Below are 57671 nucleotides of genomic sequence, written 5' to 3' on the forward strand. Positions count from 1 at the left end.
TAAACACCGCATTCCAGGCGTCTATATGCGCCTGTCCCCACGCAGGCTGGCCGTTAAGTACGGCCTGACAGGCCTCTTTTAGCGCGATTTCTCCGACCTGCGCATCGCGAATCGGAGCGGCAATAACATTAATACTTAATGCACGAAAACCGGGAGCGATACGGGCCAGTTCCGGGCTGATTGACGGTAACATAGAAGACATCGCATAATCCTGTAATGACTATTTTCTTCTATGATATCGACCAATGACCAAAAAAGTCAACTTATCGACCACGGCGGGCGCCGACGTCAGCACAATAAATGAAGCTGTTTCCCAACGTATCAAACAATTTCGTAGCCAAAAAAAGATGTCGCTGGATGAGCTTGCGCGGCGTTCCGGCGTCAGTAAAGGAATGCTGGTGGAAATTGAAGGCTGTAAAGCCAATCCAAGCATTGCGCTGTTATGTAAGATCGCGGCGGCAATGGGAGTGTCCGTGGCGGATTTTGTCAACGTCGCCAGCGAGCCGATGGTCCATCTTATCGACCGGGATGCTATTCCGGTGTTGTGGCGCGGCGAGAAAGGCGGCAGCGCAAAACTGATGGCGGGAACCAGCGGACCGGATATGCTGGAACTCTGGCAATGGATAATGCATCCTGGTGAACAGTTTGAATCGGCAGGACATCCGGCCGACACCTGTGAATTACTGTTTGTTAATCAGGGAACACTGACGTTAACGGTCGACGATAGACGCTTTATTATTCGGGAGGGCTGCTCCGCTGTAGCCAGAACTAATATGCCTCATGCCTACGTTAACGACACTAAGGAGGTGCTTGAATTTACCATGACAGTGAATGAAAAGAGCCGTTGATCACCGTGAGGAAGGCACTAACAACCCGTCATCCGGACAGGGAAGCCTCGGTGCCCGATAAGCGTTATCGGGCGCCGACTATCTTTTATTTTATCGCAGGCGCGGCCTCCGGATCATCGATATAGAGCGTCTGGCTTGGGAAGGCGAAGTCAGCGCCGTTTTCCTGGACAATCGCAATAATTTTCAGGTAAACATCCTGCTGTACGGCAAGCCATTCCTGCCATACTGTCGTTTTGGTAAAGCAATACACCATAATATTCAGCGAAGAGTCGGCGAATTCATTAAAATAGACCAACAGCGTCTGTTTCTGATCGATATCGCTGTGCGCCTGCAGCATGTTTCTGATAGCGTCAACAATGAGGCCAATTTTGTCGGCATCTTCGTAACGTAATCCAATAACCGTTTTTATTCGACGGTTGGTCATCCGTCCCGGATTCTCAACGCTAATGGATGAAAAGACGGAATTAGGCACGTACAACGGGCGGTGGTCGAATGTGTTAATTCGCGTAATTCGCCAGCCGATTTCGGCGACCGTACCTTCGATATTTCTGTCAGGAGAACGAATCCAGTCTCCGATACTGAAGGGGCGATCGAAATAGAGCATAATACCGGAGAAAAAATTACTCAGGACATCTTTGCCCGCCATACCAACAGCGATACCGCCGATACCGCCAAAGGTCAGCAGACCGGACAGACTCATGCCAAAATGTTCGCCATACAATAAGACAATCGCGACAATAATGGTTATTTTTATGACCCGTGCCAGAATACGGGTACTGGTGACATCTCTACCTTTATTGACCTGTGCTTTTTCAAATTGGTTAATAATCAGGAAAAGTTTTATCGTCAGAATAAGCGCAATGAGCGAGGTGCAGATAAAATCAATGACCCCGGAAGAGATAAAACGCAAATTATAATCTTCAATAGCATTATTCAGGATGCTCCCGATGGTCCCAATAATAATCGCGTAAATAAAAAACTGTGCCGCATGGAACGTGAATCCTTTCTTCCACTGTACGTTACGGCTGAGCCAAAATCTCACGACCAGCAACGCCATGCCGCAACTGAAAAGTATCGCCAGATTAAATGCGTTTTTGAGAAAAAATTCAGTGAACATTATTGTTTTCCGCTCCTTCCTACGATAACAGCTCAGAATGACCTGATTAACAGGTATTTTACCCAGGATAAACGCGTAGATCATCGATAAGTAAAAAGAAGAAATAGTGCTATCAGCTTTAATCTCAGCGGTTTACTTTTTATGTAAATACAATGTCACGTTTTATGGAGCAGACATCGCGTGATTGTCATGGTATTGTTGCTATCAGGTAACAAAGTCATCTGTAAAGGACAATACTATGATCATGATGAAGCTGAAATCGGCGAAGGGGAAAAAATTTCTGTTATGCCTGCTGGCAGTGTTTATCGTTGCGGCATCGGTGGTAACGCGCGCGACTATCGGCGGTGTGATTGAGCAATATCATATTCCACTGTCCGAGTGGACAAGCTCTATGTATGCCATTCAGTCGGCAATGATTTTCGTTTACAGTCTGGTGTTCACTATTCTGCTGGCGATTCCTTTGGGGATCTATTTCCTCGGCGGAGATGAGTAACAGGAATGAGGTATTGGCCGGATGGCAGCGCCATCCGGCAGGACGCAAGAGGGATTAATCGTCCTCGTCGTCCAGTTCAACCGGTGTCTGATACTCATCAGGCTTAATGACTAACAGGTCGCAGCGCAGATGGTCAATGACCTGTTCGGCCGTGTTCCCCAGAAACGCGGCCGAGAGTCCGGTACGTCCAACGGTGCCAAGCACAACGATCCCCGCCTGGAGATGTTCGGCAAGATCCGGGATAACTTCTTCCGGCAAGCCTTTTTCTACATGCGTAACTTTTTCATCGATGCTGAATTTCTGGCGCAGCGCTTTCATCGCCAGTAAATGCTGGCCTCTGATGGCGTCGTTATACACGCTGGGATCAAATTCCGGCAGCTCAATGGCGATATTGATTGGCGTAACGGGGTAGGCGCCGACCAGATGTACTTCGGTATGATTAACCTGCTCCGCCAATTGTAAGGTCTCTTTTACCAGCTTTTCGTTGAGAGCATTGTGATAGGGCTCTTCGCTTGCCAGGTTCACGGCGACCAGTGCTTTGCCGCCTTCTGGCCACGGCTGATCTTTGACCATCCACACGGGGCTTGGGCATTTACGCAGCAAATGCCAGTCGGTAGGGGTAAAAATGACCGCTTCCAGTCGATCGTGCTGATGCGCCATTTTCAACACCAGATCGTGACTGCCGGCGATAACCTCCTGGATGATGGCCTCAAAGGGACGATTGTGCCAGACCACTTTAATTTCAATGGGGACACCGGCTTCCAGATAATATTTCGCCTGCTCACGTATCCAGGCTGTGCGTTGGCTTATTACACCCTGACGCATTGCGGTGCGTTCGTCAGGAGAAAGTAGGGTGGTCATCTCATACGAAAAATCGTAAATAGGCAGGAAAGCTTTAATTTTGCCGCCAATCCGTTGATGCAAATAAACTGCTCGCCGTAATGCGGGTTGGTCGTCCTGGTTGGGATCGATGACCACCAGCATATTTTGATACATAGCCATACAGGGTCTCCTTACAACTGTCATCGCAGTTTGTAACTAAAGAGTAACTCAAATATGGTGAATGAAACAGAGGAAGCGCTTCTGCCAGATCAATAAATGAGAAAAATTTAACGATATGGCAGAAGATAACATCAATGGTCTGGCTGACGTTTAAGCGACGTTGCGGGTATGACCGGCGAGGGCCGCCAGCGCATCGCTGTTTTCAATAGTAATATACTTACCTTTCACCGCCAGCATACCGCTTTTCTGGAAACGCCCCAGCAGACGGCTAATGGTTTCGACCGTTAAGCCAAGATAGTTGCCGATATCGCCACGGGTCATCGTCAGGCGGAATTCACGCGGTGAAAAACCACGCTGCGCAAAGCGGCGGGACAGATTGTAAATAAACGCGGCCAGACGTTCTTCGGCGTTTTTCTTCGACAATAACAGGATCATATCCTGATCGCCTTTAATTTCACCACTCATCAGACGCATCATTTGCTGACGCAGGTTCGGCATTTTGCCGGACAGGTCATCCAGCGTCTCAAAGGGAATTTCACATACCATTGAGGTTTCCAGCGCCTGTGCAAAGCTCGGATGATGACCGCTGCCAATGGCGTCAAAACCCACCAGGTCGCCTGCTAAATGGAATCCAGTAATCTGCTCATCGCCTTGCTCGGTAATGGTGTAGCTTTTAATCGTTCCGGAGCGGATAGCATAGAGCGATTTCAGTTCATCACCTGCTTTAAACAGAGTTTGCCCTTTCTGAATGGGCTTTTTGCGCTCGATGATATTATCAAGCTGATCAAGCTCATGCTCGTTAAGTGTGAACGGGATGCAAAGCTGGCTGATACTGCAATCCTGGCAATGGATAGCACAACCGCCAGACTGAATGCGCCGTATAATTCGCTTTTCCGGGATCATAGGTCTGCTCAAGCCGTAATTGATATTTGTCAATTTTAACATCTTTTTGGTGAGCGCGTAAGTCTGAGCTATCCCGGAGAAGGAATAATTCAAGTATAAGTTTGATGAATGCTTTTATCTCTTTGAAAATACGTAATTTATTTGTTGTTGCTTTACCTAAAAGTGTGACCGATAAGGCACTTTTTGCCTGTATATTCATAATAAAAGATAGCCTTCATGGCGTAATAGCCACTCTTTTCGCTGCACGCCGCCTGCGTATCCGGTCAGAGTGCCGTTACGCCCGATGACGCGATGGCAGGGAACAACAATACTGATGGGGTTCGCGCCATTCGCAGCACCGACTGCGCGTGCGGCGCCCGGTCGTCCCAGTTGCGCCGCCAGTTGACCATAGTGCATCACCTGTCCGCAGGGGATAGCGCGCAACGCCTGCCATACTTCCCGTTGAAAAGGTGTGCCCCCCGTGGCGGTTTCCAGGGTATCAATTACGGCGAGATTGCCTGCAAAATAATCAGCAAGCTTATCGCTGAGTCCACCGGGGTTAGTCGCAGAAACGCATTCATAGCCTTCGTGACGGTAGTGGATATTTAGCAGTTGCTCCATACGATCGCGGTACTGTTCCCACTCAATGGCCCGCAGTCGAAACTGCTCATCACAAACCACCCATAACGGACCTAACGGCGTGGCTATCTTCTCTTCAAGTAATCTCAGCATCCGTTCTCTCACATCGTCTTAGCCTAACGTAAGAGACAAGATATCATGCCAGGAATACCCGCAACCATACTCCTTAAAAGATAATCAGGGATAACACATTTAGCGACAGTAATATCGTTGGCGGAGAAAAAGAGAGCCTGGCGAGGCGGTTAATTGCCTTACATTGTCGCTGTTATTGGAAATAACTGTAAATCGTTGTCGGTATAACAGGGCACGGTTATGATAACGGCAGTCGCAAAAACGCTGGAGGATGAACCATGAACCTTGACGATAAAGCGCTGTTTCTTGACGCCATGGAGGATGTCCAGCCGCTGAAACGCCATACTGATGTACACTGGCAGCCAACGCGTAATCTTAAAACGCCCCAGCGTATCGACACGCTTCAGCTTGATAATTTCCTGACGACGGGCTTTCTGGATATTCTGCCGCTGAATGAACCGCTGGAATTTCGTCGGGAAGGATTGCAGCAAGGTGTCATCGACAAGTTACGCAGTGGAAAATACCCTCAGCAGGCCAGCCTTAATTTGTTACGCCAGCCGGTCGAAACGTGCCGAAAGATGCTGTTTCGTTTTATCCTGGAGGCGCAAAAAGAGGGGTTGCGTAATATCCTGATCATTCATGGTAAAGGGCGAGAGGCGAAGTCACATGCCAATATCGTCCGAAGCTATGTGGCCCGCTGGTTGACAGAGTTTGAGGATGTACAGGCTTATTGTTCGGCGCTGCCGCACCATGGCGGCGGCGGGGCATGTTATGTCGCGTTACGTAAAACGGTGCAGGCTAAACAGGATAACTGGGAGCGCCATGCGAAGCGTAGTCGGTAAATCGTTGCCGCTGGCGGACAGGACCGCCAGCCAAGCTCACGCGAACCCGATTTTATGCCCGATATAACGCCTTATCCAAACGCTTAGGGTTCTGCAAGAGAACGGGATTATAACGCTGTCTGCGGTAATAACACGGATAAACAGTCATTCACTTATTTAAGCGTCTATTAAAATGTACTGGCTTTAGACTTAACTATTAAGCAGAAAATGGTGATAAGTACATCACTTGTCAATATGGATGGATGAATATCCTGGCATAGCGAATATAGGTGATTTTATCTGTTGCACTAAGGGAAATGGCGATGGTCTGGTATTGAATATGGAGAATGTGAAAGAAACGAATGGCAATAGGTATCCGAAATGCTATAAAAATAAAACCTGTCTCCTATCCTGGTTGTAGGCCGTCAAAAATGTTAAGAAATATTAGCGTCAGGACATGCATTATTCTATTGATGATATGTACGTTTCTTTTGGTGGATACTTTACAAATAGCTTTTCTGCACGATCTCCCTATTTTAATTACGTGTAATATCATTTATCTGATCTCGGCATTACTGCTTTGGTGGTATATGACCTGCTACCTGGTTGTGCCAATTAATACCGTGAAGAAAAGTATTGAAGAGGTCGCAGCAGGAAACTTGTCTATTCATATCTCCGAATTTGGCAATAATTGCGCCGGGCGACTCATCCCCGGGATTAATGGCATGTCGGATAATATTTCCGCGCTGGTACGTGAAATCAGATCCTCTTCGCAAACGGCAATGACCCTTTCCGAACAATTGGCGGCGCGCAGTATGTCGCTATCCGTAAAGACGGAACAGCAGTCGGCCTCGTTAATTCAAACTGCCGCCAGTATGGATGAAATGGCGGCGAGTACCAAAAACAATGCGGATAATACCCGAATGGCGAGCATACAGGCGGATTGTGCAACCCAATGCGCCCGTAAAGGCGGTGAATTAATGGTGCGGGTTACAGAAAATATGCGTTCTATTACCGACTGTGCCTCGCAGATGACGGAGATTATTTCATTGATTGACGGTATCGCATTCCAGACTAATATTCTGGCGCTTAACGCGGCGGTAGAGGCTGCGCGGGCGGGCGATCATGGAAAAGGTTTCTCCGTGGTGGCCGGGGAAGTGCGTAATCTGGCGCATCGTAGCGCCGAGGCGGCAAAAAGTATCAAGGCGCTGATCGACGTTACGCATGACAATGTGCGGCAGGGGGCCGCCATAGTGCAGGAGGCTGAAAAAAATATGCAGGAGATTGTTGGCGGCTCCGGGCAATTAAATGTGCTGATGAGTGAAATTTCCACCACCACGCGGGAGCAGGAAAAAGGCATTAACCAGATAACTCTGGCGTTGAGCGATCTGGAAAGCGCAACCCATAGCAATGTCTTAATGGTTGAAGCGCTATCTGCTTCTTCGGATGTTTTAAAGGCGCAGGTGATCGAGTTACAGACTAAAACCGACAAATTTCGTTTAAGCCAGCCGGGTTACAGTGAACATGCGCTGACGCGCTCTCATATATCATCTCTTTCGACCATCACCAGGCGCGGCCAGGTCTGATAATACATGTTTGGTAAGCGCCTGTTGCTAAGGCGCTTTTTTCGCACGTTCCCGTCATTCTTTTTGCGCAATGAGAAAATGAGAGATTGCTTAACCTTTCCCGAAAGCTAGACTAACGGCATAAGAGTTGTAACGTGGAGGCGCTGTGGAAGCCATTAAGGGATCGGATGTGAACGTGCCGGATGCCGTTTTCGCATGGCTACTGGATGGTCGTGGTGGAGTAAAACCGCTCGAAGATAATGATGTGATCGATAGTCAGCATCCCTGTTGGCTACATCTTAATTATACCCACCCGGACAGCGCCCGCTGGTTGGCTTCAACGCCTTTACTCCCCAATAACGTGCGTGATGCGCTGGCTGGTGAAAGCTCGCGCCCGCGCGTAAGTCGTATGGGGGAAGGGACGCTCATTACGCTGCGCTGTATTAATGGCAGTACTGACGAACGCCCGGATCAATTAGTGGCAATGCGTTTATATATGGACGAGCGATTCATTGTGTCTACCCGTCAGCGAAAGGTTCTGGCGCTCGACGATGTGGTCAGTGATTTGCAGGAAGGCGCCGGGCCCGTAGATTGCGGCGGCTGGTTAGTGGATGTGTGCGATGCGTTAACCGATCACGCCAGTGAATTTATTGAAGAGCTACACGATAAAATTATCGATCTGGAAGATAATCTTCTCGACCAGCAAATCCCACCGCGCGGTTTCCTCGCCTTGCTACGTAAACAGCTAATTGTTATGCGCCGCTATATGGCGCCGCAGCGCGACGTCTATGCCCGGCTTGCGAGTGAACGGCTTCCGTGGATGAGCGACGATCACCGGCGCAGAATGCAGGATATCGCCGACAGGCTGGGAAGGGGGTTGGATGAAATTGACGCTTGTATCGCGCGTACTGGTATCATGGCGGATGAAATTGCCCAGGTGATGCAGGAGTCTCTGGCGCGCAGAACTTATACCATGTCGCTTATGGCGATGGTTTTTCTGCCCAGCACCTTCTTAACGGGGTTATTTGGCGTTAACCTGGGCGGTATTCCCGGCGGCGGATGGCGGTTCGGCTTTTCTCTGTTTTGTATTCTGTTAGTTGTCCTGATCGGTGGTGTTACTTTATGGTTGCATCGCAGTAAATGGTTGTAACAAAAGCGCTTTTTAGACCATTTCGTATGAAAAAACGCCGAGAAATTTGAGCGAAGTCAATAAACCATCTACCTATTCGGGGCAATATCTCTCTCGCAGGTGAATGCAACGTCAAGCGATGGGCGTTGCGCTCCATATTGTCTTACTTCCTTTTTTGAATTACTGCATAGCACAATTGATTCGTACGACGCCGGCTTAGATTAGTCGGCTTTTTTTTGCCTGTAGAATATCAGCGTCTACCCTTTAAGAGTCTGAATGACATTCTGGAGGGTAATATGAGCTGTCTTTTGACCTTATTATATCTACACTCGTCCTTGTCGGACCCGGTTCCCACTGACCCTGTTCCTATTCCTGAGCCGCTTCCCCGTCCTCAGCCGATGCCCGACCCGCCGCCGGACGAAGAACCGATTAAAATGTCGCATCAAACGCCCGGATCTGCGAGGATACGCGCCTGCTGACTATGAGTCGTTACCGCGAGAGTAAATTGTGACCGCTTTTTCAACCCTGAATGTTTTGCCCGCCGCCCAGCTCAATAACCTTACTGAGCTGGGCTATCTTGAGATGACGCCTGTTCAGGCCGCAGCATTACCCGTCATTCTGGCGGGAAATGATGTGCGTGTGCAGGCCAGGACCGGTAGCGGCAAAACGGCGGCGTTTGGTCTTGGGCTCTTGCATCGAATTGACGTCAGTCTGTTCCAGACACAGGCATTAGTGCTGTGTCCGACGCGGGAGCTGGCGGATCAGGTTGCCGGAGAGTTACGTCGCCTGGCCCGTTTTCTGCCAAATACCAAAATTCTGACCTTATGTGGTGGGCAACCCTTTGGCGCACAGCGTGACTCGCTTCAGCACGCTCCGCATATCATTGTCGCGACGCCGGGGCGCCTGCTGGATCATTTACAAAAAGAAACCGTATCGCTGGATGCTCTGCACATTCTGGTAATGGATGAAGCAGACCGAATGCTGGACATGGGATTCAGTGACGCCATTGATGAGGTGATCCGCTTTGCGCCTGCGACGCGCCAGACGTTATTGTTTTCAGCAACCTGGCCTGAGGCCATCGCGGCGATTAGCGGTCGTGTACAGCAGCAGCCAATACGTATTGAAATCGATACGCTAGATGCGCTACCGGCTATCGAACAACAGTTCTTCGAAACGTCTGCGCATGAAAAAATTTCGCTGCTACAAACGTTGCTTAGCCAGCATCAGCCAGCGTCCTGCGTGGTGTTTTGCAATACCAAAAAAGATTGTCAGGCCGTTTGTGATGCGCTTAATGCGGTAGGACAAAGCTCATTGGCGCTCCACGGCGATCTGGAACAACGCGACCGCGACCAGACGTTGGTGCGTTTTGCAAATGGTAGCGCGCGCATTCTGGTTGCCACCGACGTTGCCGCGCGAGGATTAGACATTAAATCGCTCGAACTGGTGGTTAACTATGAACTGGCCTGGGACCCGGAGGTGCATGTCCACCGTATTGGCCGTACGGCGCGCGCGGGAAGTAGCGGCCTGGCGATCAGTTTCTGCGCGCCGGAAGAGGCGCAGCGGGCGAATATTCTTTCAGAAATGCTGCAACTCAAGCTGAACTGGCTGAATGCGCCCGCCCGGCAGCCGTTACTCCCTCTGGCCGCAGAGATGACTACCCTATGCATTGACGGCGGCAAAAAAGCGAAAATGCGTCCGGGAGATATTTTGGGCGCGCTGACCGGCGATATTGGATTAGACGGGGCGGATATTGGCAAAATTAACGTGCATCCCATGCACGTTTACGTCGCCGTACGTCAAGCGGTAGCGCAAAAAACCTGGAAGCAGTTGCAAAACGGGAAGATCAAAGGCAAGTCATGCCGGGTACGGCTATTAAAATGATCGATAGTATGGCGTCTCAGCGGAGTGCTGAGACGCCTGCAGATTATTTCACTTCGATAACATCAAGCCGCAACGCCGCTAAGGCGGTGTCATCTTCTTCCGGCTGCCAGCCAGCGGGCTGCAAGGGAATCTCTTCACGATCGAACGCTAAATCGCCGCCGTCGACGACCTCGGAACCGTGAGTGATCCCTTTGAAATCGAACAGGTTAGTGTCACAAAGGTGAGACGGCACGACATTCTGCATGGCGCTAAACATCGTCTCGATCCGTCCAGGATAGCGCTTATCCCAGTCGCGTAGCATGTCGGCAATCACCTGGCGTTGCAGGTTGGGTTGCGAACCGCACAGATTACAAGGAATGATAGGGAAGGCTTTGGCCTCAGCAAAACGGACAATATCTTTCTCGCGGCAGTAAGCCAGCGGACGGATCACGATATGTTTGCCGTCATCGCTCATCAGCTTCGGCGGCATCCCTTTCATTTTTCCGCCATAGAACATATTCAGAAACAGGGTTTGCAGAATATCGTCGCGATGGTGGCCCAGGGCGATTTTGGTCGCGCCCAGTTCAGTCGCAGTACGATACAGGATACCCCGACGCAAACGCGAGCACAGCGAGCAGGTAGTTTTTCCTTCCGGAATCTTCTCCTTAACAATACCGTAAGTGTTTTCTTCGACGATTTTATATTCTACGCCCAACTGCTCAAGGTAGGCTGGTAGGATATGCTCCGGGAAACCTGGCTGCTTTTGATCGAGGTTGACAGCGACCAGTGAAAAATTGATCGGGGCGCTTTGCTGCAAATTACGTAAAATTTCCAGCATCGTATAGCTATCTTTGCCGCCAGAAAGGCAAACCATAATGCGATCGCCTTCTTCAATCATATTAAAATCGGCAATCGCTTCGCCAACGTTACGGCGCAGGCGCTTTTGCAACTTGTTGAGGTTGTATTGTTCTTTCTTTGTATTCTTTTGAATTTCTTGCATTATTTCAGTTCTCTGGTACTAAATGGGGCAAATTGGGGGCAAACTTTGTAACTACGATAACCGCGCATTCAACATCGCTACTTGTTCGTCGTTCATGTCATCAATCCACATACCGTAAATTTCATACACCATCTGCGCAGTTTCATGTCCCATTTGGCTGGCGATAAATGCCGGGTTCGCTCCTGCCGTCAACAGCCAGCAGGCAAAAGTATGTCGCGTATGGTACGGATTACGGCGACGAATGCCAGCACGTTTTAATAGAGATAGTACCTTCGGATATTGTCAACTGTATACATCATGCAGACAGGCCCGTTAAGAAGTGACGGGCTCAACTGAAATTCAGGCGCCGCTGCGTCCTGATGATGGTACGTTTCAAGTGGTTCCGTGGGGTGAACCGGGACAGGTGTAAAATGATATTCGGCACACCCTTTTTGCTCTTTTAGTGGTGATATAAAATACGGTATCAGTATTTTATTATCTAATAAGATAATGCAGAGTGTTTAATTATCGTTGGGTAAGATCAGTTTACCGTATACTATTTAAAATTTTCTTGCCTATTCTGGTGGTCGTATTGAATTAAAAATAGCCTGTTTCATATGTACAGTTCAGACAAATTATTTGCGATGAGAATTGCTACCTGATATCGACATCTTATGATGTATACCATAATTCTGGCTGGAGAACGTGATGCGTATAACAGTAAGTGATATATCAACCAGAGAATCACAGCAGACGGTACAGAGACAACCCATCAGAAGCTGGGATACCATACCGTACCTTTCAATGCTGGATGGTCTTTATCAGGACGCTATCTTTCATGAGCAAGTGTCTAATTTACCAGAAGAATATATTAAGCTGGATGAGATGGCCAAAGATGAAGAAAAGAACAGCTTAAATATTTATGACTTCTTCTTTGAGCCAATACATGAAATTATATGTGAAGATATTAAATCAACATTGGGTTTTTATTATTCAAATAGTGCAACCTTCCGTAGGTTGGTTAATTATAAAGTAGAGCGCAGCATAAATGACGATGTAGACACCAATAAATGTGAGGTAAAGATATCTCCAGATTATAGTTACGAAAATATTGATGGGGGGCGAGGATATTTATCGCTTCCATTTGATAAGAACGGCTATCCAATTTCCCCTGACTTTCACAACTGTGTAAATGGAATTACATCAGAAAAATTGTTGTTAGATCTATTTCTAAAATATATTTTGCACGATCATTTAAATGCAAACGGTGAAGTTACAAACATTTACGCTAATGTTATTTATAAAGAGATTGATCCCGCTGCAATTGCACATACATCGGCGTGTTTTTCTCAGGTAACGATGAGTGGTGAACATGAGCTATTTAATGTGGATAGCGTAACTGTTCCACCTAAAAGTACTGAGCAAATTATATCTGAGGGAAAGGAAATTCAAAGGCAAATTTTCTTATCTTCTCATAGCGGCAATCATTTTCAGCCAGTAATCATTCATAAAATGGACAGGAGTATTAAAAATATTGCAATAACTAGTTTGTTATTATCATCAAGATTAGCAGTAACATCTGGTGATTATAGGATAAAAAATGGTAATTCAGAAGGTGAGAATGATTTTTTACCCGTTAAAGAATTACAAAGATATGAAAGGGCTCTCCCGGAGGATCATCCTGCCCCAAATACGGAGCCTCATCCGCTGGGTAAGGTGTTAGATGGTCTATTTGATCACTATACATCTGTTGCAGGAGGACACCTTGTCGCAGTACTCAAACTACTTGGAAAAGAACAAGAGGCAAATAGTTATAAAAGAGGCTATCATGAATTACTTGCATTTTCTCAAACTGGGCAGTGGACGCATGATGGAAGAGCTATTGCTGCTGAATATATGTTTAAAGGTCTTTTAGTTCATTTAAGTGATAAACTCATCACCCTCGGTGAGGGAAGTTTCGTTTCTTTTTTATCTTTTGTAAGAGAAAACATCCAACACCAATATAAAATATATGAGCTAATGGCGCGTGATATGCTGGTTCATCCTTTGCCTTTCAGCACTGAGTCTGCACCACCTATGATAGACAGTCCTTTATGGACAAGGGAAAGCCATTATACGAAAGTCCTGTATGAAAAGTTTCCTGCTATTTCTGGTTCAAGCTTTGAGGTTTTCTATGGTAAGGAAGCTATTATTACAGCGTTAGAAATAGTATCTTTCGGTAGACAAGAAAGAGGAAAGAGCGCTTTTAATAAAAAAAGGATGATTCATCTTTTTAAGCTAGTTCAATTAGTGATACACCATTTATCCAGCAATGGTGGTGATAGAGTATTGCTTAGCCCTGAAGGTATAAAGAATAATTTTATTATTATGCGTCATATTATTTTTTGGTGTGCAAAGATAACGGGGCCAATTAACGATAAAAAAATAAACGCAATAGCAAGAAGAATTGTGGTTAATAATAAATTTTCCAACGGTGTTAAATCAATACTTCCCAAAAGCAACGATCCTTTAATTTCGTTAATGAAAGCCGCGATCAATAAGCAGCTAAACTGGGCGGAGAAATATTATCGAGCAGAGACTCATATGAAGGAACATATGCAGGAGTGTGATATTTTAGGACTAATGGACACCAACAAAATGGTGCGAGAGGCCGTTATTGGGCTTATTCACGAGATCAGTGATATTGCGAAAAGCAGCTGGCTGACATTAGAAGAACAACATGAGAGACAGGTTAAGGCTCTCGAATCGTTCAAGGAGAAACTTTCCTCCATGAATGGCGGGCAAGAATTCGTTTATGGATTTAATAAGATTATTCAGGAGGGGCTTGGAGGATTAATTGAGCTGAGTTTTGATCTTGATGATACTGTACATCATCGCACAGCTTCCTCATTAAGTCCGGCTGCAAGGGCAGGACTTCATCTCTTAGGAACGGTCTGGAATATTGTAATGAGTATTGTCCCTGGTTTTAACGCACTGGCTGGTACCAGTAGTATTCTTAACCGGGCCGTTGTGGAAAACTCTGCGGATGTATGCGGTTACGTACAGGATATCATTCGTATCGGTATGGAGGCTGTTCCTGTTGCTGGAGCGAAGTTCACAGAAAGAGCGGCAAATGCAAAGTATACGGGCCTCCGATTTGTTGAAAATAAAATACAAAGAGGTGTAGTACGAGCACCGATTCAAAAAGGGAGTAACTATAAAATTATAGAGTCAATAGAAAATACAGATTTTATTTATCAAAAAAGTAGTCAGAAAGTTCTTGAGTTAGGACCAGAGGGAAACGATGGGCTCTATCGCGCTACCGGTTTTGATAAACAAACATATGGTTATTACAAATCGTCAGGAGAAGGCTTTTACAGAAAACAAGCCTCATATCCACCGCTGTCATCAGAAGCGCCTAATACGATAAAATATGGCGACAGAGAGCTCGTTTTAACTAAAGAACCCGGTTCAGAAACGTATCGGGCAACCTATTCGGATAGCGGAAAAGATTCAGCTATGACATTTTACCGATCTTCTGATGGGCGATTTTATCAGGCGTCAGGGCTGAAAGGTGGGGGGCTTATTCGCCATATTGATAAACCTTATTCAGAGTTAAGAGAAGGAGACGTGGGTTATGATGACGAACTTCTGGAAATTTCGGATGATTCTCCCCTACTGGAAGACATACTGTCCTCCCTGTCAGAAGATTTATACCCTACATCAGAAGAAAATGTACAAAGTATTTATAAGAAATACCAGAGTGGGGATGCAGCAGCAGGGGAGACCGAAGTTGTATTATGCCGAGGTACAATAGGTCCGCAGGCTGAAAATATTGTTAGTTTTAAAACAGCAGGCGGTATTGAGGGGGCCGATGTAGAAGTATTGCCTGTCTCTGTTGAAATAGCCAGAGAGCAGGTTAGAAGTGGAAGAATCGTACCTGAATATACCACGGATCTTAGTGTTGCCGACAGGTTCAGCAGGGAACATTATCTTATTATCGTTAGGGCAAAAGTCAAATATCTTACACGAGGTAGCGTCAGTGAAAGCGGCTGGGTTATGCCAAAAAACACACCAGTGGACCCTGTTGGTATAATTGACAGGACATATGGTAAAGCAGAAAATACGGGGCAGGCAAACGCTTCTAAGTAATCATAAATTCTGAACAAGTTTATTGTTTTTATCTCTCGTGTATGAAAGATTGCTTTTATACTTTAAATAATTCGAGTTGCAGGAAGGCGGCAAGCGAGCGGATCCCCAGGAGCTTACTCAAGTAAGTGACTGGGGTAAGGGAACGCAGCCGCAGCACATGCAACCTGAAGTATGTTATGGCGAGATACGCAACGGGTCAAAAGCGTCTTTATTCTGTCATCCGTATTAATTAAGATGTCACCACGACCAGAAAAATATCGGAACGAAGAGATGTATGACTAAAGAAGCTGTAATCTTTCTATTTATCGCCATCGTGGTAGAAGTTATCGCCACGATCTCATTAAAATTATCGGATAGTTTTACGCGTCTGGTACCGAGCATCGTTACCATCATCGGATATTGTATCGCGTTCTGGTGCCTTACCATCCCTATGCGAACCATCCCTGCGGGTATCATTTATGCCATTTGGTCTGGGGTAGGGATTGTTCTTATTGGATTGATAGGATGGTTGTTTCTTGGCCAAAAACTGGATGTGCCGGCTATTATTGGCATGTTGCTTATCATCTGCGGCGTAATCGTAATCAATCTATTTTCAAAAAGCGTCAGTCACTAGGCGATGATGATGGTTGATTTGAGCCCGCACTCTCTTATGCGGGCTCGGGTATTTAGCGCACCACCAGTACGGAGCATTCCGCATGACGCACAACGGCTGCGGCGTTGGAACCCAACAGATAGGTAGTAATATCCGGACGATGCGAGGCGATAATCACCATATCGGCCGGTAATTTTTTTGCCATTTCCAGAATCTTATCTTTAGGAGAGCCTTCTGCAACGTGCGCCTGCACGCGGTCCGCGGGAAGGTTGAATTTCTTGATAATCGCTTCCAGTTGAGATTTGGCTTCGGCTTTCAAATCGTCCATTGCGGGGAGCTCTGCTGAATAAGCCAGTCCCAGGGAAGCGTAATAGGGCAAAGACGGGATTACAGTCAAAAAGTGCACTTTAGCGTCGTCAATCTTTGCTTCGGCTTCAACATGCGAAATCACGCGTTGAGTTAATTCTGAATCTGAAATATCGATGGGTACAAGAATCGTTCTGTTCATAAAACCTCCTGTTTAAGTATCCACTGAAATTCTACTCCCTAAAGGCACTTTATGTACAATGACATACGTCACATTTTAGGTGCTGCTCCACGATACTCTGCGGGGACTACCAACAGGAGAGAACGGCGTAATATTAAGCGCATTCCCCGTAAATAATCAGCGAGTTGACGTTAAAACGTTATTTCTGCCTTGTCAGGAAAGACCTAAAAAGAGATGTTACCGTTTAATTCAATAATTAATGAAATAATTCGCAGTGAAATAGATATAATTTATACGAATGCTTTTGGGGGCATTATACGAAATAAAAATTATACAATATCATTCGGTTACGATATTCTACGCCTGTTATATGCCTTTATTGTCACATATTCATTTTGTCGCTGGGCCATTGCGTTAACCTTTGCTTTCCAGCGTATAAATTGACAAGCCCGAACGGATGTTCGGGCTTTTTTTGTTTCCAGGTTAATCCTTAGAATATTTTTTAATCTGCGCCGGTTTTTTCCGCTTTTCCTGCCAGCAAGGCAAGAAAGTCATAGCGTTTTTGCAAATCCAATGCGGCATCTCGCCATAATTGTTCAGCTACTTCAGGCTGTTGCGCATTCAGGCGACGGAAACGCTGTTCATTAAGCAACGTGTCCGCCAGTGCATCTGACGGTGGCCGAGAGTCCAGAGCCAGCGGCGGCTTGCCTTCATCCGCTCGGCGGGGATCAAAGCGGTATAACGGCCAGAAACCGGTCGCCGTTAACTGGCGCATTTGGTCATGGCTTAGCGCCAGATCGTAACCATGTTCCTCACAGGGGCTATAGGCAATGATCAGCGACGGCCCTGGCCAGGCTTCGGCCTCCTGGATCGCTTTCACCGTCTGGTTTAACTGCGCGCCCAGCGAAATTTGTGCGACGTAAACATGACCATACATCATCATGCTGACGCCAAGATCTTTACGGGCTTTACGCTTGCCATGTTCGCCAAATTTAGTGACGGCGCCAAGCGGCGTCGCCTTCGACGCCTGGCCGCCAGTATTGGAATAACACTGCGTATCCAGAACCAGAATATTGACATTCTCCGTCAGGCTTAACACATGGTCTAAACCGCCAAAGCCGATGTCGTATGCCCAACCATCGCCGCCAATCAGCCAGATTGATTTTTCTACCAGCGCATCAGCATCCTTTAACAGTTCCTCTGCGCCCGCAACCGATTTCAGATGTTGGCGTAATGCGGCGACCTGCTCACGCCGAACGTCAGGCGTTGCTTCGGCATGCAGCGCATCGTTTAATTCCGCCGGAATGCGATCGGCGAATTGCGCCAGTAAACGCATGACGCGCGCCCGGTGCTGATCCACGCTCAGACGGAAACCGAGGCCAAATTCCGCGTTATCTTCAAATAACGAATTCGCCCATGCCGGGCCGCGTCCGTTGGCATCGGTGGTATAAGGCGTTGAGGGTAAGTTACCGCCGTAAATAGAGGAACACCCCGTGGCGTTAGCGATTAACATTCTGTCGCCATATAACTGAGTCAGCAGTTTAATATACGGCGTTTCACCGCAGCCGGAACAGGCGCCGGAATATTCAAACAGCGGCGTAATAAGCTGCGATGTGCGGATATCAATTCGTTCCAGTTTGCTGCGATCGATTTCCGGTAAGTCGAGGAAAAAGTCATAATTCACTTTCTCTTCTTCCACATGCTCAAGGCGCGACATCATGTTAATCGCCTTGATCTGTGGATTTTGCCGATCTTTAGCCGGGCAGACCTCTACGCATAAATTACAGCCAGTACAGTCTTCCGGCGCGACCTGCAGCACATATTTCTGGCCGCGCATATCGCGGGACTTCACGTCCAGCGAATGCAGACTGGCTGGCGCGTTCTCCATCGCCTGCGGGGAAACGACTTTCGCACGAATTGCCGAGTGAGGGCAGGCGGCGACGCAGTGATTACATTGTGTACACAGTTCCTTTTTCCAGACAGGAATCTCTTCGGCGATATTGCGTTTTTCCCAGCGGGTGGTGCCCATCGGCCATGTTCCGTCCGGCGGCAGGGCGGAAACAGGCAGTGCGTCGCCGAGGCCCGCCAACATGGCGGCGGTAACGGTTTTCACGAAATCCGGCGCGGCGTCTGAGACAACCGGCGGGCGATGCGCGCTGTGCGGATTAACCGCCTGCAACGGCACTTCCGCCAGCGATTCCTGCGCCAGAGCCAATGCCTGCCAGTTACGCTCAACCAGATCCTGACCTTTGCTGCTATAGCTTTTGGCAATCGCGCCCTGCAGCTCAACCAGGGCGCTATCGCCCGGAAGAATATGCGTCAGGTGGAAGAAAGCCATTTGCATGACGGTATTGATGCGGGCGCCAAGTCCACATTCGCGGGCGATTTTCGCCGCGTTAACCACGTAAAAACGCGCCTTTTTCTGATTCAACACCGCCTGAACTTCTTGCGGCAGACGCGACCAGACCTCGTCGGCGCTGTACGGCGTATTAAGCAGAAAGATTCCGCCTGGCTTCAGACGTTCCGCCATCTGATATTTATCGATAAACTGTAATTGATGGCAGCCGACAAAATCCGCCTGAGCAATTAAGTAAGCGGAACGAATGGGTTTTTCGCTGACGCGCAGGTGCGATACCGTGAGCCCGCCAGCTTTTTTAGAGTCATAAACGAAATAACCTTGCGCATACCACGGCGTAGAATTACCGATAATTTTAATATTATTTTTCGTGGCGGATACGCTGCCGTCGCTTCCCAGACCGTAAAATAACGCTTCAAGTTTAGCGCTGCCGGGCAGGGTATTTTCCGGTAATGGCAGCGAGAGATTAGTGACGTCATCATAAATGCCCACCGTAAACCGTGGTTTGGGTTTCGCGCGGCTAAGTTCATTAAAGACCGCCAGTACGCACGCCGGGCCGAACTCTTTGGATGATAGCCCATAACGGCCGCCAATGGTGCGCGGCAACGTTTCGCGCTCGCCATTATTAAAGGCCTCCGCCAGTGCGGTCATCACGTCCAGATAAAGTGGCTCGGCCTGCGCGCCTGGCTCTTTAGTGCGATCCAGCACGGCGATAGCGCGAACGGTTTCCGGTAATGCCTGTAACAAGTGTTTGGCGGAGAAGGGGCGGAACAGACGGACTTTCAGAACGCCGACCTTTTCTCCCCGTATCAGTAGCTCGTCCACGACCTCTTCGCAGGTGCCGAGGGCGGACCCCATCACAATGATGACGCGTTCAGCCTGGGGATGGCCATAATATTCAAATGGCTGGTAGTGGCGGCCCGTAGCGTCGCCAAATGCCTTCATCGCCTCTTCAACATGATCATAAACGGCGTCGTACCACGGATTGGTCGCTTCACGAGACTGGAAGTAGGTGTCCGGATTCGCTGAAGTTCCACGAATCACCGGATGTTCCGGATTCAGCGCGCGGGCGCGGTGAGCGTCGATCTCCGCCTGCGGCATCAGGTTCAGAATGGTTTCATCCGTTAGCGGTATAATTTTGTTGATTTCATGCGATGTACGGAAGCCATCAAAAAAATGAATAAACGGAACGCGGCTTTTCAGCGTAGCCCTGTGTGCGATCAGCGCAAAATCCTGCGCTTCCTGAACGCTGGCGGCGCATAACATCGCGCAGCCTGTCTGGCGGACCGCCATCACATCGGAATGGTCGCCAAAAATAGAAAGCGCGTGTGTGGCGACGGTGCGCGCGGCAACGTGCAGTACAAACGGCGTGAGCTGCCCCGCCAGTTTATACAGCGTTGGAATCATCAGCAGCAGCCCCTGCGATGATGTAAATGACGTAGAAAGCGAACCGGTTTGTAACGCACCGTGAACGGCGGCGATCGCGCCGCCTTCCGACTGCATCTCTACCACACGCGGCGTATCGCCCCAGACATTTTTAAGCCCATTACCGGCCCAGGCATCCGCTTGTTCAGCCATTGTTGAACTGGGCGTAATCGGGTAAATGGCAATAACCTCGCTGGTACGGAACGCCACCGACGCTACCGCGCCATTACCGTCAATTGTTTGCATATGACACCCTTACATTGCGCAAAAAAGAGGGACACGCATAATCGTGAGCGCGTCCTGTAGTTATCCTTTTATTTTAGCAAAGCCCTTCAAGCCCCATTTTCGCTTTTGTGTCCCTGGCGGGAGGAGAATGGCGATTTCTTGCCGAAAAGGCGTAAAAAATTGCCAGTAAATGTTAATGAAGCGCATAAATGCGCGCTTTGCCTCTCGACGCGTCAGTTTCTGCTGCCTATTATTTAGGGCGGTGTCGTTTGGGTGAATAAACAGAGGGGAGAGAAATGCGCACAGCGTTTTGGGTGGGATGTGCCGCGTTATTATTGTCGGCTTGCAGTAGCGAACCTGTTCAGCAGGCAACTGCGGCGCATGTTTCGCCAGGGATGAAAGCGGCGATGTCCAGCGCCGGCGAAGCGAATTGCGCTATGATTGGCGGTTCACTTTCAGCGGCCCGGCAGCTTGATGGTTCAGTAATTGGTATGTGCGCGCTACCCAACGGCAAACGTTGTAGCGAACAGTCGCTTGCCGCCGGAAGCTGCGGGAGTTATTAAGCGCGGCGTTTCGCCTGACGCGTATAACTTTTCACTTAATGGCTTAGTGCGCTAAATCCGCCAGTTTATACATTAGCGTTGTTTCTGCCGTCGCCAGCGTTAACTGGTTCGCGGTTAAATCGACCTGCGCGCCTTTGCTGAAGAGCTCGCTGAGGGTGCCGTCCAGCGCATTAAGCTGCGGATCGGCGCACATCATTCGGGTCATCGCTAAATTTTTCACTTTTAATTCGCCGTCCGACAGTTTTCCTTCGCCGGTGAATTGATTGCACATTTTGCCGGATACCGTCATGTCCTCGCCAAAGCTGAGCTCCGGGCCGGTGACCGTTTTACCGTTTACGCTTTCCAGAACAAAGCGGTGGTGCTCCAGTTGCTCGCGTTTGACGGACACTTTTCCACTGCTCACACACCCCGTCATTATGATGCTCAGGGCGACCAGCGTGACGATTTTCTTCATTGATATTCTCTGTAATCTGATAGTTAACACTGACTATAGTAATGATATGACCGGATAGATCTTCAGGGGTTATCCGAAAATGCTCCCCTGAGCGCAGGGGAGCGACAGGATTAGAACAGCGCGTTCGGGCAGGCTTCGCCCTTCTCAAGCTGGCTTAAGTTTTGTAACGTGGTTTCAGAGATGCTGATCAGCGCTTCTGCGGTCAGGAATGCCTGATGCCCCGTAAACAGTACGTTATGGCAGGCCGACAGACGGCGGAAAACATCATCCTGAATAACATCGTTTGATTTATCTTCAAAGAACAGGTCGCGTTCGTTTTCATACACATCCATCCCCAGCGAGCCGATTTTCTGATTCTTCAGAGCTTCGATAGCCGCCTGGGAATCAATCAGCGCGCCACGACTGGTATTAATGACCATAACGCCATTTTTCATTTGATCGAATGCCGCATGGTTCAGCAAATGGTAGTTTTCCGGCGTGAGCGGGCAGTGCAGAGAAATGACATCCGATTCGGCAAACAACGTTTGCAGATCCACATACTCGACGCCGAGGTCAAGCGCGGCAGCGCTGGGATAGGGATCAAACGCCAGTAAACGCATTCCAAAGCCTTTCAGGATACGCAGCGCGGCGACGCCGATTTTACCGGTACCAATGACGCCAGCGGTTTTTCCGTGCATGGTAAAGCCGGTCAGTCCCTCAAGGGAAAAGTTAGCGTCGCGGGTGCGTTGATAAGCACGGTGAATACGGCGGTTCAATGTCATCATCATGCCAATCGCATGTTCAGCGACGGCTTCCGGAGAATAAGCCGGTACGCGCACCACCTGCAAGCCGAGCTCTTTAGCGGCATCCAGGTCGACATTATTAAATCCGGCGCAACGCAGCGCGATGTATTTCACGCCGTGTTTTTTCAGCTCTTCCAGTACCGGTCGGCTCCCGTCGTCATTCACGAAGATACAAACTGCTTCACATCCATTGGCGGTTTTCGCCGTTTTCTCGGTTAGCAGAAAATCAAAAAACTCCAGTTCAAAACCGAACGCTTCGTTCACTTGCTGTAGATATTTCTTGTCATACTGTTTGGTACTATAGACGGCGAGTTTCATATGACCTTCTCCAGTGATGTTAGAATCACACAAATATGCTTAAAATTATCTTACAAAAAATCAAAAATAATTGATAGTCATACATATAATGAATAATTTTAGGTTATCATTCTCCACAACGCCTCAAATAGCCGGAGGGCGCCCCTGCAACAGGCATAACGCATCACCCGCTTGCAACATGAACTATTAGGCTATGTACGGGCAATCATGCCAAAATAAAGAGATAGCCAACTGAATTTTTCGTTAAATCAGGAAATTAATGGCCCATGAAGGGTAAATATAAAGCCGCCCTTGCGCTACTGTTACTGCTGATTCTTGTCCCTCTGACGCTACTGATGACCCTCGGGCTGTGGGTTCCCACTCTGGCGGGAATTTGGCTACCCGTCGGTACCCGTATCGCTCTGGAACAAAGTCCACGCCTGACACGTCATGGGTTAGTGATTCCCGATCTTCGCTATCTGGTCAATGATTGTTCGTTAGCGCATATTACCCAGGCGGAACTGACGCATCCCAGCCGTTGGTTGCTGAATATTAAAAGCCTCAAACTGGATGCCGCATGCCTGGCGAAACTGCCCGCTACGGAAGCTTCTCCCGCCGCGCCGCGTACGCTGGCGCAGTGGCAGTCAATGCTGCCCAATACCTGGATTAACATCGATAATGTCATTCTCGCGCCCTGGCCGGAATGGCAGGGCAAGCTGGCGATCTCCATGACGCCGATCATTCAGCAGATACGTTATCAGGGCGAAAAAGTAAAATTTCAAGGGCAGCTACGCGGTCAGGCATTGACGGTGAGCCAACTGGAGATCGCCGCGCTGGCCAACCAGCCTCCCGTTAGCCTGGCGGGGGAGTTTATGTTGCCGCTGGTACCGGATGGCCTACCGGTCAGCGGTCATGCGGCAGCGACCTTGCGTCTGCCGCAGGAACCGTCGCTGGTGGATGCGGAACTGGAGTGGCGTGATAACGCCGGACAGCTCATCGTGATGGCGCGAGGTAATCCTGACCCGATTCTCGATCTCCCCTGGGCGGTAACGCGTCAGCGGCTTACCATCAGCGATGGCCGCTGGAACTGGCCATATCAGGGATTCCCCTTGAGCGGGCGTCTGGCTTTTAATATCGATAACTGGCAAGCCGGGCCGGATAATGCGCGAGTCAGCGGACGCCTGAATATTCTGACCCAGGGCGATGCCGGTAAAGCGAACGCTGTACTGACTATCGGCCCGGGAAAACTCAGCATGGATAGCAGTGAGATGCCTCTACAGCTTACCGGCGAGGCTAAACAGAAGGATTTAATCTTTTATGCCGTCTTGCCCGCTATGTTCCGCGGCAGTCTGGCCGATCCGCAGCTCACCTTTGCACCTGGCGCATTGCTACGCTCGCGCGGACGGGTGATTGATGCGTTAGATATTGATGAAATTCGTTGGCCGCTGGCGGGCGTTAAGGTGACGCCGCGCGGCGTTGATGGTCGATTACAGGCTATTTTACGGGCGCATGAAAATGAGATGGGCGATTTCGTTCTTCATCTTGATGGCCTGGCGAATGATTTTCTCCCTGATGCTGGTCGCTGGCGGTGGCGCTATTGGGGGCAAGGAAGCTTTACGCCAATGCGCGCCCACTGGGATATTGCCGGACAGGGCGAATGGCATGATAACACCATCAGGTTGACCAGTTTGTCCACCGGTTTTGATCAGTTGCACTATGGCGCAATGACCGTCACATCGCCAAGACTGGCGCTGAATAAACCTATTGTCTGGGTTCGCGACGCCACAACGCCGTCGCTACAGGGCGCGCTGTCTCTGGAGGCGGGAAAAACCGTATTTACCAGCGGGAGCGTGCTGCCGCCTTCTACCATTAATTTTAGCGTTGAAGGGCGCGAGCCAACCCTGTTCCAGTTTAAAGGCGACCTTCGGGCGGGGGCGATAGGGCCGGTACGGCTGAATGGGCGCTGGGATGGCGAACGCCTTCGCGGACAGGCCTGGTGGCCGAAGCAGTCGCTTATCGTTTTCCAGCCGTTGCTTCCACCAGACTGGAAAATGACGCTGCGCGAAGGCTCACTGTATGCGCAGGTGGCTTTTTCCGCCGCACAGGGGCAGGGGTTTGAAGCGGGTGGACACGGCGTGTTAAAAGGCGGTAGCGCCTGGATGCCGGATAACAAAATCAACGGCGTCGATTTCATTCTGCCATTTCGCTTCCACAACGGCGCGTGGCAATTGGGGACGCGCGGGCCCGTCTCGCTGCGTATTGCCGGGATAGTCAACCAGGTCACGGCGAAAAATATCACCGCTGATTTACAGGGCGGTTATCCCTGGAGCGAGTCGAATCCATTACTGCTAAGCGATGTCAGCGTAGACGTGCTGGGCGGTCAAATCATTATGAAACAGTTGCGAATGCCGCAGCACGACCCGGCGCTTTTGCGGGTGCAAAATATTTCATCCAGCGAATTGATTAGCGCCATAAATCCAAAGCAATTCGCCATGTCTGGTCCGGTCAGCGGCGCGCTGCCGCTGTGGCTGAACAATGAAAAATGGATAATCAAAGATGGCTGGCTTACGAATCCCGGGCCAATGACGTTGCGTATCGATAAAGATACTGCGGATGCGGTGGTGAAGGATAATGTCACGGCAGGCTCGGCGATTAACTGGCTACGTTATATGGAGATTACGCATTCGTGGACGAAAATTAACGTTGATAACCTGGGCGTACTAACGATGCAGGCGGCCATTACCGGCAAAAGCCGGGTAGATGGTAAAACCGCAATCGTTAACTTGAACTATACCCATGAAGAAAATGTGTTTACGCTGTGGCGCAGTTTGCGTTTTGGCGACAATTTACAGGCATGGCTTGAACAAAATACAGCGTTGCCGCAACCTCCTTGCCGGAAAGACAAGGACTGTGAGGATAAATAATGAAAATGAGTATTGCCATGCTGTCAGCGCTTGCGTCATTTATCGTGGTGGGCTGCACGCCACGTATTGAAGTCGCCGCGCCGGAACAGCCGATTACCATCAACATGAATGTAAAGATCGAGCATGAAATACATATCAAAGTCGATAAAGATGTTGAAGAACTCCTGAAATCACGCAGCGATCTATTCTGAGGCCATAATGAAAAAGTATTTAATGCTATGGGTGCTGACGCTGAGCTTGCTCACACCTTCTGTGTGGGCCTTAACCCTGGACGAAGCGCGCACGCAGGGCCGGGTTGGGGAAACGCTGAATGGCTATCTGGTAGCCTTAAAGAATGATGCCGAAACCCAGAAACTGGTGCTTGATATTAATCATGCCCGCCGCGCCAGTTATCAGCAGTTAGCGGATAGCAATCATCTTCCCGTGGACGAGGTGGCGAAGATGGCAGGGCAAAAACTGATTGAGCGCGCCAGGCCGGGAGAATATGTCCAGGGAATTAATGGCAAATGGATGCGTAAATAACCGCTTTCCGACAATTTTTTTACCGCAAAATGCATTTTTATATTGGTAATTTCTGAATTTAGCCGTTTGCGCCGAAATTAGGATAGCCGTGCGGCGTCATCTCTGATGGAGTGTCTCGCGTTGAGTCGTTTTTCAGAGAATACCGATGACGCTTTATCAAATTAAACCTGCTTTTCAGGCGCTGCTTCGCCCCGTAATGGCCTGGTTATATCGGCATCATATTACAGCCAATCAGATCACCCTTTCCGCTATGGCTCTCTCTATTGCGACCGGCCTGATATTGATTGTAGTGCCCCTGTATTTTCTGTTGCCCATCGTGTTATTTGCGCGCATGGCGCTCAACGCGCTGGATGGTATGTTAGCGCGCGAATGCCGCCAGCAATCTCGTTTAGGCGCCATTCTGAATGAAACGGGCGATGTGATTTCAGACATCGCGCTTTACCTACCGTTTCTTTTTCTGGCCGACAGCAGCGCGCCATTGGTGCTCGCCATGCTCCTGGCGATGGTGATGACTGAGTTTTGCGGCATATTAGCGCAAACGATCAACGGCGTACGTAGTTATGCCGGACCGTTTGGCAAAAGCGACAGAGCGCTGGTGTTTGGCGCAGGGGGGCTGGCGCTGACCTTTTGGCCTCAGGTGGCGCAGTGGAGCAATATAGTCTGGAGCATTGCTCTCGTATTGCTGCTTTGGACGACAGTAAACCGTTGTCGAAGCGCATTAATTGCGGTGGATGTCAAATGATGCTGCTCGAAAAATCCCTGCTCGTCATTTTTGCTCTTTTGCTGGCGGCCACTCTGGTAAATCGAATTCTGGTGTGGCGTCGTCCTGATAAGGACTGGCGCGAATTGGCGCTACGCATTCGGACCTGGTGGCTAATCATCATTCTGTTTTCGCTGGCGCTATTGTGTCCGACCTGGCTGGCATTGACCTTTTTCGCCTTACTCAGCTTTATGGCGCTAAAAGAATTCCTGACGCTGGTTTCCTCCCGTCATTCTGACCGAATGCCGCTGTTGTGGATGTTTATCGCGATTCCCATCAATTATTGGCTGATTGGAATTGGCTGGTACGGCATGTTCGTGGTGTTTATTCCGGTTTATGTCTTCTTATTTTTACCGGCGCGTATGGTGATCGTGGGTGATACGCAGGGGTTTTTACGCACCGCGTCGCAGCTTCACTGGAGTCTGATGACCACGGTTTTTGCCTTTAGCCATGTCGCTTTTTTGTTGGTGCTGCCTGCGGACGGCAAACAAACCGGCGCGCTACTGGTATTGTTTCTGGTCGGGCTGACTGAGTTTAACGACATTGCGCAGTATTTATGGGGTAAATCATTCGGGCACATCAAAGTGACGCCGACCGTAAGCCCGAATAAAACCCTGGCCGGGTTGGCGGGGGGCGTGATGACAACGGCGCTGGCGGGACTGGCATTGGGACCGTTACTCACCCCACTAAATGCGCCAATGTCAATACTGGCCGGGTTAATGATTGGCGGCACCGGGTTTTGCGGCGATGTGGTGATGTCCGCCGTAAAACGTGATGCCAGCGTAAAAGACAGCGGTACGTTGTTACCCGGTCACGGCGGCTTGCTTGATCGGCTGGACTCCCTGATCTTTACCGCGCCGGTGTTTTTTCATTTTATTCGTTATTTTTGCTACTGAACCGTTATGAACCGATTTCTTCGCACCTTATTTACGTTGTGTCTTGTCTGGCCCGTAATCCGGTTGTGGCTTGGGCTGCGGGTGAAGCACCGGGAGCGACTTCCCCATTGCGGCCCGCTGATCGTGGTGGCCAATCATAATAGCCACATGGATGTGTTTGCGCTTTTGTCGCTGTTTTCGCTACGTCAACAGGGTTATGTTCATCCGGTCGCTGCCGCTGACTATTTTTTGCGTAACAAGTGGATGGGCTGGTTTGCGATTAACATTCTTAATATTGTTCCTGTAACCCGCAAAGGCGGAGAGGCAAACCCGTTGGCGCGGTGCGAGCAAGCGTTGCGTGATAATAAAATCCTGATTTTGTTTCCCGAAGGAACGCGCGGCGAACCGGGAATATTATCGCCGCTGAAATCAGGAATCTGGCATTTGAGCCAGCGCGTGCCGGAGGCGAGCGTAGTCCCCGTCTGGCTATGCGGCACAGAGCGAATCATGGCGAAGGGGAATCGCATCCCGCTCCCGCTCTTTATTGATGTCACGATTGGCGATGCGTTGCATTCACACCCCGAAAAAAAGCAATTTATGGACGATCTCAGGTACAGACTGCTTGAGCTTCAGCAACAGACGTCAGGGAATCTTACTCATGCCTCACCTTCGCACGCCGAATAAACGGTGTTTTTTGACGAGTGACAACACTGAACTCTTCTATCGTCACTGGCCTGCAATGTCGGTAAGCACAACGCCGAAAGTCATTGTTTTATTTCATCGCGGCCATGAACATTCGGGGCGCCTGCAACATATTGTCGATGAGCTGGCGATGCCAGAGATGATATTTTACGCATGGGATGCCAGAGGACATGGATATTCTCCTGGCCAACGCGGTTATAGCCCGTCGCTCGCCCGCTCGGTACAAGATATGGACGAGTTTATTCGTTTTGTCGCCGCTGATAGCCAGACTCCGTTGGAAAATATCGTTGTAGTGGCGCAGAGCGTCGGCGCGGTGTTAGCGGCAACCTGGGCGCATGATTACGCGCCAAACATTCGTGGTCTGATACTGGCTTCTCCGGCATTTAAAGTGAAACTGTATGTACCGTTTGCACGGGCAGGGTTAGCCTTGTGGCATCGTTTGCGGGGTCTGTTCTACGTTAATTCCTATGTAAAAGGTAAATATCTGACGCATGATCCTGAACGCGTGACAAGTTTTAATCATGATCCGCAGATTACCCGCGCTATTGCGGTGAATATCCTCCTTGATTTGTATAAAACATCGGTACGTATTATCGCCGATGCCAGTGCGATTACTTTACCCACACTGCTACTGGTATCCGGTAAGGATTATGTCGTTCACCGCCAGCCGCAGGTGGATTTTTATCAGGGGCTACGTAGTCGACTGAAAGAGCTTCATGTTTTTGCAGGTTTTTTTCACGATACGCTTGGCGAAAAAAACAGACATCTGGCATTTGAGAAAATGCGTTGTTTTATTGAGACGCTGTATAACTTGCCGCCGCAGCGTTTTGACTACCAGCATGAAGACCGCTGGAGTCCGGGCGCGGATACCTGGCGTGTACTCAGTGGAGGGGCTGCTCCCTGTTCATGGGATGATATCGCTTATCGTAGTTTGCGTTATGTAATGAAAAGATGGGGCGCTCAATCGGCGGGTATACGCCTGGGGTTTGAGACGGGATTTGATTCCGGTAGTACGCTGGATTATGTCTACCGTAATCAGCCGCAGGGAGGCAATATAGTGGGACGTTTAATCGATAAAAATTATCTTAATAGTGTCGGCTGGAAAGGTATTCGTCAGCGTAAGATTCATTTGCAAAACCTTATCCGTCAGGCGGTTCAAAAGCTGACAGAGCAGGGAAAACCGGTCCGGGTAGTAGATATTGCCGCAGGACACGGGCGTTACATCCTTGATGCGCTGGAAGATGAGGCGGCGGTTAGCGATATATTATTGCGTGATTTCAGCGAATTAAACGTCGCACGAGGGCAGGAGATGATTGCGAGCCGAGGAATGTCCAGCAGAGTGCGTTTTGAACGCGGTGACGCCTTCAATAATGACGAACTGGCGGCGCTGAAACCACGTCCGACATTAGGTATTGTCTCTGGTCTTTATGAACTTTTTCCGGATAACGCTTTGGTTCGACGTTCGCTTGCTGGGCTGGCTGCCGCTATCGAACCTGGGGGCATGTTGTTATATACCGGACAACCCTGGCATCCTCAGTTGAAAACTATCGCCTGGTCGCTTACGAGCCACAAAGATAATAAAGCATGGGTTATGCGTATACGCACGCAGGGTGAGATGGATGCTTTAGTGCATGAGGCGGGATTTGATAAATGCGCGCAGCTAATTGATGAATTCGGGATTTTTACCGTTTCGATGGCGGTGCGCCGTGGAAACTGAGCGTCGCAAGGTATTCATACAGGGTGCTGGTTGGCTGCTGCTACTGGCGCCGTTTTTCTTTGTCACCTACGCAAAAGTAAATCAATTTACCGCCTGGCGAGATACCCAATCCCATGATATTGGGAGCGTGGTACTTGGCTGGGAATCTGCCATTCCCTTTATTCCGTGGAGTATTGTTCCTTACTGGAGTCTGGATTTGCTCTATGGGCTGTCACTATTTATCTGCGCGACAAGCTTTGAACAATGTCGGCTGGTGCGCCGTCTGGTACTGGCGTCAGTTATAGCCTGCGTTGGATTTCTACTTTTCCCTTTACAGTTTAGTTTTACGCGTCCGCCTGTTTCCGGCGTTGCGGGGTGGTTGTTTACGCAACTTGAACAGTTCGACTTGCCATATAACCAGTCGCCGTCGCTACATATTATTCTTTGTTGGCTGCTGTGGAGGCATTTCAGCCGCCATCTTTCCGGTGGTTGGCGCAGGCTGTGCGATGGCTGGTTCCTGCTGATTGCCATTTCGGTTTTGACAACCTGGCAACATCATTTTATTGATATTATTACCGGTCTGATGGTGGGGATGTTGATCGACTGGATGGTGCCGGCACAGAGTCGTTGGCACTGGCAGGCACCCAATGCGGTTCGGTTCCGGTTGGTGCGGCGTTACGTATTCGGGATGTCCTTATGCATTATTGTGGGGGTATTGCTGGCGCCGTGGTCATTCTGGCCGTCGGTGTGTCTGTGCTGGCCAGCATTATCCTTGTTGATTGTGGGACGCGGCTATGGCGGATTCGGCGCTGCAGCGTTGTGTAAAGACAAAGAGGGGCGGTTATCGCCTTCCGTCTATTGGCTAACGCTTCCGTGGCGCTGTGTGATGTGGCTATCGATGCGTTGGTTTACGCATCGTCTGCCCCCGGTCAATCACATCGCCGCAGGCGTTTATCTTGGTAGTTATCCGCGCCACACCCCCATGCAAAACGCGGTGCTGGATGTAACCTGCGAGTTTCCTCGTGGCCTGGCAACAAGGTTGAAGACCTATTATTGCGTACCGATGTTGGATCTGGTTACGCCGGACGATGCGCAGTTACGGCAGGCGGTGGCTATGCTGGAGGCGCTGCGTGAGGAACAGGAAACGGTGTTGGTACATTGCTCGCTGGGGTTGTCTCGTAGCGCGATGGTGGTTGCGGCATGGCTATTATGCTATGGCCATGCCGCAACGGTAGAACAGGCGGTAGCATATATTCGTGCGTGTCGGTTACAGATTGTGCTAACGGATGAACATCTGGACGAACTGCGGCAATGGCAATAAAAAGTGACTCTGTAACAAATGGAGATATACTTCAGCGCGAGTTATTGTCGCAGACGTTAGCGAGTTGGCGATTTTTTCTACTTTTTACTCTCCTTCCTGGTGTATGGGTGATATTTATCTCCCCGCCAGGGGCGCTGCGCGTGGTTATCGCATTGTTGTGCGGCACGGCCTGTTTCGGCTGTTGGCGGATCTGGTTAGATAAGCGCTATTTTGTGCTGATTACGCAGGAGAATAACCAGCAAGCTGGGGAAGGGCTTTTTATTATCTGGCGGCGCGAAAGAGTGCGAACGCTAACACTAAGCGAACGTCAGCAGGGGGCGCTCAAACAATTTCGCCGCACGCTGGTTACGATAGTCGCTCTGTGGGGGATATGGCTATTCGCGCTTGCTCTTTGATTATCGCGAGACACGACCCCTACTCGCTGAGAGCCAACTTTCGGGGCAGTTTGAGCTATTAAGCGGCCACTACGCTGTCAATCGCAGCTTTTGCATCGGCCTGAGCTTTAGCCGCCACTTCCGGCCCGTAGGCGATGCCTTCGGCAAAGACAAAATTCACGTCGGTGATACCGATAAAACCAAGGAACACTTTCAGGTAAGGCGCAATCAAATCCGTCGGGGTGTCTTTATGGATACCGCCGCGACTGGAGAGAACCACCGCGCGTTTGCCGGTTACCAGACCTTCCGGGCCTTTTTCGGTATAGCGGAAAGTGACACCGGCGCGGGCAATCAGATCAAAGTAGTTTTTCAGCTGCGTCGGGATATTGAAATTGTACATCGGTGCCGCAATAACGATGACGTCGTGGGCTTTCAGTTCAGCAATGAGTTCGTCGGACAGCGCCAGAGCGTCCTGTTGACGTGGCGTTAAAGGCGCATCGCCCGGACGCATCGCGCCCACCAGCTCGCCATCCAGCACCGGAACAGGGTTGGCCGCCAGATCGCGGACAGTAATTTCATCTGCGACGTGTTTTTCGCGCCATTGTTCAATAAAATAGTCAGTCAACTGACCAGACTGAGAGTACCCTGCCAGAATACTGGATTTAAGAACTAATACCTTGCTCATGGGTGTTTCCTTTTATGTGTTTGAAGGGGCGTGCCCCGTTGCTTGTTGACACTTTATTCACAAATATGTCGCAGGGATAGCGCAATATATCGAACCCTTTGTTCGAAATTATTGAACAACGCACAAAAAGCCCCAATGTGGTACTCTATACCTATCATTTAAAACGATTTTAAACAGGCAGAATGCTGCCCAAGAGCTTTATGACTGAACAATCTACGTTGACGCTTCAGGTGTTACAGCAGCGGCTGGATGCACTGATGCTGCGCGACAAACAGCGCTTTGCGCGCCGCCTGCATGGCGTAAAGAAAGTAAAAAACCCTGATGCGCAACAGGCCATTTTCCAGACGATGGCGAAAGAAATTGAACAGGCTGCGGCGCAGGTCGCTCTCCGCGAAGCGGCGCGCCCCTCAATCACTTATCCGCAAAATTTGCCTGTTAGCCAGAAGAAACAGGACATTCTGGAAGCGGTCCGCGATCATCAGGTGGTGATCGTGGCAGGGGAAACCGGGTCCGGTAAAACCACCCAGTTGCCGAAAATTTGTATGGAACTGGGCCGCGGAATTAAAGGACTTATTGGACATACTCAGCCGCGTCGCCTGGCGGCGCGCACCGTCGCTAACCGCATTGCCGAAGAGTTGCAAACGGAGCCTGGCGGCTGCATCGGCTATAAAGTTCGTTTCAGCGATCATGTCAGTAGCAACACCATGGTCAAACTGATGACGGACGGTATCCTGCTGGCGGAAATCCAGCAGGACAGGCTATTGATGCAGTATGACACCATCATTATTGATGAAGCGCATGAACGCAGCCTGAATATTGACTTCTTGCTCGGCTATCTGAAAGAGCTTCTGCCGCGTCGCCCCGATCTGAAAGTGATTATTACCTCTGCGACCATCGACCCGGAACGCTTCTCGCGCCACTTTAATAACGCGCCGATTATCGAAGTCTCTGGCCGAACGTATCCCGTAGAAGTTCGTTATCGCCCCATCGTGGAAGAGGCTGACGACACTGAACGCGATCAGCTACAGGCAATTTTCGACGCTGTTGATGAACTGGGGCGTGAAAGTCCCGGCGATATCCTGATTTTTATGAGCGGAGAGCGGGAAATCCGCGATACCGCCGACGCCTTGAACAAGCTGAACTTACGGCATACCGAAGTGTTGCCGCTGTATGCACGCTTGTCGAACAGCGAACAGAACCGCGTTTTCCAGTCGCACAGCGGACGCCGTATCGTGCTGGCGACTAACGTGGCGGAAACCTCGCTAACGGTGCCAGGTATCAAGTATGTGATCGATCCTGGCACTGCGCGCATCAGCCGCTACAGCTACCGCACTAAAGTGCAGCGCTTGCCGATTGAACCGATCTCGCAGGCTTCCGCCAACCAGCGTAAAGGGCGTTGCGGGCGCGTATCGGAAGGGATTTGCATTCGTCTGTATTCGGAAGATGACTTTTTGTCACGTCCGGAATTTACCGACCCGGAAATTCTACGTACCAACCTGGCGTCGGTTATTTTGCAGATGACCGCCCTGGGGCTGGGTGACATCGCCGCCTTCCCGTTTGTCGAAGCGCCGGATAAGCGCAATATTCAGGATGGCGTGCGTTTGTTGGAAGAGCTGGGGGCGATTACCGCCGACGAACAGCAAACGGCATATAAGCTGACGCCGCTGGGCCGACAATTATCCCAGTTGCCGGTCGACCCGCGCCTGGCGCGGATGGTGCTGGAAGCGCAAAAGCATGGCTGTGTGCGCGAAGCGATGATCATTACTTCCGCACTCTCTATTCAGGATCCGCGCGAGCGCCCAGTGGATAAGCAGCAGGCTTCCGATGAGAAACACCGGCGCTTTCATGATAAGGAGTCCGATTTTCTGGCGTTTGTTAACCTGTGGAATTACCTCGGCGAGCAACAAAAGGCCCTGTCGTCGAATCAATTCCGCCGGCTGTGTCGCACCGACTATCTGAACTATTTACGCGTGCGTGAGTGGCAGGATATCTATACCCAACTGCGTCAGGTGGTAAAAGAACTGGGGATTCCGGTAAACAGCGAACCCGCAGAGTACCGGGAAATTCACGTTGCGTTGTTAACGGGGCTGTTGTCGCATATCGGGATGAAAGATGCCGATAAACAAGAGTACACCGGCGCGCGTAACGCCCGATTCTCTATTTTCCCCGGATCCGGTTTATTCAAAAAACCGCCGAAATGGACAATGGTCGCAGAACTGGTGGAGACCAGCCGCCTGTGGGGGCGCATCGCTGCCCGCATTGAGCCAGAATGGGTGGAACCGGTAGCCCAGCACCTGATTAAACGTTCATATAGCGAACCGCACTGGGAGCGGGCGCAAGGCGCGGTGATGGCGACGGAAAAGGTTACTGTCTACGGTCTGCCGATTGTCGCCGCGCGCAAGGTGAATTACAGCCAGATTGACCCGGCGTTGTGTCGCGAGTTGTTTATCCGCCATGCGCTGGTGGAGGGGGACTGGCAAACCCGTCATGCCTTCTTCCGTGAGAATCTAAAATTGCGTGCGGAAGTCGAGGAACTTGAGCACAAATCTCGCCGCCGCGATATCCTGGTGGATGACGATACCCTGTTTGAGTTTTATGACCAGCGTATTAGCCATGACGTTATTTCCGCCCGCCACTTTGATAGTTGGTGGAAAAAAATCAGCCGCGAGACGCCGGATCTGCTCAACTTTGAAAAAAGTATGCTGATTAAAGAAGGCGCGGAAAAAATCAGCAAACTGGATTACCCGAACTTCTGGCACCAGGGCAATCTCAAGCTGCGTTTGAGCTATCAGTTTGAACCGGGCGCGGATGCTGACGGCGTGACCGTCCATATTCCGTTGCCGCTACTTAACCAGGTTGACGAGAGCGGTTTTGAATGGCAGATCCCAGGGCTGCGCCGTGAATTAGTGATTGCGCTGATTAAATCGTTGCCAAAACCGGTACGTCGCAACTTTGTTCCGGCGCCAAACTATGCTGAAGCGTTTTTAGGTCGCGTAACGCCGCTGGAGCTGCCGCTGCTGGACGCTCTGGAGCGTGAACTGCGCCGGATGACCGGCGTCACGGTCGACCGGGAAGACTGGCATTGGGATCAGGTGCCCGAGCATCTGAAAATCACGTTTCGCGTGGTGAATGACAAAAACAAGAAACTGCAGGAAGGGCGCTCGCTCGCCGGGCTTAAAAATGCGCTGAAAGGCAAAGTGCAGGAGACGCTCTCGGCGGTGGCGGATGACGGCATCGAGCAGAGCGGGCTGCATATCTGGAGTTTCGGCGCGCTGCCGGAAAGCTACGAACAGAAACGCGGTAATTATAAAGTGAAGGCGTGGCCGGCGTTAGTGGATGAGCGTGACAGCGTCGCTATCAAATTGTTTGATAATCCGCTGGAACAACAACAGGCGATGTGGTGCGGTTTACGCCGTCTGCTGTTGCTCAATATTCCTTCACCGATTAAGTATCTGCATGAGAAATTGCCGAATAAAGCCAAGCTAGGTCTGTACTTTAACCCGTACGGCAAAGTACTGGAGTTGATTGATGACTGTATCGCCTGCGGGGTAGATAAGCTGATAGATGCCAACGGCGGACCGGTGTGGAGCGAAGCAGGTTTCACCGCGCTGCACGAAAAGGTACGCGCCGAGCTGAATGATACTGTGGTGGATATCGCGAAGCAGGTTGAGCGGATCCTGACGACCGTATTCAATATCAATAAGCGTCTGAAAGGGCGGGTGGATATGAGCATGGCGTTGGGGCTTTCCGATATCAAGGCGCAGATGAGCGGTCTGGTATACCGTGGTTTTGTGACTGGCAACGGCTTTAAACGTCTCGGCGATACGCTGCGTTATCTGCAGGCAATTGAAAAGCGGCTGGAGAAACTGGCTGTCGATCCGCACCGCGATCGGGCGCAAATGCTGAAAGTCGAAAGCGTCCAGCAGGCGTGGCAACAATGGATAAATAAATTGCCTCCAGCGCGTCGCGAAGATGATGATGTTAAAGAGATCCGTTGGATGATTGAAGAACTGCGTGTCAGTTATTTCGCCCAACAGCTCGGTACGCCTTATCCTATTTCCGATAAGCGTATTTTACAGGCCATGGATCAGATTACGGCCTAAAAAGCCAGGCGACGACGTCTTTCAAAGAGATCCGGTACAAGTTCGGAACAAAAAGGAGGAATTATGAATACAACGCCATTTCCGGCGCTCTCTGCGGAAACATTGCTGGCGGTGAATACCGTCGGACAGTGGCTGGCGCAAAATGATTTTTCCGGCGAACAACCTTATTTGTCGGATTGCGTCGTCCTGGCGGGCAATGCGGTGATCCCCACTATCGACGCGGCCTGTCGCATCGCCAAAGCGCAAGACGTTCCTTTACTGATTAGCGGCGGTATAGGTCATTCGACGCCGTTTTTGTACGCCGTGATTGCCTGGCATCCGCGCTACCACACTATTCGCACAACCGGACGCGCTGAAGCCGCTATCCTCGCGGATATCGCGAACCAGTTCTGGCATATTCCGGCTGAGAAAATTTGGCTGGAAGATCGGTCAACTAATTGCGGCGAAAATGCCCGTTTCTCCTGCGCACTGATCCGTCAGGCGAAAGAAAACATTAACACGGCTATCGTTGTGCAAGACCCCACCATGCAGCGGCGCACTATCGCGACGTTCCGGCGCGTGACAAACGACGACACCGATGCGCCGCGCTGGCTGAGTTTTCCTGGTTTTGTTCCGGTACTGCGCCACCTTAATGACGGTACACGTTTTGCCAATGTTGAAGAGGGCATCTGGACGGTGGAGCGTTATCTGTCTCTGATTGCCGGCGAGCTGCCACGTTTGCGTGACGATGAAACAGGGTATGGACCGCGTGGTAAAGATTTTATCATTCACGTTGATATCCCACGTGATATTGAAAACGCATGGCAGGTATTGCAGGCAGATACTACGCTGCGCAGTGCGTTAGATCAGAGAGCTTTACGCTAAAAATCGCCCGTTTGCGAGGGTGAACGGGCAAGTGCGACCACCAATTCATAAATTTGATGAATTATTTATAAAAGCTGGTTATGTTGTCGCTTTACGGTTTTCATTCAGGACGCGCTATGGGCAATAAGTATTCCAGCCTGCAAATTGGTATTCACTGGTTAGTCTTTTTTCTGGTTATTGTGGCTTACGCCGCGATGGAGCTACGCGGTTTTGCGCCGCGTAGTTATCGGCCCTGGTTTAATATGACGCACGTTTCATGTGGTATCACTATTTTGCTTTTAATGGTAGCGCGCTTGTTTATTCGGCTGAAATATCCCACGCCGCCCATTGTTCCTCGCCCAAAACCGATGATGACCGGAATGGCACATTTGGGACATCTGGTGATTTACCTGTTATTTATCGTGCTGCCTGTTATTGGTCTGGTCATGATGTATAACCGCGGCAATCCCTGGGTCGCATTTGGCATTACTATGCCCCATGCCGCTGAAGCTAACTTTGAACGCGTAGATATGCTGAAATTCTGGCACGTCACGCTGGCGAATCTGGGCTATTTTGTTATTGGACTTCATGCCATCGCTGCTTTGATGCATCACTATTTCTGGAAAGACAATACGCTGTTACGGATGATGCCGCGTAAGCGTTACTGATCTTCCTGCATGACGTTTATCGCAGGCGGGGTTAACCGCTTTAGGCAAGCAAGGCATCTATCAGAGGGGATGGCGTATTCCATACAGAAAACGCCTGCGTCTAACCAGGACCCGTGACGCAGGCGAAGGAGGACGGGTCTACATCGGAAGCGGGTATTATACTTATTTGTATGATAAATAAAATAAGCAATTGCTATCCCGTAATTCAATGTTTAATCAACGGGTTAAACCCACATGATCGCGCTGTCCGACCGGTCGGGAGTGCCTACACTTACGATGAACGTGGCGTAGTGGCGGAAAATAGCGCAACGGCGCCATGTTGCTCCAAAGTCACCTTAGCGAAATGTTCGTCCAACACGCTGCGTAACGTATCGGCTGAATCATTGGTATTACTGAATATTCCTTTCTTGTTATAAACAGCCATCAATTTCTTGCCAAAAGCATTGTGAGGAACCTCTCTGCCCAGAATCGTGGCGCCAAAAAGTGTGCCGCCGGGTTTAAGCGCCATACCGGCATTTTTAATTGCCTTCGCTTTTGTTGTCATCTCACCAGGTAAGCAGTGCAGAAGATAGTACATCGAAACGGAATCGAAGCGCCCGTGCCAGTCCGCCGGGAACGTGTCGAAAACATCGTGTTGTAGTGTGGCGCGGATTTTCGTATTACCCACTCGGCTGGCGGCTATTTTCAGGCTATCCGGATTTAAATCCATCAGCGAAATGGCATGAGTCGCAGGTGCATGTTTCAGGTAATAACCTGTACCTACGCCAATATCCAGGTGAGTCTCGCCCATGTGATGCAGGAAGAAAGGAAGTAGTCGCGTATCAGTAGGACACTTCCAGGCATATTTGTTTGAGATATTGAGTACCCACCAGTCATATAAGCTAAGCGTGAATGGGTTATAGACTTTTGCGCCTGATTGTTGTGTATGCTTCATTGTTCTCTCACTAAATAATTTCGCGCTGGAATTAAAACAACGAAGCAATCGTTAGGCAAGCATTAATCAGGTGAGTGAGTAATTTAATGCGACGAATAAAGGCGACATTATGAATTAAGCGGCTATCTTAAAGAGGATAGAGGATAATAATAGCTGATAAATGAATTGGGCAGTCATATTATTATAAACTGATAATTAATAATCGTTAATATACCCATATTAAGCCCTATGATAATAGCAATGCAATTAAATGTAGGAGGAACAATATTTATTCATGCACATAAAGCGATTATTGCACTTTAGTTGATATTTTAAATGTTACGCTGAGATAGCCATCTTGATTTAATATCACCTACCCGGAGGCGATATGATTGAGGTTTTTGAAGCGTTTGGCTGGACCTTACTTTTAGGCGGTCTGGCAGTAACAGTACTGTTTATCACTGCACTGGATAAAAAACGGTAATCATTGCATTTGACGCGCCTGTTGAGTCGGTATTACAAATAATTGTACCTGAAATCTACCACTTCTGAAGTTTGCGATATTTTGCCATTCTGACGGCAAGGGGTAATCCTGACTAAAGTTACCGCCGCTTATCAACCAGACACGATGGTGACTTTTTGAAAGCGTTGTCAGAGTATCAATATATGTCTGATCGGCTTGCGCATAAAACAGTGAACCAAAGCCATAGGCATTCGGTCTGCCTGATGTTCCATGAGCGTTAGGCGGTGTATAAAGAAACGTACGATAATCTCGCTTATTATAATACACATAACTTAAATAATCGAACATTTTACTGACTACCACGGCATCATTAGGCTCGTGACGGGTATTAATATAGTTTACCAGTGGTTTAAACTCGTCTATGTGCTCAGGGTTATTATGATATAAACCATAGCCGAATAATAAGGTGAATAAGATAAACCCGAAACCACAAACCGATTTTTTTGCGCGGGTAAGTGATACCGCAAGCAGGGGAGGAATGCTCAGCGATGAGAAGAAGAAATAACGATCGATAAATAACGGCATCCACCAGGAAATGATGAAAACCAGCATTACAGGGATGACCAGATTACAAAATAATATCAGCTGATATCTTTCATATTCTCCGTTGCATAAAGATATTCGCCCCACAGTACCGATAAAACTTCCCACAGCCAGCCACAGAATGATCGACGGAAAACCCTGTCCGTTGTTTCCGGTAAAGAAATGCCAGTACATTACAGGCAGATCACGCCATGTTACGGGGGGAATCCAACCGATATCATTACCGGCTCTCAACTGCGCCAGATGAGTCAGTAAATTAAACAATACGGGCAACCAGGGGAGATAAGCGACAGCAATCGCCAGGTTGGCAAACCACCAGCCAGGAAGTTTAAGGTAGCAGGCCGTTTTATGGCTTTGGCAGGATAATATTGTTACTGCGATCCAGTGGGCAATAAGTGCAAATAGGGTGAAATAATGGGTGTAAAAGCTGAACGTCATAAGTAAAGCATACGCGATAAGATAGCGATTATGGGTGGGTGTTTTTATCCACATCATCAATGCTAACGCGGCAGCGAGCGTTAGCATTCCCATTAACGCGTACATGCGCGTTTCTTGACTGTAAAGGACTGCCATCGGCATCAGGGCGGCGAACCATCCCGCCAATAAGGCTGTACGCTCATTTGCCAGCCATCGCGTAAGCGCGATAACCAGCACAACTGTCAGGATCCCAAAGAGTAGACTGAGAGAGCGTACCGCTGCAATGCTATCACCCCATAATATCATCCAGTCATGCAGTAACAGATAATAAAGCGGAGGATGCACGTCAAAAGCGGCATGGAAGAGCAGATTGTCTACGCTATGGCGACTAATCAGCACGCTGGACGCTTCGTCACACCAAAGGTAGCGGTCAGTTAAAAATAGCAGCCGTATAAGGGCGGAGAACATGACAATGAGACAAACATGATATTTATACTTTATTTTTCTTAACCCATCGCCGGGCTGCCATATTGATAGTTGTGGTAGCGCCATAATATTCTCAATGGAGTAAGATTTAGACCAGAATGGACACCTAACGCAATAATGAGGGTTAAAACCTTAACCAACACTAAATAAAAATAACTTTGACAATGTCAGCGGTGAATTAATCAGAATAGTGCAGTGCAACTCAGTAATCCTGACCGTAATGGCGAAGCAGTCTATGCTCTAAAAACCGGGTCAAACCGACAATAAATGTAACGCCAATAAGATACACTATGGCGGCAAAAAGGTAAGCATGGAAGAATTTAAAGCTGGTTGCCGCAACCTCCTGAATTCGCGCGAAAAACTCTGTATATTGGATAAGAAAAACGATGGTGCTGTCTTTAAGGTTATTAATCACCTGATTCGTTAAGGCTGGAATGGAAGACAGCAATACCTGAGGCAGTATAATCCACAAAAAGACCTGCCGTTTGTTCAACCCCTGAACGACTGCTGCCTCAGTTTCATATTTATTCAATGCGTTATAGGCCGTTGTCATGTACGCGGCATTATATGCGCCGACATTTAAAGTAAACCCTGTAACCGCCACGGTAAAAGAGGACAGGTGAATGCCAGATTGAGGTAAACCATAATAGATAACAAACAGAATAAAAATGAGTGGCGTACCGATAAAGAAATCCATGTACAGTCGAATTATGGCTTTTACCACGGGGCGATGGCTAAGACTCAGAAAGAAAATAATAATTCCCCACAAAAAACCGGTGATGGAAACAATCAGCGCAAGTTTACAGGTTTCTTTAATACCGTCCACAACAAGTGGCAGTTGTTCAGTCAGGTCATTAAAGAAAAGAGACCAGCCAGCGATCATCGTTGTGCCTCGCTAAAAAAACAGTGGATATCTGGATCCGTTTCTCGTAAGGCAAGATCGGTAAAAGCGCCTTCTGCACGAATCTTGCCATGATTAAGAAACGTTACGTTATCGCTTAGTAATCTGGCGAGGCGAATATCATGAGTGACGCATAATATAGTGACGCCATTGTCGTGAAGTTGCTTGATCAACATTCCGACTTCACGAGTCATGAGCGGATCAAGCGCAGACGTCGGCTCATCAAAAATAATGAGTTCTGGGTCGGTGACCATTGTTCGGGCCAGGGCGACGCGCTGCTGCTGGCCGCCCGATAATTGCGAAGGGTACTTCGCGCTATGCGAGACCATATCAAGTTTTTGTAGCTCATGTAAGGCTTTCTCCCGAGCTAGTTGTCCCGGCATGCCAAACACTTTACATAGGGCAAGGGTAATGTTATCCATGACGTTAAGATGGCGATACAAAGCGTAATTCTGGAAGACACAACCGACTTTTTTTCTGAACTCAAGAGTAGTAAATTCTTTATCGTAAATATTTTTCCCGTGAAAATAAATATCGCCATAATCAGGCTCTTCTAATCGAAGCAGACAGCGTAAAAGCGTCGTTTTTCCACAACCCGATGGCCCCATGACTACTTTCATGTCTCCCGATTGAATTTTCAGACTAACCGTATCAAGAACCTTTTTTCCTGAATATTCCTTACTTATCTCTTTTAGTTCCAGTAAAGCCATGAGTATCACCTCTATTTTTATGCTTCAACTGATGCGATATTTTTTCTCAAACACTCCGGCCAGAAGCGTAAAAACTTTATAAATAATGAAATATAATACTCCGGCAAGCGTATAGATCTGCAACCCGTTTAGCGTGATGGCTGTCAGTGACATTGCCTGCTTCGCTATTTCAGCGATACCTACAGTATAAGCAAAGGGCGTCGCTTTTAATACAGAAGAAAACTCATTGATAATACCGGGCACAGAAAATCGCAACATCTGTGGCAGTTCAATATTTATTATAACCTGTAATTGACGCATTCCTGCTACTTTCGCTACCGTAATTTCGAATGGCTCAACTAATTTAAGCGCCCCTCTGAACACCTCGGCAAGATAACTCCCGCTGATTAAGCCGACGCTGAGGTTCATGGCCACCAGTGGTGAAACATATATGCCAATCGATGGCAATCCAAAATAAACAAGAAAAACAGCAATAAGTATTGGAATTCCCCGAAGAATAAAGACCAGTACGTCGAGCATCTTCTGTAGTGGAAGGGGGGATAGTCGCCGTAATACGGCGACTGTAAGCCCGAACAAAAACGCTGAGAGAAAACAGGTAAAGGTTACAAGCAGCGTATTACCAATCCCTTCCAATAGGAAATAAAAGATAGCCAGCATATTACCTGATGACATAGCTTACTATTTCATCCAGTTATCGACGATGTCAGATATTTTTTGTGGCCCTTGCTCTTTAAGCCATAAGTTGAAATCATCGCGCACGGGCGAGCCTTTCTTAAAGGCAATGCCAAGCTGATCAACATTCTTGAAAACATAACGACTTTCTATCGGCATCTTTTTCTTATTTTTGAAGGTAAAATAAACCGGCTCTTCTATAAAAGCCAGATCAAGATTGCCATTTTTTAGATCAGCCATCGTCTCATTATATGTTGGATACAATTTTACTTTACTTAACGAGTAGTATCCTTTGGGCTCCAGATCGTTTTTGATAAGGTCGGAGTAAGCCATTCCTCGAGGGTATCCAATAGAATATTGATTTAATTCATTGAGGTTATTGAGCGTTACTTTATGATTGGCCATACTGACCAGATAAAAAGAGTTGATGTAATAAGGTTCAGAAAAATCAATAACTTTCTTACGTTTATCTGTGATTGAAATTCCCGAAAATGCGACATCTGCCTGACCACTCGCCACTGCGCCAAGCATTCCATCCCAGGCATATTCGGTGATGTTTAGCTTACAATGCCGTGACTGACAGTAAGACGAAAAAAGCTCCAGATCTATCCCCTGCAATTTGCCATCAGCACTTTTAAATAACATAGGGGGAGAGGCCGGTGATACTGCGACATTGAGTGTTTTCCCTTCAACGATGCTATCAGCAAAAGCTGAAGACGACATTATTCCCAACACTATCATCGATAAGCCAAATTTTTTGCATAACATGCTATCTATTTCCTGTGGTAAGGTAATGCGTATTATACCCTTCATACTTCAAGTCGCTTATGTGTTGGCTACGGATTACTCGGCCCATCCATGGGCCTCGCCCTGACGGGCCGTCGCACGCGACGTTCAAATCTGCTCCCGGCAGATTTGTCACTCACCCCAGTCACATAGTTATCTATGCTCCTGGGGACTCACTCCCTTGCCGCCTTTAAGTAACTCGAATTATTTTGGGTATATAAATTAAGCATTAGGACGTGAACCTGACATTTGCAGGCGTAAAGTACTTAACGTTATGTATTCCATCGCTGTTAACTAATTTAATCAGGAGGTTTGACAGGAATCATCAAAGGGAATGGATTTAATATACCATGAGATATCAACTGGATATGAGTACAGAGACTCCATGAAAGGTGCAAATGTAAAGATACCATAGACATTAGTATACTGGACATAGTTTATGCTCCATTTACGCATACATATTTACATGATAAGCAGATAAATGCTTCAGTGACGGTGCCTTTAATGTCTCTAAGTATCATCTTGCCACTCTATCCAGGGCCAATATAAAGACTTATCTTTGCTTGTCAAATACATTTTCTGAGCTAAGTTGATTTGCGTGCTATCTATATTTGCAAGCATATAAATTATTTGTCTTATGAACAAGCGACAACAAATCAGGAGTTCTGACGATGTTGTTATGTTTATCAAAACGTTAACTTGTTTTAATCGATAATAATCTTAATTCAGAAATATCTGAATATATGCGGTTTTCGAGATAAAATTCTCAAATTAACATCGTACATTTTATGTAATAAATATAAATACGATAAATAAATCCAAAACTGAGACTGCCAACCGGATAACAAACAGCAATAAAGAGGGTTCTTCATTAAGTTATCCTGGCAACGGTTAAGGTGGTAACATTTTCGGTGGCTTTACCCATTTTAATCGTGTTCACAACACGTTAATTACCTTATGATTACCATGGTAATTAAAAATGAATCCTTGATGACTCGTTGGCTGAGTGAAAAGAAAATTCTACATCACATAGGCGCATGTATCGCGTATAATGGGCTTCGATGCCCCTAATCATTGCTATGACATAATAATATGTATCTTAACCGCTTTTGTTATTTGCTCCTGATCTCCGCTGCGGTCGGAAGCATTTTTACATCGCATCCCGTCGCGATGTGGTTCCTGCTCGCCAATGTGCTAACGCTGGCGATCTACGGTGTAGATAAAACGGCGGCACGTAAGACCTGGCGCAGAGTGCCGGAATCCACTTTATTGGTGTTTGGGGTTGTCGGTGGGTGGCCTGGTGCGATTGTTGGTCAACAACTCTTCAGTCATAAAACGCAAAAGCAGCCATTCAAAACATACTTTATCGTCAGTGTGATAGTAAGTATTTTAGCTACGGTGGCGATTTATCGACTCTATCCATTTTTGTCTTACTGAACATAGAGCATGTATCACTCATTGACCAATCGGCAGCAAAGACAGCCTCATATTTTCATGCCACTGGCACTATGATATTGAACGATGTTTTACTCACGGCGTACCGCAGCCGATGGAACATTATTCAGTGGAATAATGATTAGCTATAAAACTTTCTAACATTGTGGCAAAACAATGATGGACTTCCTGGGTTGGATGGACAAGGTCGTTGAAGACGTATTGTGGACGTATATCTAGCTGAGGGTCTTTAGCCCCTGGAATATGTACATAGCCGTGGTGAGTATAAGGGTTTTCCGTATCATAACCAATATTACTGGCCACATCCATTATCACCTTAAATGCATTGGCAGTCTCGTAATAGCATATTTTGTGCTGGGGGTATTTTTCTTTTAATTCTTCAACATTAGTTTTTAACAGGGCATTGTGAGCGATGCTTTCATCCTTAAGTTTTCTTTTTTCATCAGAATGTTTGCCATAGGGTGTTAAAGACAAATTGGGAATTCCCAAGACCAATACATTATTAACTCCACCGAAAATTATTTTTTCAATATCATCAATTTGTTGCTCAACGACCATCATTACATTGTCTTTGTGTAGTGTCATATAGTCATTAGCCCCCAATAAAAATATCGCCAGGTCCTGGTGAGAAGGGGTGTAAGATGCGATTTGTCTGTCCGTATTTGATACAAAGTCACCGAGGCAATTAAAGCAGGAATAGCTTGCCGATGTACTTCCCCCTTCAGCAAAATTAAGCATCTCTTTACCTAAGAAGTGTGGGGACGATAAAAACTCAGTCCAGGTAAATCCATTAGTAAACCTTCCGCCAAAGTATTGACCATAGGAGGGTAAGATATGATGTGTTTTTTCAAACATACGCCCCATGGAGTCAGATAAACTGTCGCCAAAAAATACCAGTCTGGTAATATCACCCAAAGAAATATTTTTTGGCTTGGGATGTAACTTATTGATTTCTTTGGCAAGGCCAAAAGCTTCCGGATGACATTCAACCTCAATAGATAAAATATCTTCACCATTATCACCTTTAATAATCAACTTGTCGGCGTGTTCCTGTGATTCTATAATAAACTGTTCTTTACATCCCTGAGACGCTAAGGCTCGAAGTTTGATGTAGGCTCCACGAACCTGTACCAGTGTTAGATTCAGTTCTTGATAGTGATAAAGTTTAAAGATACATTCGAGCGCCTCTGCATGGTGGGTGGTGAAAAAATATGCTTTGATTTTCTCCCATAAACTTAATTCTGGAGGGCGTGCGCTTTCTTTTATCACATTAAATCTTTCAGAACTGATAGATGATGTGAAATAACCCTGTCCAACACTCAATGGCATAGTGCTCTCCTTACTATATTAAACGCACTTTAGCAAAGCATTAATTAGCAAATATTAGCAAGAAAAAGTAATCAGGTAAATAGTGTATATGGAATGGCGTTTCTTTAACAGTTTGTCGCCGTCAATAAAATATATACAGTGTTTATTATTTTTCAGGGAAGTAAATATATCATCAACAACGTGAAGTTAATGTCGGATACACATTATCTGACTGCTATCATTATTGAGTATGGCCTAGCTAAGGCAAAGATCTTAAAAAGCAGTCACTCCTGATTTTAGTGTGCTGGCGTGAGTATTAGCTGGCTTGATACTCAGGAAAAGCAGATAAACTTATCATCCGACTATTATTGCTAAAGTGCAAGTGTTTTATGTAACTTTTTGATTTCTATTTTCATATTAAATATTTTTTAAGTGAGTTAACTATAATGAGTGATGATTCAATTATTAAAAACTCTTCAATGCTTTTGGCCTATTTAGGTGGTTTGGGATGGGGAAGCGCCTATTTTTATGGCTGGGGCGTCTCCGCGTACTATGGTTTCCCGTGGTGGTATGTAGGCGTCGGCCCAGACAACATTGCCCGAAGTCTATTCCATGCGATTAGCCTGATGGCTATATTCATAATAGCGTGGGGAGTGGGTATTCTATTATTTTTTTTAGTAAAGCAAAAAGCACGTATCCACGATCTTAGCTTCTTACGTCTTTTTTTGGCAGCGGTTTTGTTCTTTATTCCAATTGTTATCGAGTTTTCTCTCTTAACAGAATCGTTTTTGTGGGAGCTTTTTTTTATCATTTTACTGGTGGCTTTATGCTTATCGGTGGGGATGCGTTTTTATAGTAAATTAATGCCAGTGATTTGCTTTACGCAACTCAGTTGGGTGCGAAGACATTGTTTCACTATAGTTATGCTTGGTTTTATTATATATTTTTTTATATTTTCTTTTTTTGTTGGGATCTATAAACCACAATTAAAGAAAGAATACGAAATGATATTGTATGATGGAGGCTGGTACTACGTCCTGGCCAGGTATCATGATAGTTTTATTTTGTCGAAATCCTTTACTAAAAATAATAACAGATTTATTATTTTTAGACCAAAAGATGGACACTCTTATGAAATTACTCTGGTAAAAGTCAGACTTTAATCAAATACGGGTTGGCGAGGGTGTGAATTGACTCCCGCGCTTCCATAGCAGAGATGGGGGAAAGAGAACTGAGCGCCCATATCTGTAGGTTGTGGAATAGCGATGCCAGGAAGGGCATGACATTACCATCTGAGTGACAGGTTAGCAGATGTTTCAGGCCAAACCCAGGTTGAATTGGACCGCTCAGAAGCCGATTACCTGGATAACAAATCCTGGCCGCAAGTTTATGCTGTGGGCGAAATATACGACCGCTATTATCCAGATTAGCTGTTAACTTATTTATTTTCCCATAGTAACCTATAACAGGGCTCCCTGAGGCATTGGCTGGCATCTGTGCATTGGAAAAACAGCTTCCATTTGCACTATAGCAACTTATAAAGTTTATTATCTCGTGAGAGTTGCTAATATGGCGGATTGATTTGAAAAGTGATGATGACTGACTTGCCCCGGAACCGTACCGATTTTCATGTTGAACAACAAAAGGAGCATCATGTTTACAAATCGAAACAGGAATGGATTATTACCTGAGATTGATTTCAAATTAACAATAATGATGACACTTTCGGGTATTAAAAATCTTTCAAATAACGCTCATTTGATTTTTTGTTCACTATTGACTAAGAGTTGAGATATTTTCGCTACCCGTCGGCGGTGTATCGCAGTTGTGATGTTATGTTCTTACAAGACTGACATCTGCATATCGTAACCTTTATTCATTACCACCTGGTGAGTAAATAAAAACTATTGAGTAAATATTTACTTCTGGGTAATGAGGCTGGATTCACCCGGCATTACCTCTGTGCCCCAGCCGGGCAGAACATTACAGCATATAAAGGAAGCTTTGGCGTTTATTGTATGTGGCCTGAAAAAGTTCCCCATGAGCTGAATATGAGCTAATTCTTAATGATCTATGCCGGAAAGCTATAATCAATTGATTTTTATAATGTGCTTAATTTTACAATTATGTAAAAATCCTGATACTATACCCCCCTATAATATATGGAGGTCGAATGCCGCATTCACCTGAAGATAAAAAACGTATCCTTACCCGTGTTCGTCGCATACGCGGGCAGGTCGAAGCGCTGGAGCGGGCGCTTGAGTCTGGCGAACCTTGTCTGGCGATTCTGCAACAAATTGCCGCCGTGCGCGGCGCGTCTAATGGCCTGATGAGTGAAATGGTTGAAATCCATCTGAAAGATGAGCTGGTCAGCGGGGAAACTACGCCAGATCAGCGCGCGGTTCGGATGGCGGAAATCGGCCATCTTCTTCGCGCTTATCTAAAATAACAATTTCCCTCACCGTAACAGGAAGAGATATATGAAATCACGTGCAGCAGTTGCTTTTGGTCCCGGTCAGCCGCTAAAAATTGTCGAGATTGACGTTGCGCCGCCGAAAAAAGGCGAAGTTCTGGTCAAAATCACCCATACCGGCGTTTGCCATACCGATGCATTTACCCTTTCCGGCGATGATCCGGAAGGCGTATTCCCGGCAATCCTGGGTCACGAAGGCGGCGGCGTGGTGGTCGAGGTCGGCGAGGGGGTCACCAGCCTGAAACCCGGCGACCATGTTATTCCACTGTATACGGCGGAATGCGGCGAGTGTAAGTTCTGTAAGTCAGGTAAAACTAACCTTTGTCAGGCCGTACGCGCCACTCAGGGAAAAGGGCTGATGCCGGATGGCACTACCCGCTTTTCTTATAACGGCGAACCCGTTTATCACTATATGGGAACCAGCACATTCAGCGAATATACCGTTTGCGCGGAAATTTCTCTGGCGAAAGTGAACCCGCAGGCGCCGCTGGATAAAGTGTGTCTGTTGGGCTGCGGCGTGACGACTGGTATTGGTGCCGTCCATAACACCGCTAAAGTGAAAGCGGGCGACACCGTTGCCGTTTTTGGTTTAGGCGGTATTGGGCTGGCGGTTATTCAGGGCGCGGTTCAGGCTAAAGCTGGGCGTATTTTAGCTGTCGACACGAATCCGGAAAAATTTACGCTGGCGGGCGAAATGGGGGCGACGGACTTTATTAATCCGAATGATTACGACAAACCGATCCAGGACGTTATTGTTGAGCTTACAGATGGCGGCGTAGATTTCAGTTTTGAATGTATCGGCAACGTTAACGTGATGCGAGCAGCGCTGGAATGTTGTCATAAAGGCTGGGGCGAAAGCATTATTATTGGCGTTGCGGGGGCAGGGCAGGAAATCAAAACCCGTCCCTTCCAGTTAGTGACTGGTCGCGTCTGGCGTGGCTCCGCCTTTGGCGGCGTGAAAGGGCGCACGCAGCTGCCAGGGATGGTAGAAGATGCGATGACTGGTAAAATCCGTTTAGATCCTTTTATTACTCACCGCCTGCCGCTGGAGCAGATTAACGATGCCTTTGAACTGATGCATCAGGGTAAATCCATCCGTACTGTTATTCACTTTGGCGATAACTGATTCATCCGCCAGCGGATTTTCCGCTGGCGCTTTTCTGAATTTTCTGGAATGAATGTTGTGAAAATGTGACGAAGGCGATGCTTTTCGCGGTAAGCAAACGTCACGAAGTGCCGATGACTATCTAACGGGCGTGTTTTACGCATAAAACCTACAAGAGAGTCGACGGTCATGGGCAACACATTCTCGATGCAAGCCTCGCATAAACTGGGCTTCCTGCATCATATTCGACTGGTTCCGCTGTTTTCCTCCATTCTCGGTGGCATCCTTCTTCTTTTTGCTTTGAGCTCCGGGCTGGCAGGCTATTTTCTGTTACAGGCCGATCGCGATCAGCGTGATGTCACGGACGAGATTCAGGTACGGATGGGCTTATCCAACAGCGCTAACCACTTACGTACCGCACGTATCAATATGATCCACGCTGGCGCGGCGAGCCGGATTGCCGAAATGGATGAAATGAAAGCCAATATTGCCGCTGCGGAAACGCGGATCAAGCAGTCTCAGGACGGCTTTAACGCTTATATGTCCAGAGCGGTGAAAACACCCGCCGATGAAGCATTGGATAACGAGTTAAACGCCCGCTACACCGCCTATATCAACGGCCTGCAACCGATGCTGAAATTTGCCAAAAATGGCATGTTCGAAGCGATCATTAATCATGAAAACGAGCAGGCAAAACAACTGGATGCCGCATATAACCATGTCCTGTTGAAAGCGATTGAACTGCGCACCGAGCGGGCGAGACTACTTAGCGGGCAGGCTTACCAACGTACCCGGCTCGGTATGATGTTTATGATTGGCGCATTTACGTTGGCGCTGGTATTGACGTTAATGACCTTTATGGTGCTGCGTCGCACGGTGATACGACCCTTGCAGCAGGCGGCGTCACGTATCGAACGCATTGCGGCGGGCGATCTGACCATGGCTGACGAGCCCACAGGACGCAGTGAAGTTGGTCGCCTGAGTCATCATCTTCAGCAGATGCAGCATGCGTTGCAACAAACGGTAGGGACGGTGCGTCAGGGGGCGGAGGAAATTTATCGAGGCACCAGCGAAATTACCGCTGGTAATACGGATTTATCTTCTCGTACTGAACAGCAGGCTGCCGCCATTGAACAGACCGCGGCCAGTATGGAACAGTTGACGGCAACCGTTAAGCAGAATGCGGATAATGCGCATCACGCCAGCAAACTGGCGGAAGATGCTTCCGGTAAAGCCAGTCGCGGAGGCCAGATGGTTTCCGGGGTCGTACAAACGATGGGGAATATTTCCACCAGCTCGAAAAAAATCTCGGAAATTACCGCCGTCATTAACAGTATCGCTTTCCAGACCAACATCCTGGCGCTGAACGCGGCGGTCGAGGCGGCACGCGCCGGGGAACAAGGACGCGGTTTTGCGGTGGTCGCCAGTGAGGTTCGTACCCTCGCCAGTCGCAGCGCGCAGGCGGCAAAAGAGATTGAAGGCTTGATCGGCGCATCGGTCAGCCTGATTGAACAAGGCTCCGAAGAGGTTATCGCTGCGGGGAGCACCATGAATGAGATAGTGGATGCCGTCAAACGCGTCACCGATATTATGCTCGATATCGCGGCAGCCTCTGATGAGCAAAGTCGCGGTATTGTTCAGGTCAGTCAGGCGATTTCTGAGATGGACAGGGTTACGCAACAAAACGCGTCGCTGGTCGAAGAGGCGTCCGCGGCGGCCGCTTCGCTTGAAGAACAGGCCGCCCGCTTGACGCAAGCTGTTGATGCGTTTCGTTTACAGGATACTGGCGCGACGATGCGATCATCCTTCCTTTAGTAAGCGTCGCGCCAGCGGGCTATTTTAGCCGCGGGCGCGTTTATTCTCCGACAGCCGCTATCACAGCGGCATCGATTTACGGATCGCCGCAATCAGCATTTGCGCCCCGGTTGAGAGCGGGATATCAACTCGCGTAAGAATACCTATCGGTTCGCCCGCGCTCTGGGTCGGCACGGGTAATGAGACCAGCGTCGCCTGGCGAAGATCTTCTTTAACCGCGCCAGAGGGGACGAACCAGACGTAATCGTAATCTACGGTCAGTTGTCGTGATAACGATGCGGATAGCGTTTCGATACATCCGGCAGGCATTTTACACCCCTGGCTTTGCAACAGGGCTTCCGCATTCTGGCGCGGTACCGTGCCTTTTGGCGAAACGACTACCGGCCATTCCATAACCCGGCTGAACGTGATCGTCTCCTGTAACAGGGGATGACCGGGGCGTACCACTAATTTAAGCGATTCTAAAAACAGCAGTTCGTAATTTAAACCGCCCATTAATTCCGGGTCTGACATGCGGCCAATACCCAGATCGATCTCGCCTGACTTCAGACCTGCAAGCAACATCGTATTGTTCATGGTCGCGACCTGTAACGAGGTCGATTTTTGCTGTTGATGGAACCGCCCAATAGCCGCCGGGAGTATACCCAGCGCAGCGGTGGGGAGCGCGCCAACACGCACCACATCGGCGCTGGCGTCCTCTTTGCGATTCAGCGCCTGCCCGGCGGTATTCAATGCATCTAATACTTTTACCGCATGAGTCAAAAATTGTTCGCCAGGAACCGTTAATTGCGCGCCCAGTCGCCCGCGTTCAAACAGACGGGTTCCGGTGAGTTGCTCCAGTTCGTTCAGCGTTTTAGAAAGCGCTGGCTGGCTCAGGTTAAGGGTTTCAGCCGCGCGCCCCAGAGTTCCCTGTTGCGCAACGGCGACAAATGTATGAAGGTGGCGCAACCGAATGCGCTGACTAAACAGACCATTTTTTTCCATAAGCGATGTTAAAAACAGAGCCGTGCGGGTGACAAGTAAAGTTGTTTGTTTTTGATAACCTGATAGCAAAATATTATTAACATTTTACCATTTCAAGTTACAACTGTTTTATTTTACTGATGATTCAACGGCCGTTAAGCGTGTTAAGCCGCGATCTGGTCGGGGATATGCCAGCTCATGTCAATCCGTTCTGCATAATGAATTCAGGCCGGATCACACTTTATAAATTCTTCTCCCCGGAATGGATGAGGTTTTCTACACTCCAGGTAACATTCACTGGAGGCATGACATTATGGCGAACACCATCACGGCAGATGAGATTCGGGAACACTTTTCGCAGGCAATGTCGGCAATGTACCAGCAGGAAGTTCCGCAGTACGGTACGTTACTGGAACTTGTGGCTGACGTGAATCTGGCGGTGCTGGAAAATAATCCCAAACTGCATGAGCAGTTGGCTAATGCCGATGAACTGGCGCGATTGAACGTGGAACGACATGGCGCCATTCGTGTTGGCACCGCAGAAGAACTTTCTACCTTGCGTCGGATATTCGCCATCATGGGGATGTACCCAGTAAGTTATTACGATCTCTCTCAGGCGGGCGTGCCTGTGCATTCCACGGCATTTCGTCCCATTGACGAGGCTTCGCTCTCGCGTAATCCCTTTCGCATGTTCACTTCGCTATTACGCCTGGAGCTCATTGAAAACGCGGCATTACGCCAGCGGGCGGCGGAAATCTTATCGCAGCGGGATATTTTTACATCACGCTGCCGACAATTGCTGGATGAGTACGACGAGCAGGGCGGTTTTAACGCTGCTCAGGCCGAAGCGTTCGTCCGTGAAACGCTGGAGACTTTTCGCTGGCATCGTCAGGCTACCGTTGATGAAGAAACGTACCGCAGCCTGCATCGTGAGCATCGTTTAATTGCCGACGTGGTCTGTTTCCCGGGATGTCACATTAACCATCTGACGCCGCGTACTCTGGATATCGACCGGGTACAGGCCATGATGCCGGAGTGCGGCATTACGCCTAAAACTCTTATCGAAGGTCCGCCTCGCCGCGAAGTGCCTATTCTGTTGCGGCAAACCAGTTTCAAAGCCCTGGAAGAGCAGGTGCTCTTCGTTGATGAAAAGCAGGGTACGCACACGGCGCGCTTCGGCGAAATTGAGCAACGTGGCGTCGCGCTGACGCCAAAAGGTCGTCGATTATATGACGAACTGTTGCACAAGGCGGGAACGGGTAAGGATAACTTCACGCATCAACTCCATTTGCAGGAGGTCTTTAACGCCTTTCCGGATAGCGAATTTCTGCTTCGCCAGCAGGGGCTTGCCTGGTTCCGCTATCGCTTAACGCCTTCCGGCGAGGCGCATCGTCAGGCGATCCATCCTGGCGACGATCCGCAGCCGCTTATTGAGCGCGGTTGGGTGATCGCGCAGCCGATTACCTATGAAGATTTTCTTCCGGTCAGCGCAGCCGGCATTTTTCAGTCGAATTTGGGAAATGAAACGCTGGCCAGAAGGCACGGTAATGCCAGCCGCGACGCCTTTGAACAGGCGCTGGGATGTGCAGTACGGGATGAATTTTCGTTATATCAGGAAGCGGAAGAACGCAGTAAACGCCGTTGCGGTCTGCTTTAAAAGCGGTAAGCTTCACAGGCTGTGAGGATACTGTAAAAGGAAGGCGTTATGTTGAATCCCTCCATCCCGCTGGTGGCGACGCGTCACGGTAAAATCGTGGGCGTCGTACAGGAAGAAATCCATATCTGGCGCGGTATACCTTATGCCGCGCCGCCAACAGGGGAGCTACGCTGGCGTGCGCCGCAGCCTGTTACGCCCTGGCAGGATGTGCGCCAGGCGGATTGTTTCTCCTGCGCCAGTTGGCAGGATATTACCTGGTGTCGTGAACTCGGCGGTGGCGATCCGGGAAATTTTTCCGAAGACTGTCTCTATCTGAACGTCTGGGCTCCCGCCGTGCGTCATGAACCGTTGCCGGTCATGGTCTGGCTACACGGCGGCGGTTACACCATTGGCGCGGGGAGTTTGCCGCCCTATGACGGTCAAGCGCTGGCGAAGCGCGGCGCGATCGTGGTGACGGTCAATTATCGGCTTGGCCATCTGGGCTTTTTCGCGCATCCGGCGCTGGAAGGCGAAGGGGCGGAGTGTATTCATAATTTCGCTTTACTCGATCAAATCGCTGCGCTGCGTTGGGTGCAGGACAATATTGCTGCGTTTGGCGGCGATACGCAGAATGTGACGTTATTTGGCGAATCCGCCGGCGCCCGCAGCGTGCTGTCGTTGATGGCTTCGCCGTTGGCGAAGGGGCTTTTTCATAAAGCGATTATTCAGAGTGGTTATACGCTGCCGGATACGCCCCGCGAGGTGGCGCTAAAAAAAGGCGTTGCGCTGGCGGAACATCTTGGCTTAGCCCATGCCACTGCCGAACAGCTACGCGCTTTACCGGCAGAGACGTTTTGGCCGCTGGACGCACCTTTTAAAATTGCGCCGACGCCGATTTCCGGCGACGTCGTACTGCCGCATCCGATGCTGGAAACCTTCTTTGCGGCGAAACAGCATCCGATACCGGTGATGATCGGCTCGAATAGCGATGAAGCCAGCGTATTGGCAGTTTTTGGCGTCGATATTGCCGGTCAAATTCAAAAAATGCGCCGTGAGCGGCGTGTTGGTCTGGGGTTAATCCGGCTGCTTTATCCTGGAGTGAAAGGCGACGAAGCGCTAGGGCGGCAGGTCTGTCGGGATATGGTATTTACCACGTTGGGTTATGTCGTCATGCAAGCGCAGCAGCGGATCGGCGAACCGTGCTGGCGTTACTGGTTTGATTATGTCGCCGAAGCGGAGCATAACACCTACGCGAATGGCGCCTGTCATGGCAATGAAATACCGTATGTATTCGATACGTTAACGCGGGCTGAGCCCACATGTCATTATGTGAATGAGAATGACCTGGCCTTTGCCTCGCAGGTGGCGGATTACTGGGTGAATTTCGCACGTCATGCCAGCCGCACGCGCGACGTGCTGCACGGTCCGGTTCGCTGGCCCGCCAGCATTCGGGGGCGAGATCGTCTGTTGCGGATTGGGCTGAACAAACTTGCCGGTTTTAAAGTGGAAAACCGCTTTATGCGTGCGCGTCTGGCGCTGTTTAAACGAGTCATGAAACATCACGTTAGTCTGGAATAAACTTTTCATAACCTGAAGAATGCTGCGTAAGGTTTACATCCGATTCGGTCGGTTCTTATCGACATAAAATATTTACGCTTTTGCACAGTTTCCAGGCGACCAACAATTGGATTATTAATGAATTTTGTCTAGAGTGAGCGGTCAGAAACGGGCACATTCTTGCTGCTGAAAAAACCAGCGCGGGACCATTCACAAGACCAGAAGGACTCATTTTCAGGTATGAATCGTAGACGATTTATTAAAGGTTCAATGGCAATGGCCGCCGTGTGCGGTTCCAGCGGTATTGCTTCCCTCTTTTCTCAGGCGGCGTTTGCCGCGGAATCCGATATTGCGGATGGTAAAATTGTCCGTTTTGATTTTGCTGGTCTGCAATCAATGGCCCAGGCGTTAGCGAAAAAGCCCTGGCGCGGCGCGCCGGGACCCTTGCCGGATACGCTCGCCAATCTGACGCCGCAGGCCTATAACAGCATTCAGTATGACGCGGCGCATTCACTCTGGAACGGTGTTGCCAACCGGCAGCTCGATATTCAGTTTTTCCACGTAGGGATGGGCTTTCGTCGTCGCGTACGCATGTTTTCCGTTGATACGACGACGCATCTTGCTCGCGAGATTCATTTTCGCCCGGAACTGTTTAAATACAACGATGCCGGCGTCGATACGACGCAACTGGAAGGGCAGAGCGATCTCGGTTTCGCCGGTTTCCGTGTCTTTAAAGCGCCGGAACTGGCGCGGCGCGATGTCGTCTCCTTCCTGGGCGCCAGTTACTTCCGGGCGGTAGATGATACTTATCAGTATGGCCTGTCGGCTCGCGGGCTGGCGATAGATACCTATACTGACGGTCAGGAAGAGTTCCCTGACTTCACCGCATTCTGGTTTGACACCGCGAAGCCGGGCGATACTACGTTTACCGTTTACGCTCTGCTGGACAGCGCCAGCGTGACGGGCGCGTATAAATTTGTGATCCACTGCGAAAAATCGCAGGTGATCATGGATGTAGAAAACCATCTCTACGCCCGTAAAGATATTAAGCAACTTGGCATTGCGCCGATGACCAGTATGTTTAGCTGTGGGAACAATGAACGTCGGGTATGCGACACCATTCATCCGCAAATTCACGATTCCGATCGGCTGGCGATGTGGCGGGGTAATGGCGAGTGGATTTGCCGCCCGCTGAATAATCCGCAGAAATTGCAGT

Annotated in this window: 49 protein-coding genes and 2 pseudogenes (2 of these 51 only partly in view); 29 read left to right on the plus strand and 22 right to left on the minus strand. The window is 48.8% G+C overall.

The window, feature by feature from the left end:
- Positions 1 to 202: the 5' end (the start) of a B3/4 domain-containing protein gene (locus ACLD11_RS03330; protein ID WP_183059623.1), read on the minus strand. Its footprint begins 485 nt before the window's first position; 202 of the gene's 687 nt are visible here — the first part of the coding sequence; its start codon is at positions 200 to 202; its stop codon lies off the left edge, out of view.
- A gap of 43 nt (positions 203 to 245) precedes the next feature.
- Between ACLD11_RS03330 and ACLD11_RS03335 the strand changes: the two genes are divergently transcribed.
- Positions 246 to 848, plus strand: coding sequence for an XRE family transcriptional regulator (locus tag ACLD11_RS03335; protein ID WP_411014531.1), 603 nt, complete (start codon positions 246 to 248; stop codon positions 846 to 848).
- Between the two features lie 85 nt (positions 849 to 933).
- Here the strand turns inward: ACLD11_RS03335 and ACLD11_RS03340 are convergent, their stop codons facing one another.
- Positions 934 to 1965: a mechanosensitive ion channel family protein gene (locus ACLD11_RS03340; protein ID WP_000493670.1), complete on the minus strand. Its 1032-nt coding sequence runs from the start codon at positions 1963 to 1965 to the stop codon at positions 934 to 936.
- A gap of 238 nt (positions 1966 to 2203) precedes the next feature.
- On the opposite strand from ACLD11_RS03340, the gene ACLD11_RS03345 reads away from it, so the two are divergent.
- Positions 2204 to 2458, plus strand: a complete 255-nt coding sequence (locus tag ACLD11_RS03345; RefSeq protein ID WP_000605645.1) for a DUF2534 family protein — start codon at positions 2204 to 2206, stop codon at positions 2456 to 2458.
- A 54-nt stretch (positions 2459 to 2512) separates the two neighbouring features.
- Here ACLD11_RS03345 and uspE read toward each other — a convergent pair whose 3' ends face one another.
- The 3 genes from uspE to ogt form a co-directional block, all read right to left on the minus strand.
- Positions 2513 to 3460 (minus strand): universal stress protein UspE, encoded by a 948-nt coding sequence (gene uspE / locus ACLD11_RS03350; protein WP_001262138.1) that lies wholly within the window; start codon positions 3458 to 3460, stop codon positions 2513 to 2515.
- A gap of 150 nt (positions 3461 to 3610) precedes the next feature.
- Positions 3611 to 4363 carry a fumarate/nitrate reduction transcriptional regulator Fnr gene (gene fnr / locus ACLD11_RS03355; RefSeq protein ID WP_000611914.1) on the minus strand — a complete coding sequence of 251 codons (753 nt, stop codon included), beginning with the start codon at positions 4361 to 4363 and terminating at the stop codon, positions 3611 to 3613.
- A 195-nt stretch (positions 4364 to 4558) separates the two neighbouring features.
- On the minus strand, positions 4559 to 5074 hold the full coding sequence (gene ogt / locus ACLD11_RS03360) for a methylated-DNA--[protein]-cysteine S-methyltransferase (RefSeq protein WP_411014532.1): 516 nt from the start codon (positions 5072 to 5074) through the stop codon (positions 4559 to 4561).
- 257 nt (positions 5075 to 5331) lie between these two features.
- Between ogt and smrA the strand changes: the two genes are divergently transcribed.
- The 4 genes from smrA to dbpA all read left to right on the plus strand — a co-directional run bounded on the left by smrA (position 5332) and on the right by dbpA (position 10449).
- Positions 5332 to 5895, plus strand: a complete 564-nt coding sequence (gene smrA / locus ACLD11_RS03365) for a DNA endonuclease SmrA (RefSeq protein ID WP_183059621.1) — start codon at positions 5332 to 5334, stop codon at positions 5893 to 5895.
- 410 nt (positions 5896 to 6305) lie between these two features.
- Positions 6306 to 7460 carry a methyl-accepting chemotaxis protein gene (locus ACLD11_RS03370; protein WP_411011282.1) on the plus strand — a complete coding sequence of 385 codons (1155 nt, stop codon included), beginning with the start codon at positions 6306 to 6308 and terminating at the stop codon, positions 7458 to 7460.
- Positions 7461 to 7605: 145 nt separating this feature from the next.
- Positions 7606 to 8589: a zinc transporter ZntB gene (gene zntB, locus ACLD11_RS03375; protein ID WP_411011283.1), complete on the plus strand. Its 984-nt coding sequence runs from the start codon at positions 7606 to 7608 to the stop codon at positions 8587 to 8589.
- A gap of 486 nt (positions 8590 to 9075) precedes the next feature.
- Positions 9076 to 10449, plus strand: coding sequence for an ATP-dependent RNA helicase DbpA (gene dbpA / locus ACLD11_RS03380; protein ID WP_411011284.1), 1374 nt, complete (start codon positions 9076 to 9078; stop codon positions 10447 to 10449).
- Between the two features lie 43 nt (positions 10450 to 10492).
- Here dbpA and ttcA read toward each other — a convergent pair whose 3' ends face one another.
- Together ttcA and ACLD11_RS03390 are read right to left on the minus strand one after the other, a co-directional pair.
- The gene (gene ttcA, locus ACLD11_RS03385) at positions 10493 to 11428 is read right to left on the minus strand and encodes a tRNA 2-thiocytidine(32) synthetase TtcA (protein WP_411011285.1); all 936 of its coding nucleotides are present in this window, start codon (positions 11426 to 11428) and stop codon (positions 10493 to 10495) included.
- Positions 11429 to 11479: 51 nt separating this feature from the next.
- Positions 11480 to 11686 (minus strand): annotated as a pseudogene (locus ACLD11_RS03390) (tyrosine-type recombinase/integrase); the annotation flags it as partial.
- A gap of 429 nt (positions 11687 to 12115) precedes the next feature.
- On the opposite strand from ACLD11_RS03390, the gene ACLD11_RS03395 reads away from it, so the two are divergent.
- Together ACLD11_RS03395 and ACLD11_RS03400 are read left to right on the plus strand one after the other, a co-directional pair.
- Positions 12116 to 15538: a DUF4765 family protein gene (locus ACLD11_RS03395; protein WP_411014533.1), complete on the plus strand. Its 3423-nt coding sequence runs from the start codon at positions 12116 to 12118 to the stop codon at positions 15536 to 15538.
- Positions 15539 to 15812: 274 nt separating this feature from the next.
- On the plus strand, positions 15813 to 16151 hold the full coding sequence (locus ACLD11_RS03400) for an SMR family transporter (RefSeq protein ID WP_000159237.1): 339 nt from the start codon (positions 15813 to 15815) through the stop codon (positions 16149 to 16151).
- Between the two features lie 52 nt (positions 16152 to 16203).
- Here ACLD11_RS03400 and uspF read toward each other — a convergent pair whose 3' ends face one another.
- From uspF to ACLD11_RS03415, 3 genes are all read right to left on the minus strand, one after another.
- Complete coding sequence (gene uspF / locus ACLD11_RS03405; protein ID WP_001082296.1) at positions 16204 to 16638, minus strand: universal stress protein UspF; 435 nt, start codon at positions 16636 to 16638, stop codon at positions 16204 to 16206.
- A gap of 481 nt (positions 16639 to 17119) precedes the next feature.
- Positions 17120 to 20644 carry a pyruvate:ferredoxin (flavodoxin) oxidoreductase gene (gene nifJ, locus ACLD11_RS03410; RefSeq protein ID WP_411014534.1) on the minus strand — a complete coding sequence of 1175 codons (3525 nt, stop codon included), beginning with the start codon at positions 20642 to 20644 and terminating at the stop codon, positions 17120 to 17122.
- 60 nt (positions 20645 to 20704) lie between these two features.
- Positions 20705 to 21016: a reverse transcriptase gene (locus ACLD11_RS03415; protein ID WP_411014563.1), complete on the minus strand. Its 312-nt coding sequence runs from the start codon at positions 21014 to 21016 to the stop codon at positions 20705 to 20707.
- Between ACLD11_RS03415 and ACLD11_RS03420 the strand changes: the two genes are divergently transcribed.
- Positions 20920 to 21186, plus strand: a complete 267-nt coding sequence (locus tag ACLD11_RS03420; RefSeq protein WP_080070920.1) for a DUF333 domain-containing protein — start codon at positions 20920 to 20922, stop codon at positions 21184 to 21186. The two genes, ACLD11_RS03415 and ACLD11_RS03420, sit on opposite strands and share 97 nt — an antisense overlap.
- Before the next feature lie 43 nt (positions 21187 to 21229).
- Here the strand turns inward: ACLD11_RS03420 and hslJ are convergent, their stop codons facing one another.
- Both hslJ and ldhA read right to left on the minus strand, forming a co-directional pair.
- Positions 21230 to 21640 (minus strand): heat shock protein HslJ, encoded by a 411-nt coding sequence (hslJ, locus tag ACLD11_RS03425; protein ID WP_000725242.1) that lies wholly within the window; start codon positions 21638 to 21640, stop codon positions 21230 to 21232.
- A gap of 110 nt (positions 21641 to 21750) precedes the next feature.
- Positions 21751 to 22740 (minus strand): D-lactate dehydrogenase, encoded by a 990-nt coding sequence (gene ldhA, locus ACLD11_RS03430; protein WP_000762204.1) that lies wholly within the window; start codon positions 22738 to 22740, stop codon positions 21751 to 21753.
- A 266-nt stretch (positions 22741 to 23006) separates the two neighbouring features.
- On the opposite strand from ldhA, the gene ACLD11_RS03435 reads away from it, so the two are divergent.
- The 9 genes from ACLD11_RS03435 (at position 23007) to ACLD11_RS03475 (ending at position 31914) form a co-directional block, all read left to right on the plus strand.
- Positions 23007 to 25643: a YdbH family protein gene (locus tag ACLD11_RS03435; protein ID WP_411014535.1), complete on the plus strand. Its 2637-nt coding sequence runs from the start codon at positions 23007 to 23009 to the stop codon at positions 25641 to 25643.
- Positions 25643 to 25834 (plus strand): YnbE family lipoprotein, encoded by a 192-nt coding sequence (locus ACLD11_RS03440; protein ID WP_000784063.1) that lies wholly within the window; start codon positions 25643 to 25645, stop codon positions 25832 to 25834. The genes ACLD11_RS03435 and ACLD11_RS03440 overlap by 1 nt, the downstream gene beginning before the upstream one ends.
- A gap of 7 nt (positions 25835 to 25841) precedes the next feature.
- Entirely contained in the window at positions 25842 to 26165 is a 324-nt protein-coding gene (locus ACLD11_RS03445; protein ID WP_411014536.1) for a YdbL family protein, read from the plus strand.
- 145 nt (positions 26166 to 26310) lie between these two features.
- Entirely contained in the window at positions 26311 to 26907 is a 597-nt protein-coding gene (locus tag ACLD11_RS03450) for a CDP-alcohol phosphatidyltransferase family protein (protein ID WP_010835226.1), read from the plus strand.
- On the plus strand, positions 26904 to 27821 hold the full coding sequence (locus tag ACLD11_RS03455; RefSeq protein WP_411014537.1) for a phosphatidate cytidylyltransferase: 918 nt from the start codon (positions 26904 to 26906) through the stop codon (positions 27819 to 27821). The genes ACLD11_RS03450 and ACLD11_RS03455 overlap by 4 nt, the downstream gene beginning before the upstream one ends.
- Before the next feature lie 6 nt (positions 27822 to 27827).
- Positions 27828 to 28484 (plus strand): lysophospholipid acyltransferase family protein, encoded by a 657-nt coding sequence (locus ACLD11_RS03460; RefSeq protein WP_080160230.1) that lies wholly within the window; start codon positions 27828 to 27830, stop codon positions 28482 to 28484.
- Entirely contained in the window at positions 28459 to 30219 is a 1761-nt protein-coding gene (locus tag ACLD11_RS03465; RefSeq protein WP_058107835.1) for a bifunctional alpha/beta hydrolase/class I SAM-dependent methyltransferase, read from the plus strand. Before ACLD11_RS03460 ends, ACLD11_RS03465 begins: the two co-directional genes overlap by 26 nt.
- On the plus strand, positions 30209 to 31519 hold the full coding sequence (locus ACLD11_RS03470) for a phosphatase PAP2/dual specificity phosphatase family protein (RefSeq protein ID WP_080160228.1): 1311 nt from the start codon (positions 30209 to 30211) through the stop codon (positions 31517 to 31519). Before ACLD11_RS03465 ends, ACLD11_RS03470 begins: the two co-directional genes overlap by 11 nt.
- A gap of 107 nt (positions 31520 to 31626) precedes the next feature.
- A complete protein-coding gene (locus tag ACLD11_RS03475; RefSeq protein ID WP_077916080.1) occupies positions 31627 to 31914 on the plus strand; it encodes a hypothetical protein in 288 nt (95 codons plus the stop codon).
- Positions 31915 to 31972: 58 nt separating this feature from the next.
- Here ACLD11_RS03475 and azoR read toward each other — a convergent pair whose 3' ends face one another.
- Positions 31973 to 32578, minus strand: coding sequence for an FMN-dependent NADH-azoreductase (gene azoR, locus ACLD11_RS03480; protein WP_057484300.1), 606 nt, complete (start codon positions 32576 to 32578; stop codon positions 31973 to 31975).
- Between the two features lie 200 nt (positions 32579 to 32778).
- On the opposite strand from azoR, the gene hrpA reads away from it, so the two are divergent.
- The 3 genes from hrpA (at position 32779) to cybB (ending at position 38192) form a co-directional block, all read left to right on the plus strand.
- The gene (hrpA, locus tag ACLD11_RS03485; protein WP_183059614.1) at positions 32779 to 36681 is read left to right on the plus strand and encodes an ATP-dependent RNA helicase HrpA; all 3903 of its coding nucleotides are present in this window, start codon (positions 32779 to 32781) and stop codon (positions 36679 to 36681) included.
- A 63-nt stretch (positions 36682 to 36744) separates the two neighbouring features.
- Complete coding sequence (locus tag ACLD11_RS03490) at positions 36745 to 37545, plus strand: YdcF family protein (protein WP_411014538.1); 801 nt, start codon at positions 36745 to 36747, stop codon at positions 37543 to 37545.
- 116 nt (positions 37546 to 37661) lie between these two features.
- Positions 37662 to 38192: a cytochrome b561 gene (cybB, locus tag ACLD11_RS03495; RefSeq protein ID WP_183059612.1), complete on the plus strand. Its 531-nt coding sequence runs from the start codon at positions 37662 to 37664 to the stop codon at positions 38190 to 38192.
- 271 nt (positions 38193 to 38463) lie between these two features.
- On the opposite strand, the gene ACLD11_RS03500 is transcribed toward cybB, so the two are convergent.
- The 6 genes from ACLD11_RS03500 to ACLD11_RS03525 all read right to left on the minus strand — a co-directional run bounded on the left by ACLD11_RS03500 (position 38464) and on the right by ACLD11_RS03525 (position 44125).
- A complete protein-coding gene (locus ACLD11_RS03500; RefSeq protein ID WP_411011293.1) occupies positions 38464 to 39126 on the minus strand; it encodes a class I SAM-dependent methyltransferase in 663 nt (220 codons plus the stop codon).
- Between the two features lie 463 nt (positions 39127 to 39589).
- On the minus strand, positions 39590 to 41140 hold the full coding sequence (locus ACLD11_RS03505; protein ID WP_411014539.1) for a glycosyltransferase family 39 protein: 1551 nt from the start codon (positions 41138 to 41140) through the stop codon (positions 39590 to 39592).
- Between the two features lie 136 nt (positions 41141 to 41276).
- Entirely contained in the window at positions 41277 to 41957 is a 681-nt protein-coding gene (locus tag ACLD11_RS03510) for an amino acid ABC transporter permease (RefSeq protein WP_411014540.1), read from the minus strand.
- Positions 41954 to 42685, minus strand: coding sequence for an amino acid ABC transporter ATP-binding protein (locus ACLD11_RS03515; protein ID WP_411011296.1), 732 nt, complete (start codon positions 42683 to 42685; stop codon positions 41954 to 41956). Before ACLD11_RS03515 ends, ACLD11_RS03510 begins: the two co-directional genes overlap by 4 nt.
- 24 nt (positions 42686 to 42709) lie before the next feature.
- Positions 42710 to 43357, minus strand: coding sequence for an amino acid ABC transporter permease (locus ACLD11_RS03520; protein ID WP_411014541.1), 648 nt, complete (start codon positions 43355 to 43357; stop codon positions 42710 to 42712).
- A gap of 6 nt (positions 43358 to 43363) precedes the next feature.
- On the minus strand, positions 43364 to 44125 hold the full coding sequence (locus tag ACLD11_RS03525) for a transporter substrate-binding domain-containing protein (protein ID WP_411014542.1): 762 nt from the start codon (positions 44123 to 44125) through the stop codon (positions 43364 to 43366).
- A gap of 1110 nt (positions 44126 to 45235) precedes the next feature.
- Between ACLD11_RS03525 and ACLD11_RS03530 the strand changes: the two genes are divergently transcribed.
- Positions 45236 to 45580: a DUF1294 domain-containing protein gene (locus ACLD11_RS03530; protein ID WP_411014543.1), complete on the plus strand. Its 345-nt coding sequence runs from the start codon at positions 45236 to 45238 to the stop codon at positions 45578 to 45580.
- Positions 45581 to 45700: 120 nt separating this feature from the next.
- Here ACLD11_RS03530 and sseJ read toward each other — a convergent pair whose 3' ends face one another.
- Positions 45701 to 46927 carry an SPI-2 type III secretion system effector SseJ gene (gene sseJ / locus ACLD11_RS03535; RefSeq protein ID WP_411011299.1) on the minus strand — a complete coding sequence of 409 codons (1227 nt, stop codon included), beginning with the start codon at positions 46925 to 46927 and terminating at the stop codon, positions 45701 to 45703.
- 425 nt (positions 46928 to 47352) lie between these two features.
- Here sseJ and ACLD11_RS03540 point away from each other — a divergent pair, with 425 nt between their 5' ends.
- The gene (locus tag ACLD11_RS03540) at positions 47353 to 48069 is read left to right on the plus strand and encodes a hypothetical protein (RefSeq protein WP_076726614.1); all 717 of its coding nucleotides are present in this window, start codon (positions 47353 to 47355) and stop codon (positions 48067 to 48069) included.
- A gap of 118 nt (positions 48070 to 48187) precedes the next feature.
- Here ACLD11_RS03540 and ACLD11_RS03545 read toward each other — a convergent pair.
- Positions 48188 to 48583 (minus strand): annotated as a pseudogene (locus ACLD11_RS03545) (effector protein); the annotation flags it as partial.
- 496 nt (positions 48584 to 49079) lie between these two features.
- On the opposite strand from ACLD11_RS03545, the gene ACLD11_RS03550 reads away from it, so the two are divergent.
- From ACLD11_RS03550 to ACLD11_RS03560, 3 genes are all read left to right on the plus strand, one after another.
- Complete coding sequence (locus ACLD11_RS03550; RefSeq protein ID WP_001120770.1) at positions 49080 to 49355, plus strand: metal/formaldehyde-sensitive transcriptional repressor; 276 nt, start codon at positions 49080 to 49082, stop codon at positions 49353 to 49355.
- 31 nt (positions 49356 to 49386) lie between these two features.
- Positions 49387 to 50505, plus strand: coding sequence for an S-(hydroxymethyl)glutathione dehydrogenase/class III alcohol dehydrogenase (locus ACLD11_RS03555; protein ID WP_183060437.1), 1119 nt, complete (start codon positions 49387 to 49389; stop codon positions 50503 to 50505).
- Between the two features lie 168 nt (positions 50506 to 50673).
- Entirely contained in the window at positions 50674 to 52299 is a 1626-nt protein-coding gene (locus ACLD11_RS03560; RefSeq protein ID WP_411011300.1) for a methyl-accepting chemotaxis protein, read from the plus strand.
- A gap of 60 nt (positions 52300 to 52359) precedes the next feature.
- Here the strand turns inward: ACLD11_RS03560 and ACLD11_RS03565 are convergent, their stop codons facing one another.
- Positions 52360 to 53283, minus strand: coding sequence for a LysR substrate-binding domain-containing protein (locus ACLD11_RS03565; RefSeq protein WP_183060433.1), 924 nt, complete (start codon positions 53281 to 53283; stop codon positions 52360 to 52362).
- A 292-nt stretch (positions 53284 to 53575) separates the two neighbouring features.
- On the opposite strand from ACLD11_RS03565, the gene ACLD11_RS03570 reads away from it, so the two are divergent.
- From ACLD11_RS03570 to ACLD11_RS03580, 3 genes are all read left to right on the plus strand, one after another.
- Complete coding sequence (locus ACLD11_RS03570; protein ID WP_183060431.1) at positions 53576 to 54919, plus strand: VOC family protein; 1344 nt, start codon at positions 53576 to 53578, stop codon at positions 54917 to 54919.
- 48 nt (positions 54920 to 54967) lie between these two features.
- Complete coding sequence (locus ACLD11_RS03575; protein WP_000933983.1) at positions 54968 to 56476, plus strand: carboxylesterase/lipase family protein; 1509 nt, start codon at positions 54968 to 54970, stop codon at positions 56474 to 56476.
- A gap of 219 nt (positions 56477 to 56695) precedes the next feature.
- Positions 56696 to 57671 carry the 5' portion of a glucan biosynthesis protein D gene (locus ACLD11_RS03580; protein ID WP_080250317.1) on the plus strand. 680 nt of this gene lie beyond the right edge of the window, so the window shows 976 of its 1656 coding nt (coding positions 1–976); the start codon lies at positions 56696 to 56698; its stop codon lies off the right edge, out of view.

Origin of the sequence: Salmonella sp. 741265116_PST (assembly GCF_046567715.1) — a bacterium.
Classification (GTDB): domain Bacteria; phylum Pseudomonadota; class Gammaproteobacteria; order Enterobacterales; family Enterobacteriaceae; genus Salmonella; species Salmonella enterica.

Bases quoted from the DNA above. Each gene is read 5' to 3' on its own strand.
- ACLD11_RS03335 (WP_411014531.1), top strand. From the start codon at position 246: ATGACCAAAAAAGTCAACTTATCGACCACGGCGGGCGCCGACGTCAGC.
- ACLD11_RS03340 (WP_000493670.1), bottom strand. From the start codon at position 1,965: ATGTTCACTGAATTTTTTCTCAAAAACGCATTTAATCTGGCGATACTT.
- ACLD11_RS03345 (WP_000605645.1), top strand. From the start codon at position 2,204: ATGATCATGATGAAGCTGAAATCGGCGAAGGGGAAAAAATTTCTGTTA.
- uspE (WP_001262138.1), bottom strand. From the start codon at position 3,460: ATGGCTATGTATCAAAATATGCTGGTGGTCATCGATCCCAACCAGGAC.
- fnr (WP_000611914.1), bottom strand. From the start codon at position 4,363: ATGATCCCGGAAAAGCGAATTATACGGCGCATTCAGTCTGGCGGTTGT.
- ogt (WP_411014532.1), bottom strand. From the start codon at position 5,074: ATGCTGAGATTACTTGAAGAGAAGATAGCCACGCCGTTAGGTCCGTTA.
- smrA (WP_183059621.1), top strand. From the start codon at position 5,332: ATGAACCTTGACGATAAAGCGCTGTTTCTTGACGCCATGGAGGATGTC.
- ACLD11_RS03370 (WP_411011282.1), top strand. From the start codon at position 6,306: ATGTTAAGAAATATTAGCGTCAGGACATGCATTATTCTATTGATGATA.
- ttcA (WP_411011285.1), bottom strand. From the start codon at position 11,428: ATGCAAGAAATTCAAAAGAATACAAAGAAAGAACAATACAACCTCAAC.
- ACLD11_RS03395 (WP_411014533.1), top strand. From the start codon at position 12,116: ATGCGTATAACAGTAAGTGATATATCAACCAGAGAATCACAGCAGACG.
- ACLD11_RS03400 (WP_000159237.1), top strand. From the start codon at position 15,813: ATGACTAAAGAAGCTGTAATCTTTCTATTTATCGCCATCGTGGTAGAA.
- uspF (WP_001082296.1), bottom strand. From the start codon at position 16,638: ATGAACAGAACGATTCTTGTACCCATCGATATTTCAGATTCAGAATTA.
- nifJ (WP_411014534.1), bottom strand. From the start codon at position 20,644: ATGCAAACAATTGACGGTAATGGCGCGGTAGCGTCGGTGGCGTTCCGT.
- ACLD11_RS03420 (WP_080070920.1), top strand. From the start codon at position 20,920: ATGCGCACAGCGTTTTGGGTGGGATGTGCCGCGTTATTATTGTCGGCT.
- hslJ (WP_000725242.1), bottom strand. From the start codon at position 21,640: ATGAAGAAAATCGTCACGCTGGTCGCCCTGAGCATCATAATGACGGGG.
- ldhA (WP_000762204.1), bottom strand. From the start codon at position 22,740: ATGAAACTCGCCGTCTATAGTACCAAACAGTATGACAAGAAATATCTA.
- ACLD11_RS03435 (WP_411014535.1), top strand. From the start codon at position 23,007: ATGAAGGGTAAATATAAAGCCGCCCTTGCGCTACTGTTACTGCTGATT.
- ACLD11_RS03440 (WP_000784063.1), top strand. From the start codon at position 25,643: ATGAAAATGAGTATTGCCATGCTGTCAGCGCTTGCGTCATTTATCGTG.
- ACLD11_RS03445 (WP_411014536.1), top strand. From the start codon at position 25,842: ATGAAAAAGTATTTAATGCTATGGGTGCTGACGCTGAGCTTGCTCACA.
- ACLD11_RS03450 (WP_010835226.1), top strand. From the start codon at position 26,311: ATGACGCTTTATCAAATTAAACCTGCTTTTCAGGCGCTGCTTCGCCCC.
- ACLD11_RS03455 (WP_411014537.1), top strand. From the start codon at position 26,904: ATGATGCTGCTCGAAAAATCCCTGCTCGTCATTTTTGCTCTTTTGCTG.
- ACLD11_RS03460 (WP_080160230.1), top strand. From the start codon at position 27,828: ATGAACCGATTTCTTCGCACCTTATTTACGTTGTGTCTTGTCTGGCCC.
- ACLD11_RS03465 (WP_058107835.1), top strand. From the start codon at position 28,459: ATGCCTCACCTTCGCACGCCGAATAAACGGTGTTTTTTGACGAGTGAC.
- azoR (WP_057484300.1), bottom strand. From the start codon at position 32,578: ATGAGCAAGGTATTAGTTCTTAAATCCAGTATTCTGGCAGGGTACTCT.
- hrpA (WP_183059614.1), top strand. From the start codon at position 32,779: ATGACTGAACAATCTACGTTGACGCTTCAGGTGTTACAGCAGCGGCTG.
- ACLD11_RS03490 (WP_411014538.1), top strand. From the start codon at position 36,745: ATGAATACAACGCCATTTCCGGCGCTCTCTGCGGAAACATTGCTGGCG.
- cybB (WP_183059612.1), top strand. From the start codon at position 37,662: ATGGGCAATAAGTATTCCAGCCTGCAAATTGGTATTCACTGGTTAGTC.
- ACLD11_RS03500 (WP_411011293.1), bottom strand. From the start codon at position 39,126: ATGAAGCATACACAACAATCAGGCGCAAAAGTCTATAACCCATTCACG.
- ACLD11_RS03505 (WP_411014539.1), bottom strand. From the start codon at position 41,140: ATGGCGCTACCACAACTATCAATATGGCAGCCCGGCGATGGGTTAAGA.
- ACLD11_RS03510 (WP_411014540.1), bottom strand. From the start codon at position 41,957: ATGATCGCTGGCTGGTCTCTTTTCTTTAATGACCTGACTGAACAACTG.
- ACLD11_RS03515 (WP_411011296.1), bottom strand. From the start codon at position 42,685: ATGGCTTTACTGGAACTAAAAGAGATAAGTAAGGAATATTCAGGAAAA.
- ACLD11_RS03520 (WP_411014541.1), bottom strand. From the start codon at position 43,357: ATGTCATCAGGTAATATGCTGGCTATCTTTTATTTCCTATTGGAAGGG.
- ACLD11_RS03525 (WP_411014542.1), bottom strand. From the start codon at position 44,125: ATGTTATGCAAAAAATTTGGCTTATCGATGATAGTGTTGGGAATAATG.
- ACLD11_RS03530 (WP_411014543.1), top strand. From the start codon at position 45,236: ATGTATCTTAACCGCTTTTGTTATTTGCTCCTGATCTCCGCTGCGGTC.
- sseJ (WP_411011299.1), bottom strand. From the start codon at position 46,927: ATGCCATTGAGTGTTGGACAGGGTTATTTCACATCATCTATCAGTTCT.
- ACLD11_RS03540 (WP_076726614.1), top strand. From the start codon at position 47,353: ATGAGTGATGATTCAATTATTAAAAACTCTTCAATGCTTTTGGCCTAT.
- ACLD11_RS03550 (WP_001120770.1), top strand. From the start codon at position 49,080: ATGCCGCATTCACCTGAAGATAAAAAACGTATCCTTACCCGTGTTCGT.
- ACLD11_RS03555 (WP_183060437.1), top strand. From the start codon at position 49,387: ATGAAATCACGTGCAGCAGTTGCTTTTGGTCCCGGTCAGCCGCTAAAA.
- ACLD11_RS03560 (WP_411011300.1), top strand. From the start codon at position 50,674: ATGGGCAACACATTCTCGATGCAAGCCTCGCATAAACTGGGCTTCCTG.
- ACLD11_RS03565 (WP_183060433.1), bottom strand. From the start codon at position 53,283: ATGGAAAAAAATGGTCTGTTTAGTCAGCGCATTCGGTTGCGCCACCTT.
- ACLD11_RS03570 (WP_183060431.1), top strand. From the start codon at position 53,576: ATGGCGAACACCATCACGGCAGATGAGATTCGGGAACACTTTTCGCAG.
- ACLD11_RS03575 (WP_000933983.1), top strand. From the start codon at position 54,968: ATGTTGAATCCCTCCATCCCGCTGGTGGCGACGCGTCACGGTAAAATC.